This is a genomic window from Kitasatospora sp. NPDC022785, from assembly GCF_055561295.1.
Window position 1 is genome coordinate 226,484 of record NZ_JBVHHB010000002.1, and the last position, 54,775, is coordinate 281,258.

At 71.6% G+C, this 54,775-nt stretch carries 53 protein-coding genes and 5 pseudogenes (1 of these 58 only partly in view); 33 read left to right on the forward strand and 25 right to left on the reverse strand.

Translation table 11 applies throughout. From position 1 onward, the window contains the following. Positions 1-538, reverse strand: partial view of a pirin family protein gene (locus tag ACZ3YO_RS04260; RefSeq protein WP_465564625.1) — the 5' portion only. The gene continues 422 nt to the left of window position 1, outside the view; only the first 538 of its 960 coding nucleotides appear in the window; the start codon lies at positions 536-538; its stop codon lies off the left edge, out of view. Between the two features lie 199 nt (positions 539-737). Continuing rightward, complete coding sequence (gene rpe, locus ACZ3YO_RS04265; RefSeq protein WP_465564628.1) at positions 738-1,421, reverse strand: ribulose-phosphate 3-epimerase; 684 nt, start codon at positions 1,419-1,421, stop codon at positions 738-740. 418 nt (positions 1,422-1,839) lie between these two features. Here rpe and ACZ3YO_RS04270 point away from each other — a divergent pair, with 418 nt between their 5' ends. Then, entirely contained in the window at positions 1,840-2,697 is an 858-nt protein-coding gene (locus ACZ3YO_RS04270) for an SCO6745 family protein (protein ID WP_465564631.1), read from the forward strand. Between the two features lie 81 nt (positions 2,698-2,778). Here the strand turns inward: ACZ3YO_RS04270 and ACZ3YO_RS04275 are convergent, their stop codons facing one another. After that, entirely contained in the window at positions 2,779-3,528 is a 750-nt protein-coding gene (locus ACZ3YO_RS04275; RefSeq protein WP_465564634.1) for a C39 family peptidase, read from the reverse strand. Between the two features lie 118 nt (positions 3,529-3,646). Between ACZ3YO_RS04275 and ACZ3YO_RS04280 the strand changes: the two genes are divergently transcribed. After that, positions 3,647-4,912, forward strand: a complete 1,266-nt coding sequence (locus tag ACZ3YO_RS04280) for an SUKH-4 family immunity protein (RefSeq protein ID WP_465564637.1) — start codon at positions 3,647-3,649, stop codon at positions 4,910-4,912. Positions 4,913-5,040: 128 nt separating this feature from the next. Here the strand turns inward: ACZ3YO_RS04280 and ACZ3YO_RS04285 are convergent. Together ACZ3YO_RS04285 and ACZ3YO_RS04290 are read right to left on the reverse strand one after the other, a co-directional pair. After that, positions 5,041-5,532: pseudogene (locus ACZ3YO_RS04285) on the reverse strand (DUF4188 domain-containing protein); the annotation flags it as partial. A gap of 98 nt (positions 5,533-5,630) precedes the next feature. Continuing rightward, entirely contained in the window at positions 5,631-6,233 is a 603-nt protein-coding gene (locus ACZ3YO_RS04290) for a TetR/AcrR family transcriptional regulator (RefSeq protein ID WP_465564640.1), read from the reverse strand. A 558-nt stretch (positions 6,234-6,791) separates the two neighbouring features. Between ACZ3YO_RS04290 and ACZ3YO_RS04295 the strand changes: the two genes are divergently transcribed. From ACZ3YO_RS04295 to ACZ3YO_RS04305, 3 genes are all read left to right on the forward strand, one after another. Beyond that, positions 6,792-7,313: a SigE family RNA polymerase sigma factor gene (locus ACZ3YO_RS04295; RefSeq protein ID WP_465544344.1), complete on the forward strand. Its 522-nt coding sequence runs from the start codon at positions 6,792-6,794 to the stop codon at positions 7,311-7,313. Continuing rightward, positions 7,310-8,230, forward strand: coding sequence for a hypothetical protein (locus tag ACZ3YO_RS04300; protein WP_465564643.1), 921 nt, complete (start codon positions 7,310-7,312; stop codon positions 8,228-8,230). Before ACZ3YO_RS04295 ends, ACZ3YO_RS04300 begins: the two co-directional genes overlap by 4 nt. Before the next feature lie 352 nt (positions 8,231-8,582). Further along, entirely contained in the window at positions 8,583-9,293 is a 711-nt protein-coding gene (locus tag ACZ3YO_RS04305) for a serine hydrolase (RefSeq protein ID WP_465564646.1), read from the forward strand. 412 nt (positions 9,294-9,705) lie between these two features. On the opposite strand, the gene ACZ3YO_RS04310 is transcribed toward ACZ3YO_RS04305, so the two are convergent. From ACZ3YO_RS04310 to ACZ3YO_RS04320, 3 genes are all read right to left on the reverse strand, one after another. Then, entirely contained in the window at positions 9,706-10,692 is a 987-nt protein-coding gene (locus ACZ3YO_RS04310) for an aldo/keto reductase (RefSeq protein ID WP_465564649.1), read from the reverse strand. 132 nt (positions 10,693-10,824) lie between these two features. Further along, positions 10,825-11,643 carry an ABC transporter permease gene (locus tag ACZ3YO_RS04315; protein ID WP_465564652.1) on the reverse strand — a complete coding sequence of 273 codons (819 nt, stop codon included), beginning with the start codon at positions 11,641-11,643 and terminating at the stop codon, positions 10,825-10,827. Beyond that, positions 11,643-12,731 (reverse strand): ATP-binding cassette domain-containing protein, encoded by a 1,089-nt coding sequence (locus tag ACZ3YO_RS04320; protein ID WP_465564655.1) that lies wholly within the window; start codon positions 12,729-12,731, stop codon positions 11,643-11,645. Before ACZ3YO_RS04320 ends, ACZ3YO_RS04315 begins: the two co-directional genes overlap by 1 nt. Positions 12,732-12,835: 104 nt before the next feature. Between ACZ3YO_RS04320 and ACZ3YO_RS04325 the strand changes: the two genes are divergently transcribed. Further along, positions 12,836-13,579, forward strand: coding sequence for a TetR/AcrR family transcriptional regulator (locus ACZ3YO_RS04325; protein ID WP_465564657.1), 744 nt, complete (start codon positions 12,836-12,838; stop codon positions 13,577-13,579). A gap of 118 nt (positions 13,580-13,697) precedes the next feature. Here the strand turns inward: ACZ3YO_RS04325 and ACZ3YO_RS04330 are convergent, their stop codons facing one another. Beyond that, on the reverse strand, positions 13,698-15,134 hold the full coding sequence (locus ACZ3YO_RS04330) for a serine/threonine-protein kinase (protein ID WP_465564660.1): 1,437 nt from the start codon (positions 15,132-15,134) through the stop codon (positions 13,698-13,700). Positions 15,135-15,350: 216 nt separating this feature from the next. On the opposite strand from ACZ3YO_RS04330, the gene ACZ3YO_RS04335 reads away from it, so the two are divergent. The 4 genes from ACZ3YO_RS04335 to ACZ3YO_RS04350 all read left to right on the forward strand — a co-directional run bounded on the left by ACZ3YO_RS04335 (position 15,351) and on the right by ACZ3YO_RS04350 (position 18,313). Continuing rightward, positions 15,351-16,511: a serine hydrolase domain-containing protein gene (locus ACZ3YO_RS04335; protein ID WP_465564662.1), complete on the forward strand. Its 1,161-nt coding sequence runs from the start codon at positions 15,351-15,353 to the stop codon at positions 16,509-16,511. A gap of 126 nt (positions 16,512-16,637) precedes the next feature. After that, positions 16,638-17,090, forward strand: coding sequence for a carboxymuconolactone decarboxylase family protein (locus ACZ3YO_RS04340; protein WP_465564665.1), 453 nt, complete (start codon positions 16,638-16,640; stop codon positions 17,088-17,090). A gap of 389 nt (positions 17,091-17,479) precedes the next feature. Continuing rightward, positions 17,480-17,743, forward strand: coding sequence for a DUF6271 family protein (locus ACZ3YO_RS04345; protein WP_465564667.1), 264 nt, complete (start codon positions 17,480-17,482; stop codon positions 17,741-17,743). After that, the gene (locus ACZ3YO_RS04350) at positions 17,744-18,313 is read left to right on the forward strand and encodes a GNAT family N-acetyltransferase (RefSeq protein WP_465564670.1); all 570 of its coding nucleotides are present in this window, start codon (positions 17,744-17,746) and stop codon (positions 18,311-18,313) included. Here ACZ3YO_RS04350 and ACZ3YO_RS04355 read toward each other — a convergent pair. After that, on the reverse strand, positions 18,258-19,082 hold the full coding sequence (locus ACZ3YO_RS04355) for a helix-turn-helix domain-containing protein (protein WP_465565223.1): 825 nt from the start codon (positions 19,080-19,082) through the stop codon (positions 18,258-18,260). The genes ACZ3YO_RS04350 and ACZ3YO_RS04355 overlap by 56 nt on opposite strands. A gap of 154 nt (positions 19,083-19,236) precedes the next feature. Continuing rightward, positions 19,237-19,797: a TetR/AcrR family transcriptional regulator gene (locus ACZ3YO_RS04360; RefSeq protein ID WP_465564673.1), complete on the reverse strand. Its 561-nt coding sequence runs from the start codon at positions 19,795-19,797 to the stop codon at positions 19,237-19,239. 110 nt (positions 19,798-19,907) lie between these two features. Between ACZ3YO_RS04360 and ACZ3YO_RS04365 the strand changes: the two genes are divergently transcribed. From ACZ3YO_RS04365 to ACZ3YO_RS04390, 6 genes are all read left to right on the forward strand, one after another. After that, entirely contained in the window at positions 19,908-20,594 is a 687-nt protein-coding gene (locus ACZ3YO_RS04365; protein ID WP_465564675.1) for an SDR family oxidoreductase, read from the forward strand. Positions 20,595-20,721: 127 nt separating this feature from the next. Then, positions 20,722-21,726 carry an NADP-dependent oxidoreductase gene (locus ACZ3YO_RS04370; RefSeq protein ID WP_465564678.1) on the forward strand — a complete coding sequence of 335 codons (1,005 nt, stop codon included), beginning with the start codon at positions 20,722-20,724 and terminating at the stop codon, positions 21,724-21,726. A gap of 92 nt (positions 21,727-21,818) precedes the next feature. Beyond that, complete coding sequence (locus ACZ3YO_RS04375) at positions 21,819-22,715, forward strand: alpha/beta fold hydrolase (RefSeq protein ID WP_465564680.1); 897 nt, start codon at positions 21,819-21,821, stop codon at positions 22,713-22,715. 241 nt (positions 22,716-22,956) lie between these two features. Further along, positions 22,957-23,634 carry a signal protein gene (locus tag ACZ3YO_RS04380; RefSeq protein ID WP_465564683.1) on the forward strand — a complete coding sequence of 226 codons (678 nt, stop codon included), beginning with the start codon at positions 22,957-22,959 and terminating at the stop codon, positions 23,632-23,634. 174 nt (positions 23,635-23,808) lie between these two features. Continuing rightward, positions 23,809-24,348 carry a hypothetical protein gene (locus ACZ3YO_RS04385; protein ID WP_465564686.1) on the forward strand — a complete coding sequence of 180 codons (540 nt, stop codon included), beginning with the start codon at positions 23,809-23,811 and terminating at the stop codon, positions 24,346-24,348. 319 nt (positions 24,349-24,667) lie between these two features. After that, positions 24,668-26,047, forward strand: coding sequence for an MFS transporter (locus tag ACZ3YO_RS04390; protein ID WP_465564688.1), 1,380 nt, complete (start codon positions 24,668-24,670; stop codon positions 26,045-26,047). Positions 26,048-26,090: 43 nt separating this feature from the next. Here the strand turns inward: ACZ3YO_RS04390 and ACZ3YO_RS04395 are convergent, their stop codons facing one another. From ACZ3YO_RS04395 to ACZ3YO_RS04405, 3 genes are all read right to left on the reverse strand, one after another. Beyond that, on the reverse strand, positions 26,091-26,900 hold the full coding sequence (locus ACZ3YO_RS04395) for an alpha/beta fold hydrolase (RefSeq protein ID WP_465564690.1): 810 nt from the start codon (positions 26,898-26,900) through the stop codon (positions 26,091-26,093). A 327-nt stretch (positions 26,901-27,227) separates the two neighbouring features. Next, on the reverse strand, positions 27,228-27,821 hold the full coding sequence (locus ACZ3YO_RS04400) for a hypothetical protein (RefSeq protein ID WP_465564693.1): 594 nt from the start codon (positions 27,819-27,821) through the stop codon (positions 27,228-27,230). A gap of 219 nt (positions 27,822-28,040) precedes the next feature. Beyond that, a complete protein-coding gene (locus tag ACZ3YO_RS04405) occupies positions 28,041-29,183 on the reverse strand; it encodes an rRNA adenine N-6-methyltransferase family protein (protein ID WP_465564696.1) in 1,143 nt (380 codons plus the stop codon). A 580-nt stretch (positions 29,184-29,763) separates the two neighbouring features. Here ACZ3YO_RS04405 and ACZ3YO_RS04410 point away from each other — a divergent pair. From ACZ3YO_RS04410 to ACZ3YO_RS04425, 4 genes are all read left to right on the forward strand, one after another. Further along, a complete protein-coding gene (locus ACZ3YO_RS04410; RefSeq protein WP_465564699.1) occupies positions 29,764-30,024 on the forward strand; it encodes a hypothetical protein in 261 nt (86 codons plus the stop codon). Further along, positions 30,005-30,514: a DUF6879 family protein gene (locus ACZ3YO_RS04415; protein ID WP_465564702.1), complete on the forward strand. Its 510-nt coding sequence runs from the start codon at positions 30,005-30,007 to the stop codon at positions 30,512-30,514. The genes ACZ3YO_RS04410 and ACZ3YO_RS04415 overlap by 20 nt, the downstream gene beginning before the upstream one ends. Positions 30,515-30,541: 27 nt before the next feature. After that, entirely contained in the window at positions 30,542-31,393 is an 852-nt protein-coding gene (locus ACZ3YO_RS04420) for a helix-turn-helix domain-containing protein (protein ID WP_465564704.1), read from the forward strand. 174 nt (positions 31,394-31,567) lie between these two features. Then, positions 31,568-31,765, forward strand: coding sequence for a hypothetical protein (locus tag ACZ3YO_RS04425; protein ID WP_465564707.1), 198 nt, complete (start codon positions 31,568-31,570; stop codon positions 31,763-31,765). A 211-nt stretch (positions 31,766-31,976) separates the two neighbouring features. On the opposite strand, the gene ACZ3YO_RS04430 is transcribed toward ACZ3YO_RS04425, so the two are convergent. Then, positions 31,977-32,897: an alpha/beta hydrolase gene (locus ACZ3YO_RS04430; RefSeq protein ID WP_465564710.1), complete on the reverse strand. Its 921-nt coding sequence runs from the start codon at positions 32,895-32,897 to the stop codon at positions 31,977-31,979. A 121-nt stretch (positions 32,898-33,018) separates the two neighbouring features. Between ACZ3YO_RS04430 and ACZ3YO_RS04435 the strand changes: the two genes are divergently transcribed. The 4 genes from ACZ3YO_RS04435 (at position 33,019) to ACZ3YO_RS04450 (ending at position 36,585) form a co-directional block, all read left to right on the forward strand. Beyond that, entirely contained in the window at positions 33,019-33,552 is a 534-nt protein-coding gene (locus tag ACZ3YO_RS04435; RefSeq protein WP_465564713.1) for a PadR family transcriptional regulator, read from the forward strand. A 111-nt stretch (positions 33,553-33,663) separates the two neighbouring features. After that, positions 33,664-34,647 carry a hypothetical protein gene (locus ACZ3YO_RS04440; protein WP_465564715.1) on the forward strand — a complete coding sequence of 328 codons (984 nt, stop codon included), beginning with the start codon at positions 33,664-33,666 and terminating at the stop codon, positions 34,645-34,647. A 308-nt stretch (positions 34,648-34,955) separates the two neighbouring features. Then, positions 34,956-36,119: a hypothetical protein gene (locus ACZ3YO_RS04445; protein ID WP_465564719.1), complete on the forward strand. Its 1,164-nt coding sequence runs from the start codon at positions 34,956-34,958 to the stop codon at positions 36,117-36,119. Between the two features lies 1 nt (position 36,120). Beyond that, positions 36,121-36,585, forward strand: coding sequence for a hypothetical protein (locus ACZ3YO_RS04450; RefSeq protein WP_465564722.1), 465 nt, complete (start codon positions 36,121-36,123; stop codon positions 36,583-36,585). Between the two features lie 31 nt (positions 36,586-36,616). Here the strand turns inward: ACZ3YO_RS04450 and ACZ3YO_RS04455 are convergent, their stop codons facing one another. Both ACZ3YO_RS04455 and ACZ3YO_RS04460 read right to left on the reverse strand, forming a co-directional pair. Further along, positions 36,617-36,757: a zinc ribbon domain-containing protein gene (locus tag ACZ3YO_RS04455; RefSeq protein ID WP_465564725.1), complete on the reverse strand. Its 141-nt coding sequence runs from the start codon at positions 36,755-36,757 to the stop codon at positions 36,617-36,619. Beyond that, the gene (locus ACZ3YO_RS04460) at positions 36,754-37,239 is read right to left on the reverse strand and encodes a hypothetical protein (protein ID WP_465564728.1); all 486 of its coding nucleotides are present in this window, start codon (positions 37,237-37,239) and stop codon (positions 36,754-36,756) included. The genes ACZ3YO_RS04455 and ACZ3YO_RS04460 overlap by 4 nt, the downstream gene beginning before the upstream one ends. A gap of 352 nt (positions 37,240-37,591) precedes the next feature. Here ACZ3YO_RS04460 and ACZ3YO_RS04465 point away from each other — a divergent pair, with 352 nt between their 5' ends. Together ACZ3YO_RS04465 and ACZ3YO_RS04470 are read left to right on the forward strand one after the other, a co-directional pair. After that, complete coding sequence (locus ACZ3YO_RS04465) at positions 37,592-38,596, forward strand: alpha/beta hydrolase (protein WP_465565225.1); 1,005 nt, start codon at positions 37,592-37,594, stop codon at positions 38,594-38,596. A 177-nt stretch (positions 38,597-38,773) separates the two neighbouring features. Further along, entirely contained in the window at positions 38,774-39,136 is a 363-nt protein-coding gene (locus ACZ3YO_RS04470) for a hypothetical protein (protein ID WP_465564730.1), read from the forward strand. A gap of 149 nt (positions 39,137-39,285) precedes the next feature. On the opposite strand, the gene ACZ3YO_RS04475 is transcribed toward ACZ3YO_RS04470, so the two are convergent. Next, positions 39,286-39,777: a cupin domain-containing protein gene (locus ACZ3YO_RS04475; RefSeq protein WP_465564732.1), complete on the reverse strand. Its 492-nt coding sequence runs from the start codon at positions 39,775-39,777 to the stop codon at positions 39,286-39,288. A 149-nt stretch (positions 39,778-39,926) separates the two neighbouring features. Here ACZ3YO_RS04475 and ACZ3YO_RS04480 point away from each other — a divergent pair, with 149 nt between their 5' ends. The 4 genes and pseudogenes from ACZ3YO_RS04480 to ACZ3YO_RS04495 form a co-directional block, all read left to right on the forward strand. Continuing rightward, positions 39,927-40,814 carry a LysR family transcriptional regulator gene (locus ACZ3YO_RS04480; protein ID WP_465564734.1) on the forward strand — a complete coding sequence of 296 codons (888 nt, stop codon included), beginning with the start codon at positions 39,927-39,929 and terminating at the stop codon, positions 40,812-40,814. A 64-nt stretch (positions 40,815-40,878) separates the two neighbouring features. After that, positions 40,879-41,619, forward strand: coding sequence for a GNAT family N-acetyltransferase (locus ACZ3YO_RS04485; RefSeq protein ID WP_465564737.1), 741 nt, complete (start codon positions 40,879-40,881; stop codon positions 41,617-41,619). A gap of 375 nt (positions 41,620-41,994) precedes the next feature. Then, a pseudogene (locus ACZ3YO_RS04490) lies at positions 41,995-42,297 on the forward strand (IS110 family transposase); the annotation flags it as partial. Between the two features lie 20 nt (positions 42,298-42,317). Next, positions 42,318-42,632: pseudogene (locus ACZ3YO_RS04495) on the forward strand (alpha/beta hydrolase); the annotation flags it as partial. Positions 42,633-42,722: 90 nt separating this feature from the next. On the opposite strand, the gene ACZ3YO_RS04500 reads toward ACZ3YO_RS04495, so the two are convergent. Beyond that, positions 42,723-43,637 carry a TIGR03620 family F420-dependent LLM class oxidoreductase gene (locus ACZ3YO_RS04500; protein ID WP_465564739.1) on the reverse strand — a complete coding sequence of 305 codons (915 nt, stop codon included), beginning with the start codon at positions 43,635-43,637 and terminating at the stop codon, positions 42,723-42,725. Positions 43,638-43,857: 220 nt separating this feature from the next. Between ACZ3YO_RS04500 and ACZ3YO_RS04505 the strand changes: the two genes are divergently transcribed. After that, positions 43,858-44,421 (forward strand): TetR/AcrR family transcriptional regulator, encoded by a 564-nt coding sequence (locus ACZ3YO_RS04505; RefSeq protein WP_465564741.1) that lies wholly within the window; start codon positions 43,858-43,860, stop codon positions 44,419-44,421. A 189-nt stretch (positions 44,422-44,610) separates the two neighbouring features. On the opposite strand, the gene ACZ3YO_RS04510 is transcribed toward ACZ3YO_RS04505, so the two are convergent. Then, the gene (locus ACZ3YO_RS04510; RefSeq protein ID WP_465564744.1) at positions 44,611-45,867 is read right to left on the reverse strand and encodes a L,D-transpeptidase; all 1,257 of its coding nucleotides are present in this window, start codon (positions 45,865-45,867) and stop codon (positions 44,611-44,613) included. Positions 45,868-46,198: 331 nt separating this feature from the next. Here ACZ3YO_RS04510 and ACZ3YO_RS04515 point away from each other — a divergent pair, with 331 nt between their 5' ends. Then, positions 46,199-47,533 carry a helix-turn-helix domain-containing protein gene (locus ACZ3YO_RS04515; RefSeq protein ID WP_465564746.1) on the forward strand — a complete coding sequence of 445 codons (1,335 nt, stop codon included), beginning with the start codon at positions 46,199-46,201 and terminating at the stop codon, positions 47,531-47,533. A gap of 31 nt (positions 47,534-47,564) precedes the next feature. Here ACZ3YO_RS04515 and ACZ3YO_RS04520 read toward each other — a convergent pair. From ACZ3YO_RS04520 to ACZ3YO_RS04530, 3 genes and pseudogenes are all read right to left on the reverse strand, one after another. Next, positions 47,565-47,819, reverse strand: a pseudogene (locus ACZ3YO_RS04520) (helix-turn-helix domain-containing protein); the annotation flags it as partial. A 236-nt stretch (positions 47,820-48,055) separates the two neighbouring features. Then, the gene (locus tag ACZ3YO_RS04525; RefSeq protein WP_465564749.1) at positions 48,056-50,734 is read right to left on the reverse strand and encodes a collagenase; all 2,679 of its coding nucleotides are present in this window, start codon (positions 50,732-50,734) and stop codon (positions 48,056-48,058) included. Positions 50,735-50,958: 224 nt separating this feature from the next. Continuing rightward, complete coding sequence (locus ACZ3YO_RS04530) at positions 50,959-51,918, reverse strand: LysR family transcriptional regulator (RefSeq protein WP_465564751.1); 960 nt, start codon at positions 51,916-51,918, stop codon at positions 50,959-50,961. A gap of 445 nt (positions 51,919-52,363) precedes the next feature. Between ACZ3YO_RS04530 and ACZ3YO_RS04535 the strand changes: the two genes are divergently transcribed. After that, entirely contained in the window at positions 52,364-53,041 is a 678-nt protein-coding gene (locus ACZ3YO_RS04535; RefSeq protein ID WP_465564753.1) for a hypothetical protein, read from the forward strand. 28 nt (positions 53,042-53,069) lie between these two features. Here ACZ3YO_RS04535 and ACZ3YO_RS04540 read toward each other — a convergent pair whose 3' ends face one another. Further along, complete coding sequence (locus ACZ3YO_RS04540; protein WP_465564756.1) at positions 53,070-53,492, reverse strand: hypothetical protein; 423 nt, start codon at positions 53,490-53,492, stop codon at positions 53,070-53,072. After that, a pseudogene (locus ACZ3YO_RS04545) lies at positions 53,443-53,735 on the reverse strand (hypothetical protein); the annotation flags it as partial. The pseudogene ACZ3YO_RS04545 and the gene ACZ3YO_RS04540, both read right to left, overlap by 50 nt. Positions 53,736-54,775 lie beyond the last annotated feature (1,040 nt).

Consider the following 54,775-nt stretch of genomic DNA (forward strand, 5'->3'; position numbering starts at 1 on the left):
AGGCGGCCGTGTCGAGGGTGCCGAGGATGACGGTGCCGCGCAGGCCGGGGGCGGTGACGACGGGCAGCTCGGTGTGGTGCTCGAAGGCGGGGGCGGTGTGGCGGTGGGCGTCCGGGAGGGCGACCCAGAGCTGCGCGCCCTCCAGGAAGCGGGCGTGCTCGCGCGGGGACTCCTCGGAGTGGGAGATCGCCCGGCCGGAGGTCATCAGGCCCAGCTCGTAGGGGCGGACGGTCTGCAGGCTGCCGAGGCTGTCGCGGTGCAGGACCTCGCCCTGGTGGAGCCAGCTCACGGTCTGCAGTCCCATGTGCGGGTGCGGCGGCACCTGCATGCCGGGCTCGTCGGCGATGTCGTCCGGGCCGTAGTGGTCGACGAAGCACCAGGCGCCGACCATCCGGCGGCCGAGGTTGGGCAGCAGCCGGCGCACGACGGTGCTCTCGCCGAGCGGGACCTGGCGCCCGGTCAGCAGTTCGCGGACGGGGCCGGTGCCGGCCTCGCCGCCGCAGCGGGTGGGGGCGGGCTTGAGATCGAGGTTGCTCATGTCGCGGATCCACCACCGTACGGATCGGGGCCGGCCGGAGCCGGAGGGTCGTCGGCAACGATCATCCATCAACCGGGGGCGTTCCTCCACCCACGACGACCGGGTGCAGCGGCGGCGCAGGTCCGGACCGGCGTGCCCCGGGGCCCTCGGGTGGCCCCGGGGTCCGGCGTCGGACCCCGGCCCCGGCCGCCGCCGCGGGTCAGTGCGCGCAGGCCCACCAGGCGTCCGCCGTCGCCGCGTCCGCGAGCGCGCGCAGCTTGGCGACGGCCTCGGCCGGGTCCTCCGCCCCGTACACCGCCGAACCGGCCACGAAGACGTCCGCCCCGGCCTCGGCGCAGCGCTCGATGGTGCTCGCCGAGACGCCGCCGTCGACCTGCAGCCACAGCTCCAGGCCGTGCTTGTCGATCAGCTCCCGGGTGCGGCGGATCTTCGGCAGCATGATGTCGAGGAACGCCTGCCCGCCGAAGCCCGGCTCGACGGTCATGATCAGCAGCATGTCCAGCTCGGGAAGGAGGTCCTCGTAGGGCTCGATCGGCGTGCCCGGCTTGAGCGCCATGGAGGCGCGGGCGCCCTTGGCCCGGATCTCGCGGGCGAGCCTGACGGGCGCGGCCGCGGCCTCCACGTGGAAGGTGACGGAGCCGGCGCCGGCCTCGACGTACTGGGGGGCCCAGCGGTCCGGGTCCTCGATCATCAGGTGGCAGTCGAGCGGGGTGTCGGTGGCGCGGGCCAGCGACTCGACGATCGGGACGCCCAGCGTCAGGTTGGGCACGAAGTGGTTGTCCATCACGTCGACGTGCAGCCAGTCCGAGCCCCTCACGGCCTCGGCCTCGTCGGCGAGCCGGGCGAAGTCCGCGGACAGGATGCTGGGGTTGATCTGCGCCATTACCGATGCCTTCGTACGAGGGTTCCGGTGCCGGGAGCGGGCACCTCGTCCCATCATCTCGCGGGGGACCGGCCGGGGCCGAACCGGACGGTTCCGGTCAGCGAGACCCCTCCGTGACCCTCATCACACCCCGGGCAGGGTTACCGCGACCGCCGCCGTGGTCATCAGCCCTGTGCAACACCCCGTTCTCCCGCTTCCGGTCCCGCTCCGGGTCCCGCTTTCGGGTCCTGGTCCGGGTCGGGGTCCGGCTCCGGGTCCGGGTCCGGCTCCGGGTCCGGGTCCGGGTCCGGGTCCGGGTCCGGCAAGAACACCGCCGGCACCGAACACCGCGCACCACCCGCTCGCCCGCGCACCATCCGCTCCCCAGTGCTCCCGGGGTCCCCCCTGGTCCCCGTGCCCGCCCGAGGAAGGTCTTCCGTTGGCCGAACTGGTCCATCCCGCCCGCGCCCTGTGGTGGCTCTTCGAGCCGGTGCACGCCGTCACCTACTTCTCACCCGAGGGCCGCGCCGCCTTCGAGACCGCCGGGCTGCGCGGCACCTGGCGCGGCTACTTCGCGGGCCGCGCGGCACCGCTGGGCCCGGTGGACGCGCCGCCGGTGATCGCCGCCTTCTTCAGCTTCGCCCCCGCCATGGTGGAGCGCGCCCTGCCGGACATCTGGAAGCTCGCGGACCCGGACGCCGCACTGGCCGCCCGGGTCGAGGGCTCCTCGGCGGCACTCGCGCGACTGCTGGAGCACGTCGAACCGGAGCAGATCGAGCTGGTCGCCGACCTGCTGGAGCGGGCCGTCTCCCGACTGGACTGTGCCGGCCGGGTGCTGGCGGCGGCCAACGCCGCCCTTCCCCGCCCCGGCGGCCTGTACGGGCGGCTCTGGCAGGCCGCCACCGTGATGCGCGAGCACCGGGGTGACGGACACGTCGCCGCACTGGTCTCGGCCGGGCTGGACGGCTGCGAGGCGCTGGTGGTGCGCTGCGCCCTGGACGTCCGCCGCGACGTGCTGCAGCCGATGCGCGGCTGGAGCGACGAGCAGTGGGACGCGGCCACCGCCCGCCTGGTGGAACGCGGCTGGCTGACAGGGCACGGCACCATCACGGAGTGCGGGCGGATCCGCCACCAGTCCCTGGAGGCCGCCACCGACCTGGCCGCCGCCCGGGTCTGGGAGAACCACCCGCGCGCCGAACTCGACCGGCTCGCCGCCGCGCTCAAGCCGATCTCGACGCTCTGTCGCAGCGCACTGCCGCCGATCAACCCGATCGGACTGCCCGCCGCAACGGCCTGACGACGGGCGGGGTCACCCACCGCCCGGGCCGCCGCCGCCCGGCCACCGCCCGCCCGGTCACCGCCCGGGCGGGCCGCCGCGTCATTCCCCGTCGGCGGACCCGTCGGACGGCCCGGCGGCGGGCCTCTCGGCGGACCCCTCGGACGGCCCGGCGGCGGACCCCTCGGCGGACCCGTCGACGGGCCCGGCAGCGCTCCCGGGCGGGCCGAGGACGATCCCCCGCCCCGCGTAGAAACGCTCGAACTGCCGCCACGGCACGTGGGCGTACGCCTGCGAATCGCCCGCGAAGCCGGACGGGTTGTGGATCACCAGCGTCGTCCCCGTGGTGCCCACCGCCAGCACCAGGTGACCGCCGCGCCGCTGCGGGTCGGGCCCGTCCGGGTCGCGGATCGCGGGGTGCACCGACACCATGACCAGCCGCCCGGCGGCCACCTCCGCCGCCACCTGCGCGGGCGTCAACTCCCTTGCCTGCGCGGCAAGTCCCCAACGCTCGCGGACGTACGCGGCGAACGGCGTGTGGATCAGGCCGCGCAGCCGTTCGCCGTCCCGCTCGTACGCGCCGGCCGCCAGGCACTCCCCCGCCAGCGGCACCGCCGCCGGAGCCACCCCCCACCAGTGGTCCAGCGCCATCCGCAGGCAGGCCACCCCGCAGAGCCGCCACGACCAGTACTCGTACTCCTCCGGCGTGGCCGCCCCCGACTCGCCCCAGCGCGGATCGTCCGCCGCACTCACCGCGCCGGCCACGATGTCCCGGACCAGGCCCGCCGACTCCCACTGCGCGTAGTACGGCACGTCGTGCACCACGGCCGGGCCACCGCTGTTCTGCTCCACCGTCCCCATCCCCCGACGCTCTCACGCCGGACGGGCGCACCCGCCCCGCGACACTCCCCTCCCCCGCCGCCACGGGCTGTCGGTGGTGCCCGCTAGGGTCGGTCTGATCATCCGGATCATGAAACACCACCCCTGGGGGCCGGGCATGGGCATCGAGCAGGACTGGGACGGGCGCCTGCAGCTTGAGCCCTGGCAGCTGCCGGAGGGCTTGTCGCACCTGCCCAGCCGGGAGTTCCTGGCGCAGGAGGGCCTCCCGGAGTCCGCGGCCTTTCTCGACTTCTCCGGCCTCGACGCCACCGGGCTGGAGCCCTTCGCCGACGGCGGGGGCACCGGGGAGCACCTCTTCGTCCTCGGCGGGACGGCCCACCTCGCCGATCTCGCCCGCGAGGACGACGCCGTGGTCCTCGACGGGGTGACGGGTGAGGTCTTCCTCGCCGCCCACCGCAGCGGGGCGCTCCGGCGCGACCTGCTCGCCACCGGCCTGTCCGCCCTGGTCGGGCTGATGCGCGAGGTCGATGTGGCGGCCCTGGCGGCGGAGGAGCGCGACGCGGTGGCCGGGGAGCGCGGGCCGGCGATCGTCGCGGAGGTGGCCCGGGTCGCGCGGGAGCGGCTGCGCGCGACCGATCCTGAGCTGTTCGCGCACTACGACGCCGCTCCCCCGCACTGGGAGACGGCCCTGCTGGTGCGCTCCCTCGCCTGGGGCGCACTCCCCGGCGAACCGGACGGGCTCGCGTACGAGCTCGGGCCGGAGCTGGTCGAGGACCTCGCCGCACTCACCGAGGACGGCGCCGTCCGCCGCTTTCGCCCGGAGGAGCTGCCGGACGGGCTCACCCACGGGCCGACCCGCCGGCTGCTCACCGTGGTCGGCCTGCCGACCGGCGGCCCCATGCTGGACGTCTCCGCCGACGGGCCGCTGGTCACCATGGTGGAGGCGTACCCGGACTACTTCGCCCCCGTCCCCGATGACGGACACGTCCCCGACGAGAGCCCCGTCCCCGACGACGATGCCTGGGAGCGCGACCATCAGCGCCACCACCTGGCCCTCGCCGCCTGGCCGTACGACCTCGCGATAGCCCTCGACGGCGCCACCGGCCGGCTGGAGCTGCCCGCCTGGGACGACCCCGGCCTGCCCGCGGCCTACCTCAACCGGGACGTCTCCGCCCTGCTCTACACCCTCTGGACGTGCGAACGAATACGCGCCGAGTGGCGGTTGTGGGAGTACGGCGTCGCCAAGGACCGCTGGGAGGTCTTCGACCCGCAGTCACTGCTGAGCGGCGTGGTCGAGGGCGTGCTCACCGCCCTCGACCCCGCCGCCTTCGCCGACCCCGACCACTCCTGGCAGCTCCTCGCCGACGACGACCACATGGGCGGCCTGCTCTACTGAGCCTCCCCCTGCGCCGAAGCGGGCTCCCCCTCCGCCGTCTTCCCCGGCACCGCCGAACCCTCCGCCGTCTTCCCCGCCGCTGTCGAGCCCTCCGCCTTCGAGCCCTCCGCCTTCGAGTCCTCCGCCTTCGACCGGTAGGAGAACCGGTCCGCCGCCCGGCGCCCGCGGCGCTCGACCGGCAGCGAGCCGGTGGCCCCCGCCAGCCCGAACGGCGGCATGTCGAAGTAGATGGCCTCGTACGACCCCTCCGGCGCGACGTACGTCTCGTGCCAGAGCCCCACGTGCTGCCGGGTCTTCCCGCCCCGCACCTTGCGGTTGACGATCCCCCACACCTTGTGGTGGAAGGCGTCCGGTGCGGTGGCGTACGCGTACAGCTTCTCCTTCGACTCCCAGTACTGGACCACGTAGTAGGTGCGCGGGTTGGCGGTCAGCAGGACGCGTCCGCGCAGCCCGCGGTCCGGGGCCTTTGCCAGTTCGGCGAGCATCCGGAACATCGCCATCATCACCGGCCCCCAGTGATGGACGGCCCAGAAGCGGTTGATGCGCATGCCTATCAGCAGCACCACCGCGTCTCCGGTGGCGGCCGCGGTGGTGTATCCCGGAGTCGGTTTGGCGAACACGTCTGCCTCCAGTTGGCCCCTCGCTCCATGTAAGCGGTGATTACATCAGCGGGCGACAACCCGGTCAAGGCTCCGCGCAAAACCCAAATCCCTTGCTGTCAGGGGCGGTTCGCCACTCCCTGGCCGAATGTGTCCAACACCTGCACCGCCAGCTCCTCGGCCTTCTCCGGCGGCAGGTACCCGTCGATGATCATCTGCGACAGCCCGTACACCAGGGCCTGCCCGGCCAGGCCCACCAGCGCCGGATCACCCGGCCGCAGCCGGCCCGCCTCCTGGTCCGCGACGATGTACCCGATGAGCGCCTCGTCGATCCCCGACAGCCGTTGCTGCAACTCCGGCTGCCGCGACGGTGTGAACACCCGCGCCCGGACCAGCTCGAACCGGTGCGGATGCCGGATCGCGTACCGGATGAAGCCCAGCCCGCTCGCCCGCATCGCCGCCCCCTCGCTGCCCTCGACCTCCGCCCGCTGCCACCGCTCGAAGTCCGCGAGCACCTGGTCCGCCAAGGCCGTCAACAACGCCTGCCGGTCAGCGAAATGGCGGAACGGTGCCCCCGCAGACACCCCCGCCCGCCGCGCCACCTCCCGCATGCTGACCGCACCCAGCCCCTCCTCGTCCAGCACCTCGAGCGCCGCCGCCACCAGTGCCTGGGGCAGCGACCCGTGGTGATAACTGCCCCGCCGGGCAGGCCTCTCCGTCATGCCTGCAGTGCTACCACAGCGGCCCGCGCCTTCAGGAACTCAGGAACCGTCCACCCACCGATGGGAGCCCACATGCCCTCCTCCACACCCGCATCCCGCGCAGCCGCGTTCGCCCCCGTCTACGCCCTGCTCCGGGCCTCGGCCGACCTCACCGACCACCCGGGCTGACCCGGCAAAGGCCGTGTCCGCCTTCCCCGGCGTCTCGCTTCCGAGGGGCAGTCGCCGACCACGGTCGGTCCACTCCGGCCGAACTCGCCGCGTGTTTCAGAGGCCACTGGGGCATCGAGAACCTCCTGCACCACGTCCGCGACCGCGCCTTCCGCGAGGACGACTCCGAGGAGCCCCCGCAGCCACCCCGAATACGGTCCCGTCGGGGACCGAAGCGCAGACCCGGCCGTCCCGACCACGGGCGCGGAAGCCTGTCGCAGAAGATAACGCTTGCGTCACGACCGGAGATCGCGTGCAGCAGTCGCGAGTCGGGCTCCGTCAGGTTGAGCGGGGGAGCCAAGGGGGCTTCGGGAGAGGCGAGGATGCTCAAGAGACACGAGCCGGGTGACCATGCGAACCGCTGACGTCCCTGCCTTCACGGCATTCGTGCATGCACGGTCGTCGGCCCTCTTCAGGACCGCACTGCTGCTCACCGGCGAGCGTCATGCGGCCGACGATCTGGTGCAGTCCACGCTGGAGCAGGTCTGTCGGCACTGGCGCCGGATTCGCTCCGCCGACGCACCGGAGGCCTACGCACGCCGGATCCTGGTGAACCTCGCCAACGACCGCTGGCGCAAACTACGCGGACGTGCGGAAGTACCCCTGGACGACGGTATCGGGGACGGGTACGTCGATCCGTACAAAGGTCTCGTGGTCCGCGACGAGTTGATGCGCGAGCTGCAGTCCCTGCCGATCGGCATGCGCACCGTACTGGTGCTGCGGTACTTCGAAGACCTCGACGACGCGGAGATCGGCCACTTGATGAACATCTCGGCCGGCTCGGTCCGATCCCAGGTGGCCCGGGGCCTGTCGAAACTCCGGTCGACCGTCGATGCACAGGCACTGCACGCACGTTCGGAAGGGGCGGCATGAAGGACTACGACCTGGAGAAGGAGCTGGCCGCGGCCATGCTCGACCGTTCACGGCAGGAACCGCCGCGCAGCTACGACGTCGATGACCTCATCGGGTCGGTACGGCAGCGCCGCCGGCGCCTGCAGACAGGTGCGGCGGCGGCCGTGGTGATCGTGGCCCTGGGCGCTGGCTTCTTGTCTCAAGCGGATCACGACCGCGCCTCGGTGCCCGTACAGGCATCGACCGCGCCGAGTACCGATATGCCTCCTCCGCCCCCGCCCATCCAGCCGTCCTCGCCCACGGCTTCGGCATCGGCCTCGACACCGGCCTCCCCGGCCGACCCGGCCCGGACGACGAACACCCTGTTCCTCTCGGCCCTGCGCTACCAGAATCCGGCCACCCGCTCTGCGGTGGATCCGGCAGAGGTGGCGGCATTGTTCGCCAACGAGTCCACGTACCAACGGATCTGGGGCGCTGACTCCCGCGGTGTGACCTGCGGTGCCTTGGTCGACGGCGTGCTGGCGTCGGGTGAGGTCTTGCTGTACCAGGGGACTGAACGGCTCGACCGGACCCCTTCCCTGGACTTCGACGGGGCCACGGGGAAGGTGACCGACCTGACCTGCACAACGGTCGCCGGAGACAGCAAGGGGGGCGACCCTACGGTTTCCGGCTTCTACGGCGGGCTGGTGGCGGCCACCAAGTCCGGAGACTCCACCGCCGTGGCAAGGCTCGGTAAGCAGTTCGTGACCGCGCAGCTTCGATCCGACCAGGGCCCGACCGCCGGCACCTGCTCCTTCACCACCCCGCCTTTCTGGCTCGCCCACAACCCCTCGTCCGGAACTCTCACCCACGGATGGACCGTGAACCTCGGCGGCCACCACGACTTCCCGATCGAGATCGACGAGACAGCGGAGATCGCCAGATCTTGCGGCAGCTGAGCCGCACCAGCCGCCACTGAGGCAGACGACACCGGACCGAGCCCGCACGGCGGCGCGTCCGGAAACCCCTACACGCCCTTACCGGCCAATAGGCGATGTCCGCGTGCCCGGACATCGGAAAGCGAGTGCCCGCATGAAGCATCGGACAGCCTTCGTCATACCCGCACTCGTGGGCGCCGCCATGGTTGCCCACGTCCTGATCCCGACCTCGGGTCCCGCCGAGGGCGCCTCTCCCGGCCCACTGCCGACGTCAACCCCGTCAACCCCTTCAACCCCGTCAACCCCGTCAGCGCAAGGCCCGCTTTCCGAGCCAGCACTTGCCGCCACGGGTACGACAACGCCGGAACAGGCCGTGCGCCTCGCGCTCGACGGGCTCGGGGTGCACCACGGCCAGTACGCTCTCGCCGTCGAGGACCTCACCTCGGGCCGCTCGGCCGCCTACGGTTCGTCCACCGAGACCTTCACCTCCGCGAGCATCATCAAAGTCAACATTCTGGCCGCCCTGCTGCTGCAGACGCAGGACCGCGGAGGCCGACTCAGCTCTGCTCAGCGACAGCTGGCCTCCGACATGATCCGCGTCAGCGACAACGACGCGGCACAGAAACTCTGGATCGACATAGGCAGACGCCAAGGTCTGGACGCGGCCAACGCCCGACTCGGACTCACCCCGGCGCACGCCGGCCAAAGGGGAGCCTGGGGACTGACCCGGACCACGGCCCGTGACCAAATCTCCCTCCTGAAGGCCGTGTTCACGCCGGACTCCCCCTTGAACGCCGCATCCCGGTCGTACATACGGGCTCTCATGAGCGCCGTCACCGCCGGACAGAACTGGGGCGTCGGCGCAGCGGGAGCGCCCGGCGACCTGCCCGTACTCAAGAACGGCTGGCTCCCGGGCGGGATGCCTCAGCTATGGGTCGTCAACAGCGTGGGCATCGTCGAACGTGCGGGACACACGCTGCTCGTCGTCGTACTCACCGACGGTCAGCCCACGCGGGAGACCGGCATCGCACTCATCGAGCAGGCCGCGGCGACCGCGGTCGAGGCACTGGTGCGCACGCCCTGAAAACCCACTCGTCCATGCAGTGCCGGCGCCCTCAGACGCCCCTCGACGCCCGGAGAGCAGAGCAGTTCGGGCAGGCATGATCCTTGCCGCACAACGGATATGACGCTATGCCACTCACGCGACCGGCGAACCGGACCAATCCCAGTCACGCAATGCCCCTGGTATGGCGCCGGTCCGCTCATCATGGATCAACAGGAGTCTGCGGCCACCTTGATGTGGGCGCCGGCGGCGCCCGGCAGAGCCTCAAATACCCCGTGGTCACCTCGCCGCCTTCGGCACGGTCCACATCCCGCCCTGCCCGGGGCCGCCGACTGGCCGCCGGGGCCCGGCGGCGAGGTGGCCGGGGCGGAGCCGAACCCGGCGGCCCCGGCCCCGTCTGGTGAACGGGCCGGGGCCGGGACAGACCGCGCGGCTACCAGGCGTAGTCCTCCGGGGCGGGCTGGTGGCCGGGGAAGATCTCGTCCAGCCGGTCGAGCGTCTTCTGGTCGAGCTTGACGTCGAGCGCTCCCACCGCCGCGTCGAGGTGCGCGAGCGTGCGGGGGCCGACGATCGGCGCCGTGACGGCCGGGCGGCTGAGCAGCCAGGCGAGGGCGAGGTCGCCGGGCTCGGTGCCGAGTTCGGCGGCGAAGTCCTCGTAGGCCTGGATGCGGTCGCGGTTGGCCGCGAGGATCTCGGCGGCGTGTCCCATGGCGCCGCGGACGGCGGTGCCCTCGCGCTCTTTGCGCAGGACGCCGCCGAGCAGGCCGCTGCGGAGCGGGGACCACGGCAGCAGGCCGAGGCCGTAGTGCTGGAGGGCGGGGATGACCTCCAGTTCGACGGTGCGGTCGATCAGGTTGTAGAGGGACTGCTCGCTGACCAGGCCGAGGAAGTGCCGGGCGCGGGCGGCTTCCTGCGCCTGCGCGAGGTGCCAGCCGGCGAAGTTGCTGGAGCCGACGTAGATGATCTTGCCCTGGGCGACCAGGACCTCCATCGCCTGCCAGATCTCCTCCCAGGGCGTGTCCCGGTCGATGTGGTGCATCTGGTAGAGGTCGATGTGGTCGGTGTTGAGCCGGCGCAGGCTCTCCTCGACCGCGCGGCGGATGGCGAGGGCGGAGAGGCGGCCCTCGTTGGGCCATTCGCCCATCGGGGCGTACGCCTTGGTGGCGAGCACGGTCCGCTCGCGACGGCCGCCGCCCTGGGCGAACCATCTGCCGATGAACTCCTCGGTGCGGCCCTTCAGCTTGCCCTCGCCGTCACGGCCGTACGCGTTGGCCGTGTCGAAGAAGTTGATGCCCCGCTCGTGGGCGGTGTCCATGATCAGGTGGGCATCCGGCTCCTCGGTGTGCGGGCCGAAGTTCATGGTGCCCAGGCAGAGACGGGAGACGGTGAGGCCGGTGCGGCCGAGGTGGGTGAACTCCATGCCGCCCACCTTCGGCCGCACCGGCGCCGGTGTCCAGCACATTCCGCGGGGCGGACGGAAGCCGGGCCGAAGATCGTCCGAAACGGCCGCCGCACGGCGGGAATGTGGCGCACGGAGCCGGAAGACGGCACCTCACCGCCCGTGCGTGGCGAACTTCCGTACGGCGAGCGGCCCGCAGACCGCCAGCAGCACCGCGCACCAGAGCAGCGTCACGGGTACGGCGTGCTGCATCGGCCAGGCCCCGCCGGGCGCGGACGGGTTGCCGAACAGTTCGCGGCAGGCCTGCACCACGGCGCTGACCGGGTTCCAGTCGGCGGTCACGCGCAGCCAGCCGGGCATGCCGCCGGTGGGCACGTACGCGTTGGTGACCATTGCCAACGGGAAGACCGCGACGGCGAGTTGGCTGGCCGCCTCCTCCTTGCCGACGGCCAGCCCGAGGAAGGTGCCGACCCAGGTCATCACGAAGCGGAACAGCAACAACAGCCCGAACGCCCCTGCGGCGTCGGCCGGTCCGCCCCTGATCCGCCAGCCCGCCACGAGACCGACCACGGCGAGCAGGGCCAACACCACCACGCTGACCAGGAAGTCGGCCAGGGTCTGCCCGAGCAGCAGACCGGTCCGCGAGACGGGCATCGAACGGAGCCGGTCGGTGACCCCGCGCCCGACGTCGCGGGCGGCGCCGACCATGGTGGGCATGACGCCGTTGACGGCCACCATGGCGAACAGCCCGGGCATCAGGAACTCTCGGTAGTTCCCACCGCCCGGCACCTGAATGGCGCTGCCGAAGACGTAGCCGAAGACCACCACCATCACCACCGGCACCGCCAGCGAGGCGGCCAACAGGCCGGGCGAGTGCCGGTAGTTGAGCAGCACTCGGAGCATCGAGGACCAGGCGTCGGAGAGCAGCCGGCCCGGCGCGGGGAGCGCGGGCGGAGCGACGGACGCGGCCATCAGGCGGCCCTCCCCTGGGCGGATTCGGCGGTGAGCGCGAGGAAGACGTCGTCCAGCGACGGCGGCCGCACCGCGACGTCCTGTGCGACCACTCCCGCCGCGTCCAACTCCCGCACCAGTCGCGGCAGCAGCACCTCCACCCCGGGCCGGGTGACGACGGCGACGGTCCGCTCGGCCTGGTCGACCACGACATCGCCGCTCTCCGCGAGGGCGGCCAGCACCACGGCGGCGGAGCCGAGTCGGCCGGCCTGCGGGAGGGTGACCGCGATCCGGGTGCCGATCGCCGCCTTGAGCCGCTGCGGCGGACCGGTGGCGATGGCGGCGCCGTGGTCGATCACCACGATGTCGTCGGCGAGCCGGTCGGCCTCCTCCAGGTACTGGGTGGTGAGCAGAACGGTGGTGCCGCCGTCGGCCAACTCCTTGACGGTGGACCAGATCTCCTGGCGGCTGCGCGGGTCGAGGCCGGTGGTCGGCTCGTCCAGGAAGAGCACCGGCGGGCTGGTCACCAGGCTGGCGACGAGGTCGAGGCGGCGGCGCATGCCACCGGAGTAGGTGCGGACGAGGCGGTCGCCGGCCTCGGCGAGGCCGAACCGTTCGAGCAGCTCGCCGGCGCGGGCCCGGGCGGCCCGGGCGCCGAGGTGGTGCAGCCGGCCGAGCAGGTGCAGGTTGTCGCGGCCGGTGATGCCCTCGTCGACGGCGGCGTGCTGCCCGGCCAGCCCGATGCTGCGCCGGACCGCCTCGGCCTCGCGCACCACGTCGTACCCGGCGACCCGGGCGGTGCCGCGATCGGGGGCGACCAGGGTGGCGAGGACGCGGACGGCGGTGGTCTTGCCGGCGCCGTTGGGGCCGAGCAGACCGCAGACGGTGCCGGCCGGGACGGTGAGGTCGAGGCCGCGCAGGGCCTCGGTGCCTCCGGAGGTGGTTCGGGCGGCGGTTCCAGTGGTGGCTCGGGAGGCGGTTCGGGAAGTGCTCCCGGAGGTGATTCCGGTCGTGATTCCGGTGGTAGCCCCGGACCGGGTGCCGGAGCGGGCTCCGAATCGTTTCGCCACGCCCGTCATCTCGACGGCGGGCCCATGGGTCGCTGGCATGACTCTGCCCCTCTGCTAGGTACAGCGTACGTAGAAGCGCGCGCCCACGCATCGTACTACGTACGCCGTACGTATCTAAGATGGGTAACCGAGGTGATCTTCCAGTGCCGTCCAGCAAGCCCCGCGCCGGCTCTTCGTCCGCGCTCCCCGAGCCTCCCGAGGCCCCCGAGCTGATCTGGCTGCGCCCCGAGCGCACCGGCCGCGGCCCGAAGCCCGCCCACAGCCGCGCCTCGATCGCCGCCGCGGCCATCGAGATCGCCGACGCCGAGGGGCTCGACGCCGCCTCCATGCGCCGGGTCGCGGCGGCACTCGGAGCGGGGACGATGTCGCTCTACAACTACGTGCCGAAGAAGGAACACCTGCTCGACCTGATGCTCGACGCGGTCGCCGGCGAGTACGACTACAGCGGCCTCGCCCCGACCGGCGACTGCCGCACGGACCTGCGCCGGCTCGCCCACGCGCAGCTCGCCCTCATGCGGCGCCACCCCTGGCTTCCCGCGCTGGTGATCGCCCGCCCCGGCATCGGCCCCAACGCGCTGCGCTACACCGACCACTTCCTCGCCGTCACCGAACCGAGCGGCCTCGACGGCAGCGCCCGGCTGGAGGCCATGGCCCTGTTCAACGGCTTCGTCTGCCAGTACGCCCAGTACGAGCGGACCGGTGCGGCGGGCGCCAAGTGGCAGGGACAGCTCGTGGGTTACCTCACCAGAGCCGCGATGAGCGGCGAGTACCCCCACCTGGCGGCGGCGTTCGCCACGGCCGGCCCGCCCGCGGACCCGGACACGGCGTTCGACCGTTCACTGCACCGCGTGATCACGGCCGCGCTGACCCCGGTGACGAAGAGCTGACCGCCCGTCCGGGACTCCGGACGGGCGGCACGCGCGCGAGGGCCACCCGGCCGGCGGGGACGCGGGAACCACCGGCGAGCAGGGACGCGGAGACTCCTGCCCGGCGGGGACGCGGGAACTACCGGCGGGCAGGCTGCCGACTGCCCGGGACGAGGAACCAGAGCAGCCAGGCCCCGGTGCCCAGCACCAGCATGTTGACGGCCATCGCCACCGGCTCCTCGCCGAATCCCACCTGGCTCGAGCCCAGCCACTGCGCGACCACGACCTTGGTGAGGAAGAAGAGGGCGAGGTTTCCCGCCACGGTGGCCGCCCAGACCGCTGCCGGATGCCACCGGGGGCGGGGCAGGGCGTTCAGGAGGGAGAGCACGGCGGTCACGAGGAGGGCATGGGGCACGAACGCGTCGGGGATGGTGCCCAGGTAGTTCCAGGGCAGTGCGGACCCGATGACCCAGATCAGCCCCATACAGCCCACGAACCGCACCAGCATCGCCCCGACCGCGCTCGGGGCCGGGTGGTCGCCGGCCGGTGGCGGCGAGGCCACGGCGGGCGCGGAGGGGATGGGAGGCGTTGCCTGCCCCGCGAACGCGGAAGGCCCGGCCTGCGGCGGAAGCCACGCGCCGCCGGGCGCCGCCTGCGGCATTCCGGGCGACGGCTGCGGGGCCGTCGCCGGCTGCACCGGCCCGTACCACCCGCCCCCGGCCGCATCGGGAGCCGTCGGCGTCGGAACGCCCGCCCCAGCCCGCGCCAGCGCCTCCAGCGCCGTCAGGGCCTGTTCCGCCGTGGGCCGCCGCGCCGGGTCCTTGGCCAGCAGCGCGCCCAGCACCGGCGTCAGCCCGCCCGCCCGGACCGGCAGCCGCGGCTCCTTGGTCACCACGGCCACGCACAGCGCGCCGAAGGTGTCCCCACTGAACGGCGTCTCGCCCTCGACCGCCGCGTACAGCGTCGCCCCGAGCGACCACAGGTCGTTGGCGGCCGCCGCCGGCTTCCCCTCCAGTTGCTCGGGAGCCATGTAGGCGGGCGTGCCGATCACCGCGCCGGTGCGGGTGAGCGCCGTGGTGGCGTCGGCCATGTGCGCGATGCCGAAGTCGGTGAGGATCACCCGGTCGCCCATGAGCAGGACGTTGTCCGGCTTGAGGTCGCGGTGGACGATGCCGGCGGCGTGCGCCTGCTGGAGCGCCTTGACCATCGCCGCGCCGATCTCGGCGACCCGCGCCACCGGCAGCGCGCCGTCGCGGGCGATGGCGGCGGCCAGCGAGATCCCGGTGACGAACTCCATCACGATGACCGGCGCACCCTCGTGCTCGGCGACGTCGTGCACGGTGATGATCCCGGGGTGGTTGAGCCGCGCGGCGGCCCGCGCCTCGCGCAGCACGCGCTGGACGAGCTGCTCGCGCTCGGCCTCGGTGACGCCCTGTGGGAGCAGGACCTCCTTCACCGCGACGTCGCGGCCCAGGGTGGTGTCCCACCCGCGCCAGACCCGCCCCATGCCGCCCTGACCGATCAGCTCCTGGAGCTGGTACCGGCCCCCGATCAGTGCCCCGTTCACCCCTGTCACGGGGCTCACCCTAGCGGCACGCCACCGCGGCACCGGCTTCACCTCGTCAAATCGTTTCCGGCCGGGGCCCGGTGCCCCGTACGGTGGCCTCGCCGACGATCTCGGCCGCTACGGCAGTACGGCGGCCACGTACCCGACGAAGCGGCCTCGCACCCGACGGGGGCGGCCACCCGGCCGCCGAGGCTGCCACGCACCCCGACGAACAGGACGAGCACCATGCAGCACCACCACGGCTGGGCCGACGAGCGGTTCGGCGCCGTCGCCGACGCGTTCGCACGCAACTACGCCGACTTCCCCGAACTCGGCTCCGCCGTCACGGTGTTCTCCGGCGGCCGCAAGGTGGTCGAGCTGTGGGGCGGCGTCGCGGACGAACGGACCGGCCGGGCGTGGGCGGCCGACACCCTCGTCCCCGTGTTCTCCTGCGCCAAGGGCCTCGTCGCCGTCTCCGCCCACCTGCTCGTCCAGCAGGGCCGGCTGGACCTCGACGCCCCGGTGAGCCGGTACTGGCCCGAGTTCGCGCAGCACGGGAAGGAGGCGATCACCTGCCGGATGGTGCTCGGCCACCGGGCCGGAATCCCGGCCCTGGACGCCGTGCTGAGCTTCGAGGAGATCGCCGCCTGGACGCCGGTCGTCCGGGCGATCGAGGCGCAGAAACCGCTCTGGGAGCCCGGGACCACCTACGAGTACCACGGCCATGTGCTCGGCTTCCTGATCGGCGAGGTGATCCGCCGGATCACCGGCCTCACCCCCGGCGCGTTCTTCCGCCAGGCGGTCGGCGACCCGCTCGGCCTGGACGCCTGGATCGGCCTGCCCGCCACCGAACTCGCCCGCCTGGCCAGGCTGGTGGAGGCCGAGGGGCGCCGTCCGATGCCCGGGCCGGAGCACCTGCTCACCCGGATCGTGACGATGAACGGCGCGCTCGTCTTCCCCGGCCTGGACGTGCCGCACGGCTGGAACGACCCCGGCCTGCACGCCATCGAGCTGCCGGGCGCGGGTGCGGTCGCCTCCGCCACCGGCCTGGCCGGGCTGTACGCGGCCGCCGTCACCGGCGTCGAAGGAGGCCCGGACGGGAAGGCCGAGCGGCTGCTCTCCCCCGCCACCGTGACCGACGCGCTCCGTGAACTCTCCTCCGGGGCAGGCTTCCTGGGCTTCGACATGGGCGCCCGCTGGGGCTCCGGCGTGCTGCTGGACTCCCCCTCGTTCCGCCCGATGCTCGGCTCCCGGAGCTTCGGCAACGACGGCGCGGGCGGCCAGTTCGCCTTCGGCGACGACGAGTTCGGCGTCGGGTTCGCGTACGTCGCCAACCGCATGATCGGCCACGGCGACGCGCGCGCCAACCGCCTGATCGAGGCGGTCCGCGACAGCCTCGGCGGCTGAGCGGCCGGCGCGCCCCCGCCTCGCCACCACCTCCACGCCCCCGCGAGCCGGCCGGCTGATTGACCCACACATTCGCGCCGGCAATGCACCAGTCGGTGGGCCACCCATCGACCTAGGCTCGTTCCCATGACAACCGTTCAGATCCCGCAGCGCATGAACTTCCCCGCCGTCGCCCCCAAGGTCTTCCGGGCCGTCCTGGCCATGGACGCCGCCGCCCGCGAGGGCCTGGACCCAGTGCTGGTCGAGCTGGTGCAGATCCGCACCTCCCAGGTCAACCGCTGCGCCTACTGCATCGACTACCACACCGGTGACGCACGGAAAGCGGGCGAGACCGAGGACCGCATCTACCAGCTCTCGGCGTGGGAGGAGTCGAGCCTCTACACCGCCAAGGAGCGCGCGGCCCTCGCGCTGGCCGAGGCCGTCACCCTGCTGCCGCAGGGCGTCTCGGACGCGGTGTACGCGGAGGCGGCGGAGCAGTTCGAGGAGAAGGAGCTGGCCCAGCTGATCGCGCTGATCTTCACGGTCAACGCGTGGAACCGGATGAACGTCTCCACCCGCAGGACCCCGGGTGCGGCATAGCCGTACCGGCGAAGGGCGGTGGCCGCGGGATACGGCCACCGCCCTTCGCCGTTTCCGGGGCCCGGAGCCTCGAACACCCGAGGCCCCAACTGCCCGATCGGGCAGCGTCCTCCGCCTCCTCCGGCACTCGGTGGCGCCGCCATTGACACCCAAAGTTGGTCTAGTCCACCGTAGGGGACAGCGCCGCCACCCCGCCCGGGGCCGTGACGGCAACCCCTCGGCCGGAATCCTGGACTCGCTTGTAAGGCTGCCGAGTTCAAGTACTCGGGCACCCTCACCGCGCACCGCCCGGAACCCCCACGGCCGCTCGTCCGGCCGCGGCCTCGCCACGCCCCGGGCCGCCCCGGGGCGGCGGCCGCATGCCCCTGACGACCGAACGGAGAACAGGCATGAGCAGAATCTGTCCGGCCCTGCCCACCAACCGGGCCTGCACAGCCACGATTTCCGCGGTGGGCACGGAGGCGGCGTACGGGGCCGAGCAGTTCGGTGTCGAGGTGCACGCCGAGTTCGCCGACCACCTGGCCCCCCGGCGCGAGCAGCTGCCGGACGAGGCACAGGCCGACGCCGAGTCCTTCGCCCGGCTGATCGAGGCCTGGGGCCCGTTGGTGGCGGCCGCGAGGTGTGCCGGTGTCCCGGCCGGAGGGGCCGAGTAGATGACCGACCACATCACCGTGACGGCCGACGACGTCACCTTCCGCCGGCTGGCCGACGCCGACTGGGACGCCGTCGTGGCGCTGGAGTTCGCCGCCTACGCCGCGGACAACCTGTCCGAGGGACGGGAGTCCCTCCAGTCCCGGGGGCGGTCCTCGCCGGACACCTGCTTTGTGGTGGAGCGCCGGGGAGAGGTCATCGGCTACCTGCTGAGCCTGCCCTACCCGCTGTACCGCTGCCCGGACCTCGGCGCGGTCGACGAGGGCGGCACCGCGGCGTCCGAGCCCGCCGTGACCGGGCCCAAGCCCGAGCCCGCGTCCGATCCCGAGCCGCGCAACCTCCACGTGCACGATCTCGTCATCGCCGAGGAGTGGCGTAGCAAGGACGTCGCCCTGCGGTTCATGCGCCACCTCAAGGAGTACGCACGGACCCAGGGGTTCGGGCGGATCTCGATGGTGGCGGTCCGGCGCAGCGACATCCTGCTGGCCATGCTGGGCTACCGAACCCACCGCGAGGTCACCGTGCCGGAGTGCTACGGCAGGCGCGCGGTCTACATGTCGATGGCGATCTGACAGCCTGCCCGAAACTCGGGGGATGGCGTAGGGTTCCTGGCTCATGACCTGGGTGACCAGGTTCATGAACGGGCCGATGCCGGTGGTCGGCTCGCAGCGGCCGAACACCTTCGCCCGGTGGACGTCGTAGGCGGCCAGGTAGGCCAGTGCTCCGCCGCGCCCGTAGGTGTGGTTGACCCGCATCGCCCTGGCCTGCCCGGGGGCGAGGGTGGGGTGACAGCGGCAGCGGGCCTGGATGGAGGTCTTCTCGTCCGCGCTGATCACACACGTACTCGTCCGCGCCGAGCGGCTCGCCGTCCCAGGCGCGGGTGTACAGGTCAAGGACACGGGCTGCCTTGAGCCGGAAGCCGGGGTCGCTGATGAAGATCCAGGACCGGTGTTGCCAGGGCTTGATCGCGTCCTGGACGAGCCGGCGTCGCACTGTGGAGGCGGAGATTGTGTCGACGATGGCGCGGGCGACGACCTCGCGGGCCAGCTCCGAGGCCGACCAGCGGGACAGTGGCGTGCCGCTCTCCGCTGGCAGTTGACAGGCCAGCGCCTTGACCTGGGCCCTCTGTAACGGGGCGAAGGAGGCGGGACGCCCGGAACGCTTGCGGTCGGACAGGGCGGGCAGCCGGTTCCCGGCGAAACGGTCGCGCCAGGTGCGGACGGTGTCCACGTGCAGCCCGGTCTCGCGGGCGATGCGCGCGTTGGAGCGGTCCCGAGCCGCGTACAAGACGACCTGGGCGCGCTGGCGCAGCCGGTGCTCCGTCTTGTGGCCGTAGGCCATCTTCTTCAGCCGCTCACGCTCGGAGGCCGTCAGGAAGATCGGGCGTGCGGCGGTGCGATGCAACGCGGGAGAGCCGTTCACGAGAAGTGGATGGCGACAGGGTGCAAAGAAGCGCGCCCTTCCTGCGGCGTGCCGCCCTGCACCGTCTCTGCGGTCAGTGGGTGCCGATCAGTGCCGTGCGTGCGGCGGTGAGGATCTCGTCGGAGAGCGGGGTGCCGTTGGTGGCTCGGGACAGGACGAGTGCGCCGAGCATGGTGCACAGCCGGGTGATGCCGTCCTGGTCCTTGGCGGCGAGGAAGTCGGCGAAGTCGCCCACTCCCTGGGTGTAGACGCGGCGGGCCTCGGTCTCTCCTCCGTCGCGGGCCATGTCGGTGGCGAGTGCGGCGGCGGGGCAGCCGTCAGCCGGGCTGTCGCGGTGCTCGACGGAGAGGTAGGCGTCGATCAGCGCCCGCTGGGCGGCGTCGCGCTGCCCGGCGTACCGATCGAGCCCGTCCTTGTGGTGCTGGGCGAGTTCGGCGAACGCGTGGGCGGTGGCTTCGTCGATGAGGGCCTCCTTGGAGGCGAACTGCTTGTAGAAGCCGCCGTGGGTCAGGCCGGCCGACTTCATGAGGTCGGCGACGCTCAGGTGGGTGCCCTGCTCCCGGAGCAGCCGGGAGGCGGTCTCCACGACCCGTCGGCGGTTCTCCTGTGCCTGTGCCTGCGATACGCGGCCCATCGGTCACCCCTCCCAGTTGGATGTCGAGTGAAATCTATTCTAGACTGATATTTAGATGACGGATGCAATCTATCCTGCGGTCGTCGCCGCCCTCAACGCTGGGAGTGCTCATGGAGCTGAAGGACGCGGTCGCGGTGGTCACTGGCGCCAACCGGGGGCTCGGGCGCCATCTGGCCGCCCAGCTCATGGCGCGCGGGGCCAAGGTGTACGCGGCGGCCCGCCGCCCCGAGACGGTGGACCTGCCCGGGGCCGTCCCGCTGCGGCTCGACCTGACAGACGCGGAGTCGATCCGGGAGACGGCCCGCACCGCCTCCGACGCGACGCTGCTGGTGAACAACGCCGGCATCTCCACCGGCACGCCGCTGATCGCGGGCGGCTTGGACGCGGTGCGCCTGGAGATGGAGGTGAACTTCTTCGGCCCGCTCGCCGTGACCCGGGCCTTCGCCCCGGTCATCGAGTCCAACGGCGGCGGCGCCGTGCTCAACGTGCTGTCCGTCCTGTCCTGGCTGCACCCGGCCGGCGTCGGCTCCTACGCCGCGGCGAAGGCCGCCGCCTGGGCGCTGACCGGTGCGGTCCGGGAGGAGCTGGCACCCCGCGGCATCGCCGTGACGGCGCTGCACGTCGGATACATGGACACCGACATGGCCGCCGGCGTTCCCGCCGAGCAGAAGGCCGACCCGGCCGAGGTCGCCGCCCAGGCTCTGTCGGGCATCGAGACGGGCCTGCCCGAGATCCTCGCCGACGACGTCACCCGGCACGTGAAGCAGAGCCTGGCCGCCGCGCCGAATGCGGGGTGAGGCGCCCCCGCCGCATCGGCGCGGAGCCCTCTGAGCCAGCAGTGCAGAGGAGAAAGTATCTCGTACCGGGGCAAGCCCGGAGCGAGCGGAGACCCCGTCCCCCTGCGGGCGGAAAACGGAGATGACGATGAAGGCGTATCTGATCGAGAAGTACGGTGACCAGTCCGCGGTGCGCGCCGCCGAGCTGCCCGATCCGAAGCCGGGCGCCGACGACGTGCTGGTCAAGATCCACGCGGCGAGCGTCAACCCGCTGGACTTCAAGATCCGCGACGGTGCCTTCAAGCGGATCCTCCCGTACCGCCTGCCTCTCATCCTGGGCAACGATCTCGCCGGAGTGGTGGTCAAGGTCGGCTCGGCCGTCACCCGCTTCGCGGTGGGCGACGAGGTCTACGCGCGGCCCGACAAGGACCGCATCGGCACCTTTGCCGAACTCATCGCCGTCCACCAGGACGACCTGGCCCACAAGCCGGCCACCCTCACCATGGCGGAGGCCGCCTCCCTTCCCCTGGTCGCCCTCACCTCATGGCAGGCGCTGGTCGAGAAGGCACGGGTCCGACCGGGCCAGAAGGTCCTCATCCACGCGGGCTCCGGCGGGGTGGGCACCATCGCCCTCCAACTGGCCAGGCACCTGGGCGCACACGTGGCCACTACCGCGAGCGCGGCCAATACCGCCCTGGTCAAGGAACTCGGCGCGGACGTCGTCATCGACTACCGCACCCAGGACTTCGAGGACATCCTGGACGGCTACGACGTCGTCCTGGACACCCTCGGTGGCAAGACCCTGGAGAAGTCCCTGCGCATCCTCAAGCCCGGCGGGAAGGTCATCAGCATCGCCGGGCCCCCCGACGGGGACTTCGCCCGCGAGCTCGGCGCGAACCTGGTCCTGCGCCAGGCGATGAACGCGCTGAGCTTCACGACCCGGCGCCACGCCAAGCTCCGGGGCGTGACGTACTCCTTCCTGTTCATGAAGGCCGACGGCGAGCAGCTGCGCGAGATCACCCGGCTCGTCGACGCCGGGAAGATCCGCCCCGTCGTCGACCGGGTCTTCCCCTTCGAGCAGACCCGCGAAGCCATGGAGTACGCCGAGCAGGGCCGCGCCAAGGCCGGCAAGGTCGTCATCGCGACGGTGTGAACACCAGCCCCCGCCGCACCACCGCCAGGCCCCGGGCAGCGAGAGGATCCCACCCCCCACCACCCCTACCTTCACACCCCCAGGAACCGATCATGAGCGCACCGCGCAGTTCCCCCACCCCCACGCCCGCCCCGTCGTCGTCGTCGTACAAAGATGCACCGACCCGTTCGGTGTCCGTACGCGGCGTCGACTTCGTCTACCGCCAGCTCGGCCCGGAAGGAGACGGCGTACCACTGATCCTGCTCCACCACCTGACCGCTGTCCTGGACGACTGGGACCCCCGCGTCGTCGACGGACTCGCCGCCCGGCGCCAGGTGATCGCCTTCGACAACCGCGGAGTCGGCTCGTCGGGCGGCTCCACCCCCGACACAATCGAAGCGATGGCCCGCGACGCGGTGCTGTTCATCCGAGCCCTGGGCTTCGAGCAGGCCGACCTGCTCGGCCTGTCGATGGGCGGCTTCATCGCCCAGGTCATCGCAGCCGAGGAACCGCAGCTGGTGCGCAAGGTCATCCTCGCGGGCACCGGCCCCGCCGGAGGCCCCGGCATCGACAAGGTCACCGCACTCACCCTCCGGGACATCCTGAAGGGCTTCCTGACCCGCAAGGACCCCAAGCAGTTCCTCTTCTTCACCGACACCGAACACGGCCGACGCGAAGCACGCGCCTTCCTCGAACGGCTGCAGGAACGCACCAGCGACCGCGACAGGGCCATCTCGCTGACGTCGTTCCGCGCCCAGCTCAAGGCCATCCGCCGATGGGGCCTGCAGGCGCCCGCGGACCTGTCGCGCATCCACCAGCCAGTCCTGGTGGCCAACGGCGAGAGCGACAGGATGGTGCCGAGCGAGAACACCCTCGACCTCGCCGCACGCCTGCCCCGGAGCGAACTCGTCCCCCTCTACCCGGACGCCGGACACGGCGGGATCTTCCAGTTCCACAACGAGTTCGTGGCCAGAGCCCTCGCATTCCTCGAAGCACAGCCCGAGGCCTGATCCCTGACGCCACATCCCGCCGCCGCCTCGCCCCAGGCGCGACCGGGACAAGGCGGGCCCGGGCGAGCCAGCCTGCCCCGATCAGACGCCTCCTGTACGCCGGCATTCCCATCGGCACCCCGAGAATGCCCTCGGCATCGCATGCCAGATCTACCCCGTCACCTGGCCACAAGCCCGCCGACGCCCAGCCTCGAAGTCACCCCCCGAAGGACTTACTACGCAGACCACCAAGCTTCCGATCATGCTTCCCCGACGACTGGCCGCACTGGCCCTCGGCACCCTCGCCCTGGCCACGGCCTGCACCGGCTCGCCGCCCCCCGGTGACGCGCTCGGCTCATCCCCGCCGTCCGCCTCGGCCTCACCCGAGGCGGACGAGTCGGACCCTCCGATCGTGGTCCGCGACCTGACCTCGGCCGAGCTCCAGAACCGTTGGTGGGTCTGGGCCGCGTCGACGGAGTCAGCCCGCAACCCGGTCCTCGACCAGGACGGGCGCCGGTGCGCCCAGGGCCAGAAGGAGGGGATCTGGCTCCTTGCCGGAACGACCGGTGGCACCGCCGAGCGCTCGTGCACCGTCCCCACCGGGGTGCCGGTCGTGTTCCCGCTCGTCAACCTGATGGGCGACGCGCACGACTGCCTGGGCTTCATGGACGCTGCCAAGGGCGGTGCAGTCCTCGACGGGAAGGCCCTGACGCCCGAGAAGCTCGACGCGACCCCGATCGACATGTTCACCGCCGCAGGCAACCCGTTCACCGACAAGCGGGACCACTTCCACACCTGGTCGTGCGGCCTCTGGGTGCGTCTGGAGCCGCTCTCCCCCGGGAGTCACGAGCTGAGCTTCCACGGCGAGTCGGGTTCGTTCTCCGACTCCGTGGACTACCACCTCACGGTCGCCAAGCCCGCCCCCACCGGCGCCGCCTGAGCGGACCCGCCCGATCGGGGCCGGCGGGGGCGGAAGTCGGCCGGTCCGACCTCCACCCCCGTGCGCTCCCGTCCACCCCCGTACGCACCGCCGGTTTGCAGGAACTGTCGCCCACCCAAGGTTGGCGGCGTACCGTCATTCGCACGGTCCGCTCCGACGGAGACGAGGCGCCACATGCCCGACCAACAGGCTGGACGGATATTCGAGACCGCGCGCGAGTTCGCCCGCCGTGACGACTGGGACAACGCGGTCGTCTGGTACCGCCGGGCCGCCGACGCCGGCGTCACCGACGCGATGCTGATCCTTGCGGCCCACCACGCGATGCGCGACGAAATGCGGACGGCCCAGGACTGGTTGAGACGAAACCTGGCCGCCGGCGACGACGACCGGGAGAGCGTGGCCGGGTACCTCCGGGGCGCCATCGCCGCGCACTTCGCGAAGAGCCCCGCCGACGCCCGGCTCTGGGAGACGCGGATCCGGACCAGCGTCGGCTATCCGACGCCGAACGATCCGCTCAAGGTCCGGCAGGACGCCGTGGCGGTGGTGTTCGGACTTCTGGTGGAGGGCATCGATCCTCCTGGCGGCCCGGCGCATGCGGGCGGTTCGGCGAGCAGCACGGCGGCTGCGTCGGGAGGCTGTCTGCTGGCCGTGCTCGCCGTCGGCTTCCTGCCCATGCTGTTCGCCGCCTTCCTCGCCGTACGCGGCGGCGCCTGACCCTCGCGTCGCCTCACCCGCCCTGCCATCTGTCCCGGCCTCAATTCGCTTTCACGCCCGGCCACCGAGAGCTAGTGTTCGAGGCCGGCGAGCAACCCACGAGGAGTCGAGACATGCCCGGTCGTCCGAGCGCGCGTTGACGTCGTAGGCCGTGATCGGCCTGTCATCGCGTGCTGCCCCTGATTGCGCGGCACAGCGAGCCTTCCCCCACCTGAACCGTCGGCAGCGTTCGTCGGTGCGCCCATCGGTGCGCGCCTGTCGGTACGGGCCTGCCGGGCGCCGGGTGGCGGCCTCGTTCTCGGCAACCCGAGGGGTCCCTGTGCCGTTCACTTCCTCCGTCGTATCCGATGCGGGCCGTCCTGCGCCGCCGGGCCTCCGGCGGGACGGTGACTTCCGCCGGTTCTGGGTGGGCCAGACGCTGTCCCAACTCGGCGAGCACACGGGCCTGGTGGTCCTGCCGCTGATCGCCGTCGTCTCGCTCGACGCGGACGCCGACCAGGTGGGCACCCTCCGCGCGGTGGGGCAGGCGCCGACGCTGTTGCTCTCGCTCTTCGTCGGCGCCTGGGTGGACGGGTGGCGGCCCCGGACCGTCATGGTGCTGGCGGACCTCGGCCGGGCCCTGGCACTGGGCGGGGCCGCCGTGGCCGGCCTCCTCGGCGGACTCGGCCTCCCGGCGCTGCTCGCGGTGGCCTTTGTCGTCGGCGCCCTGTCCGTGCTCTTCGACGTGGCGTACCAGGCATCGCTCGTCCGGCTGGTGAAACGTGATCAGCTCGTGCGAGGCAACAGTGCAGTGGAGAGCAGCCGCTCCGCCGCGCAGATCGGCGGCCCGGCGCTCGGCGGAGCACTGGTGTCCCTGCTGTCGGCACCGATCGCCGCCGCGTCCGGCGCACTGTTCTTCGTGCTGTCGGTCCTGTCGATCCGCCGCATCCGCCGGGTCCGCCAAGTCGAATCGGTCCCGGAGCGCTCGGACCGCGCCTCTCCGGTCCGGCGGCAGATCCAGGAGGGGCTGCGCTTCGTCGGCACCGACACCTCGCTGCGGACCGTGGGCCTCGCCTCGGCCGCCTTCCAGTTCTCCTTCGCGGCGATGATGACCGTCTACCTGCTCTACCTGCCGCGGGACCTCCACCTGTCGGGCGCCGCCGTGGGTCTGGCACTCGCGGCGACGGGGCCGGGCGCTCTCCTGGGCTCGCTGCTCGCCGCCCGTCTCCCGGGCCGGCTCGGTCACGGCCCGGTGCTCGTGTTCGCGGCGGTGCTCGGTGACGGCGTCATGCTCTGCGCGCCTGCCCTGCACGGCTCCTCCGTGGTCACGATCCCCGCGCTCGTCGCGGTCAACTTCGTGTTCGCAGCCTTCGGCCAGCTGGTGAACGTCACGGTCATGGCCGTGCGGCAGGCCGTCACCCCCGACGGGATGCAGGGCCGCGTGGCCGCGACGATCACGTTTGCCGGCATGGGCCTGACCCCGTTCGGCTCGCTGCTCGGCGGGCTTCTCGCGAAGGAGTGGGGGCTGCGCGGGAGCCTCCTGGTGACGGCCGCCGGCATGCTGCTGTCGCCCGTGCTGATGGCCCTGTCCCCGCTGGCCCGCCTGGGGAGGACGCTTCCGCTCCCGCCTCGAGAGGCACCGGCGGCCGCCGGCCGCCTCGGCACTACAGGTGCGACCCGCGACCGGGACCCCGGTGCGGCTCAGCGTGCCCGGCAGTGACACAGGGGCGCGCACCCGGCGGTTCGCGCCCCTCGTGCGCGCCTCACCCCAGGACGCGCGGCACGGTCACCCGCACCCATTCCTCCGGCTGGGACAGATGCGGAGCGTGACCGGCACCCTCGTACAGGTGCCGTTCCGCCTTCGGCAACGCGAGGTCGACCAAGTCCAGCACCTCGCCGTACATCGGAGCACTGTCGTCGCTCTGGGTGAGCAGTGCGGGCTCGGTGTAGTGGGCGAGGGCGGTGAGGTCGAGGTCCAGCGCGTCCGGGTCGCGCAGCTCGTCCAGGTACGTCGGCGCGTTGCGGATGTAGGTGTGCCGGATCGGCGCCGGAAGCTGCGCCCACGCCCCCGGCCCGAACGCCAGGGTCTCCACGAACAGCTCGGCCGCGGCGGCCGACTCCGCCTGCTCCAGCAGCTCCCGGACGGCCGCGATCCGCCCGGCGAACGCCGTCCCGATGGGCCGCAGCTCGGGATCGGCCAGCAGCATCCCCGTCCCCGGCGGTTCGTGCACGGCCACGCCGCGCAGCAGGTCGGGGCGGGCGGCGGCCAGGCGGAGCGTGATCAGCGAGCCGTACGAATCCCCGCAGACGAAGGCGGGGGCGAGGCCGAGCCCCTGGATCAACGCGGCCAGGTCGGCCGCGTCCTCGTACACCGAACCCTGGGTGAGCAGATCCTCGCTGCGGCTGTGCCCGCGCCGGTCGTACGCGACGACGGTGGCCTGCTCGGCCAGTCCGGGCACCACCCGTGCCCAGCTGTCGGCGTCGCTCCAGGACCCGTGGACCAGCACCACGCCCGGCCCGGACCCCCGGGCCTCGTAGTACAACGACACCCCGTTCACCCTGATCTCGGCCATCGCGAGCCTCCCGACCGCAGTCGCGCTCCAGCCCCTCCCCACCAGCCTGACACAACCTGATCGGGCCCGGTCAGATCAGCGGACCGAACACCCCGCGGTCCCAGTGCCCCAACCACGAGCCGGTGACGGACGGCAACTCCTGCCCCTCGGTGGACTCGTCGTAGGGGAGCACGGCCGTCGGCGCGAACCAGCCCTCGCCGGGGTCGATGCGCAGTCGCAGGACGTTAAGGGGACGGCGGAGCGTGACGAAGAGCCGCAGGTCGGCGGTGCGCGACAGGCTCGCCGACCGCTACCGCGCCGGAGTCGTCAGGTCTCCGCTCCGCGACTCTAGCGGCAGACCTCGTGCTGCTGCTCGGCCGCGACCTTCCCGGCCAGGGAACCCAGCGCCTTGGTGAGGGCATCCCGGTCGGCGTTCGCCTTGAAGAACATACCGGTGTCCGCGATGACCGACACGATGAACGCCCGGGAGTGGTCGCCGGCACAGTACTCCGTCACTCCGGCGCCCTGCCCCGAGGCCAGGACGCCCCGGCCGATCAGCTCCTTCGTGGTCGCATGGCCCTCCTCCTCCGGGCCTTCGGGATCGACACCGAGCAGGGAGAAACTGAGCACTTGCTCCCCGTCGACCGAGATCCGGCAGGACACCTCGCCGGCGTCCACCTCGCGCTGCTCGGTCCCGGGGCGCCCCTTGGGCAGCAGGGCGCCGAGCGGGGTCCCGTCGGCCCGCTCAAACCCGCACAGCGTCTGCTTCAGCCCCTGCTCGTCACCGCCCCCGAACAGCAGCACGGATCCGACCGCGACCGCTGCCACCGCAACCACCGCCCCACCGAACAGCCAGAGCCGGCGGCGGCTCCGCCCACCCCCCGGGCCGGAGATCGTCTCGGTCGGTACCGGCGCCTCGGCAGCTGCCTGAGTGTCCGTCATGGCCAGTCCCCCTGTGGATGTTGTCCTGATCGACGCAAGAGCGTATCGGGGAACGACGGATTCGATCAGCGCAATTTCGTCACGTTCATCGGCAGACGGGCACCAAGACCTGTCTGACAAGCCGACCGCCGTCGCTCCCTGGCCTCGGCGCCGCCCATCCCCACCCCGTCACACAAGCGTGGAGGCCCTGCCCCACGGCAGGGCCTCCACGCCAAAGACCTACCGCAGGGACCACCCGTTCGACGGCTGGTCGAGCCAAGCCCAGTGCCGGCCCTCAGGGGTGACGGAGACGCCGAACCGGCTGGGCCCGGGGCGGCCGCTGTCCGTCCACCACCCATATGCCGCCTCGACCTCGTCCCAGAGCCGGCGCGGCCCGTGCTGGTAGACCGTGAACAGGTCCTCCGCGCTCCCGTCGTGGTCCACTGCTGCCCACGAGCACGCGTCCGTCGTGGCGATCCACAACCGGTCCGCCACCCCTTCCACCGGAACGTCCTCCCAGGTGTGCCAGACATCGCCGAGGCGGTGCCCGATGGCGAACGCCGCCTCTCCCCCCACCACCGCACGGCGGGGCAGCGTCGTCGTGGACTCGGCGGCCCGGTGATCGTCCTTCACCACGTCCCGGTAGATCCCCAGATGAGTACGTTGGGTGCGCATCAGCATGAACGCACTGTCCGGGCTGTACCGGCCGACCGCCGTCCCGTCGTCGCCGACCGCCAGGCGCAGAAGCCCCCAGTGCGCCCAGGGGTTGTCCCACGGGGTGAGGATCACACCGCCCGGCCTCGTCTGGCCGATCCACGCTGCCGGGATCCTCTGAACCGCGCAGGTGGCCACCACCCGGTCGTAGGGGGCATGCCGACCCCACCCCAAAGCCCCGTCTCCGTAGACGACCTCCGGGCCGAACCCGGCTTCCCTCAGGACGGCGCGGGCCCGCACCGCCAGGGAAAGGTCGAGCTCGATCGTCGTCACGTTCGCGTCGCCGAGCCGGTGCGACATCAGGGCGCTCGTCCAGCCGGTGCCGGTGCAGATCTCCAACACCTTCATACCCGGCTGGAGTTCGAGCATCTCAAGCATCCGGAACACGATCGACGGCGCCGAGGACGAGGACGACGGCCACGCGTCGGCCAGATCGTCGGGCACCGCGCCGTCGTTCAGCTGCGTCACCACGGGCTCGTCGTAACCAGCGGCAGCGAACCACTGGTCGGGGCTGCTCCGGCGGTCGCACGGCCGGTAGCCGTCGCCGTCGTCCAGCCAGACCAACTCGGGCAGGAAGCAGTGTCGAGGTGCCGCTTCGGCGGCCTTCGTCCACTCGGGGGCCACGTCGTGGCCGAGGGTGTCGCGAACGGCCTGGAGCAGGCCACGCATGGCGGCCTGCTCCGGGGTATGCCGGTGCCTCTTCACCGTGAGGTCACTTCCGGTGCTTCGGGTCAGGGGTGGGACCGCTGCCGTCCTTCGAGGGGGAAGGTCCGATCACCGGCCCTCCCGGTTTGGCGTGGCCGCCACCCTTGCCGTCGTTCGGACCGCCCTTGTTGTGGTCGCCCATCAGGGTCGTCCACTTCGTGAAGGTGGTCGTCGCACACCTGACCGCGCCGCTCGCCGGGACCATGGGTCCCGGCCCGGGCGGCGCCGGCGGCTGAGGGGTGGGTGGCCGCGGGGTCGTGAGCGTTGTCATGCCGCTGCTCCTCCTGGTTGTCGCGAGCCGTGCGGTCGACCCGTGTGACCGGCCGCGTCACGGATGCGTCACATCGGGTGACCAACCACACCGTAGAGAGCACCGGAAAGCACCCTCAACGAAGTTGCGAAGGATTGCGCAACTTCATCCGAGCGCGGTGTGCGGCTCGTTGCAGCCAGCGCCCCTCCGCGCCCCCGTGCGCCCTTGACCGTCCGTCGGCCGCACGCGACCGTGGCGCGAGCACGAACAATCAGCCTGCTGCGGGAGGGCACCATGACACTGCGCTTCCTGGGGATCTACCCCAACACTCCGAACGACGGCTCACCGACGATCTGGGTCGAGGTGGAGACCGGAGACCTGATCATCCAGTCGTGGAAGGCCGACGCGGCTACGATCGAACAAGCCCAGGAGGTCGGTTCCGTCCCCGGCCACACCACGGACGTCCCGGGGCATGAGACCGTCATCAGGCTCCCCGCCAACATGCTCCAGTTCATCCCCCGCCCGGAGGCCAACGGTGACATCAGCGGTTCGTGAAGGGTTCGCCGCCGCACAGCACTCCGCCGTGCACCTGGAGATGCGCGACAGCTACATGCGCGACGACCCGGTATTCATCGCTTGGCAGGAGGGACGCCCGTTCGACCCGGCCGCGGAGTACAGCTCCTGGTCCGAGCTCATGAGGAACACGACTGTCCGGGGCATCGAGGTACGCCGCGCCCGCATTGTCTCCGAGCCCGTCAGCGACTACATCCGGTGGGAGCACGAGATCACCGCGCGGCACAACCTCGCGGCCGGAGAACGCGTCCGTTGGCTTCCCCGTCGTCGTACGACGGACCTTGCGCTGCCCGGCGTCGACTTCTGGCTCTTCGACAACACCACCGTCGTCTTCAACCACTTCACCGGTGACGGCCAGTGGGCGGAGCACGGCATGGAAGTCACCTCCGAACCGGCCACGGTGAAGCTCTGCTCCGCCGCCTTCGAGGCCGTCTGGGATCGTGGCATCGACCACGAGAACTACACGATCTGACCGACACCCACCTGACAGCCAGCTCCCGTGCCCGCTTCACCGTCCTCCAGCGCCCAGGCCGCGCGTAGAGCCGTTGCCGATCGCCTCCGGGAGCTGATGCTGGACGCCGGGTTGCAGGGACGGGAGCTGGCTGCTCGTTGCGGTTGGAACCCGGCCAAGACCAGTCGCATCATCAACGCGAAGGCCGTGCCGTCCGACGCCGACATCCGCGCCTGGTGTCTCGCCTGCGGCGCCGCCGACCAGGCCGCCGACCTGATCGCCAAGAGCCGGGCGGCGGACTCGATGTACGTCGAGTGGCGGCGGATGGAGAGGACCGGGCTCCGCCAGGCCCAGGAGGCGGTTCGTCCGCTCTACGAGCGCACCCGGTGCTTTCGTGCGTACTCGTCCTGGCTGCTGCCCGGCATCGTCCAGACCTGCGCCTACACGACGGCGATCCTCTCCGCGATCCGTGACCGGCGCGGCCTGGTCGACGACGTCTCCGCCGCCGTGGACGAGCGCATGGCGCGCCAGCACATCCTGACTGACGGCGCCCACCGCTTCGCCCTCCTGATCGAGGAGAGTGTCCTGCGCAACGGCCTGGGTGGCCGGGACGTCATGCGCGAGCAGTTGCACCACCTCATGGCCGTAGGCAGGCGCCCGAACATCAGCCTCGGAGTGCTCCCCATGCAGCCGGCCCGCGACAAGGCGTGGCCCGTCGAGGGCTTCTGGATCTACGACACCACGCAGGTCAGTGTCGAGCTGGTCTCCGGATACCTCACGATCACCCAACCGAGCGAAGTAGCCATGTATGGAAGCGTGTTCGCCGAGTTGGGCGAACACGCCGTCCGCGGGCCCGAGGCTCGCACACTGATCACGGCGGCGATCGACGCTCTCGGGTGAGATCACGCAATCGACCGCAATCGCGTTGGGCGGTGGATCGACCACTCACTACCGTCGTTGACATCAGCCACCACTGTGGGGCGACTCCCTGCCCCAAGCCGACGTCGCCATCGCGCCGAACCCTCCGCCACATTCGGAACGAGCGCCTTGTCCACCACGGCCGGGAGGCCCCGCATGACCACCGACACCGCCGACGCCCGCTTCGACCTCGCCCCCGCCGACCTCCGCATCGCCATCGCCGGTGGGCGGCTCTCGCTCACCCCTAGAACAGCCTGGCCTTCCTGCCAACGCGCGCTGCGGACGGTGCTGCTCGCGCCGGCGCAGGACAGGCCGACCGCCGGCGAACTCACCGCCGCACTGGCCGCTCTGTGACGGCCACCTCGGAATCACCCGGCTGAACTCGGCGGCGGAGCTGCTCCAAGGGGCGCGCCGAAGCGCAGTGGCCGTGGGCATACGCCACCACTGGCGGCAGCCCCGGAGGAGCCCGTCCGGCTGACCGCACCTGCGTGCGCCTGCCCGCCGGCCGCCGAGTCGTCCGCGCTCGCCCGACTCTCGACGCCTCGTGCGAGCGGCGAGCCACGCCTCAGCGCAGTGCTGCAGCCAGGGCCGTGGTCCAGGCCGTGGTGGTGCGGCGGGCGAGCGAGCTGGTGGGGGCGTAGCCCTCGAAGAGGTGGAACGCGCCCGGCACGTGATGGATCTCGGTGGGGACGCCAGCGGTGATGAGCCGTCGCGCGAAGTCCAGGCCCTGGTCGCGCAGCGGGTCCTGCTCGCAGACCACGAGGTAGGTGGGCGGCAGGCCGGCCAGGCTCGTTGCCCGGGCCGGGGCTGCGTACTGGTCGGCCGGCCTCGACCCCAGATACAGCGGCCACATTCCGCGCACTGCTCGCCCGTCGATCACTCGGCCGTCGCTGACCGAGTCGACCGACGGCTGGTCGCACCGGTCGTCCACGGTGGGGACGAGGAGCAGTTGGTAGGCGAGGGCGGGGCCACCACGGTCCCGGGACGCCAGGGCGGTCGCTGCGGCGAGTGCCCCGCCGGCCGAGCGCCCGGAGACGGCGATCCGGTTCGGGTCCGCGCCGAGAGTGTCGGCGTTGGCGGCAGTCCACTGCAGTGCGGCGTAGCAGTCGTCGAAGGCGGCGGGGTAGGGGTGTTCGGGGGCGAGGCGGTAGTCCACCGAGACGACGACGGCGTCGGCGGCGAGGCAGATGTCGCGGCAGTTGGTGTCACCGGTGTCCAGATCGCCGGAGATGAACGCGCCGCCGTGGAAGTACATCACAGCGGGGCGGGTCGACGTCGTCTCACCGGTGGGCCGGTACAGGCGGACCTGCAGGTCGCCCGCCGGGCCGGGGATGGCGAGGTGCTCGACGACCAGGCGGGGGTCCACGAGCGGGGGTTTGGCGGCCAGCACGCTGCGCAGGTGGGCCCGGGTGGCCGGCGGATCGGCCAGCGGGTCGAACTCCGGCAGCGTGGCCAGGACGTCGACCAGCTCGGGGTGCACGTTCATCGTCTCCCAATCGTCTCATTGCGACCGTCTCAATGGAACTAACCTATAGTCTCATTGAGACGGTCGCAATGGCGTCTCGGGTCGACCGCCGGGTCGGCCATCGGGTCGACCGGAGGACGGGATGATGGACGAGCTGACGCCCTCGCAGTACGTGGTGCTCGGGCTGATCGCCCGCAACGGCCCGATGACGCCGTACGAGCTGAAGACGCGGGTCGAGCAGAGCATCGACAACTACTGGCCGATCCCGCACGCCCAGCTCTACCGAGACCCGCCCAAGCTGGCAGAACTCGGCCTGCTGACCGAGCACGCCGAGGAACACGGCCGGCGACGCCGCGTCTTCCACCTCACCGACGCCGGGCGCGAGGCCCTGCACCGCTGGCTGGCCGATCCGACCACACCCCCGCCGGAGACCCGCAACCCTTCGCTGCTCAAACTCACCTTCACCGACCTCGCCTCCCCGGCCGAGGTCGCCGAGCTGGCCCTGACCCAGGCCGCCCGGCACCGGAAATGGGCCGACGACTACCGCCGGCGACTCGCCGTCCTGGACCCAGCGGATCCGGCCAGTCCATCCCGGGCCCGCCTGCTCGACCTCGGCGTCCGGCACGAGCAGAACTACGTCGACTTCTGGGAGACCCTGGCAGCCGAGTACGCCTGAACCCAGGTTGTCGCTGCTTTCTTGGCGTGTCTCACATTCCTCAACTCCCGTTGGTGGGGTATGGGGTTAGCAGTTGCTGAGGGGCGTGTCCGGGACCTACCGTCCCGGCGCATGTTGGTGCACTTCTTCTCTGCGGAGGGCTGGCAGTCCTGGGGGCTCGATGGCGAGCCGTTGATCCCCGAGCGGATGCCGGTGCTGTTCGACGACGGCTTCCTGTTCGAGGACGAGGCCGGCCCGCGGGCGACGCGGGCGGTGAACACCTGGCTTCGTACGCTGCCGTCGAGTGGGGCGCCGTCGCCGAATTCGTGGCGGGCGTACGCGCTGGCGGCGAGGGACTGGCTGATGCATCTACGGCGGCACCGTGTCGCGGTGTTCGGTACACGGCGGGAGCTGGTGGCCGCGCTCGGTACGTACGCGGACCGCCGGCTGTCGGGGCCGTTGGACGAGAGGCTGGAGTCCTCGTCGTGGGAGTTGCAGGTCACAGCGCTGAGCCGGTTCTACGACTGGGCTGAGGACGAGGGTCTGGCTTCTGCGGTGCCGTTCACGGTGGGCACCGGCAGGCGGATGGTCGAGGGCCGGCTGGTGGAGACGGGGCGGAACCGGGCCCGACTGCGGCGGCCGAAGCCGCACGTGAGGGTGCAGTACCTGGAGTCGGACTTCGCCAGTCTGTTTCGCCACGGTCTGGCCGGGCTGGGGCCGGACGGCCTGGAGGACGCGAGCTTCCGCGGCCGGTTCCCGGGCCGGAACGCGGCAATGGGCGGTCTGGTGCTGGGGACCGGAATGCGGAGCCGGGAGTTCTCCTGCCTGCTGGTCCATGAGGTTCCGCCGCTGCCCGCCGAGCCGACCGACGTGCCGATCCCGTGGGCGGTGCCGGAGCTGGCGGCCAAGGGGCGGAAATACCGCACGACGTGGATCGACTACGCCTCGCTGGCGGCGGTGCACTCCTACATCGCACTGGACAGGGAGATGTCGCCATGCCCCGGACGGGCTGGCCGGCGATGTGTGGCTGGTGACGCGGCAGGGCCGGTGCTCCCGCGCCGCCTTCGAGGAATACATGATGCGCGGGTGGGTCAAGGCCCACGACCTGCGCGGTGATGACGGCCACCCGTTGCGCATCGACCGCCGGCGGCTGAGGACGACGTTCATCGCCCAGCGCGGTCACCGGCAGTGGTCCTTGCGGGCGACGATCGACCCGAACCACTCGCCGGAGGTCGAGGGCGATCACTACCTGTCGGCCGCGACCCCGGCACAGAAGGCGGTGGTCGAGGACATCGCCCGGGACGCGCAGGGCGATCTGCTGCGGCGCGCCCTTTCAGGGTCTGCTGCGGCCCAGTGGGCACCGCGATATCGGCGGGGCACTCCTGGTCCAGGCCCGCCCGCTGCTGGAAGGGGCGGTCGCCGAGGTGGGCACCGAGTACGCATGGTGCCGTGACGCACCCGGTGTCCCACGCGCGGACACCGGCGAGCAGGTCCCGTGGTCGTTGCCCTTGCCGACACTCAGCGCCATTGCACTGATCCGCATCGCCAGCCACGCCTGCACGGTTGCCACGTCCGCGCTGACCGGGATGCGGTCCAGCGAACTGATGGAGCTGACGGTCGGCTGCCGCCGCACCGAGGAGGCCGACGGCACCGGCCTGGTCCGGCACCACCTGGTCAGCAAGGTCGTCAAAGGGCCCCTCTGGGGCGGCGAGGTGGACGAGTGGGTCGTCATCGACGAAGTCGTACGCGTCATCGCCCTGGCCGAGCAGCTCACCGACGCCCGGCCTGGACAGTCGCTGTTCGGGCCGTTCCACGGTTTCGAGTCCAAAGGGGCCATGACCTGGTTGCGGAAGTGGGTCGCCTCGCCCGCCGGCTCCCGCATGGGCCTGGAGACGATCCCCGACGATCCCGTGAACCCTCGCCGTCTGCGGCGCACACTCTCGGTGGAGATGGCCGCCCGTCCCGGTGGCCTGCTGGCCACCAAGGTCCACTTCAAGCATCTGAAGGTGGCGACCAGCGAGGGATACGCGGGCCGGCCGGGTGGCGCTCAGGCTGTCTTCCACCACGAGTGGAAGAAGGAAGAGGAGAAAGAGAAGGTGAAGCGGACCGTCGAGGCAGACCGGCAGTTTGAACAGGGGCAGCTGCCCGCAGGGCCGGGAGCCGACTCCCTCATGGCCGCATTCCGCGCCGTCGAAGGCGAGCTCGCCGACCACGAGCCGGGTCCGGCGAAGGTCGTCACCGATCGGCAGATCGAACTGCTGCTGAAGAAGAAGGCGTCGGTGTTGCACCTGTCCGCGGCGAACTACTGCTGGTTCGAGGGCCCGGCGAAGGCCCTGTGTCTCAAGCTCGCCGGCACCCGCTCCGCGGCGGCTCCGCTGACCGGCCTGTGTGACAGCTCCCGCTGCCCGCAGGCCACCCACCATCTCTCTCACCGCTCCATCTGGCAGACCTCGGCAGACAACGGCGCCGTCCTGCTGGCCAGTCCCCGGATCCCGCTCCAGGAGAAGGACCGGCTGCGAGCCAAACACGAGCGGTCGATGCGGGTTCTCGAAGAGATCGACACGGCAGCAGCCGGAGAGGCTGGATGACATGGCATTAAGCCCGCAACAGCGCGACCAGGTCGAACGGCGCGTCCGTGCGGCCATCGACCGGCTGCTGGCCGGGCAGCTCCCGCCCGGCGGCGCCTGCGACGTCAAGACGCTCGCCCGTGAGGCGGGCATCTCCCGCGCGTCCCTCTACCGGACCTGGGGCCACCTCAAGGACGAGTTCGAGAAGCGAAGGGCAGCCGCCTCGGCGGCAGGCCAGCAGCCCGACCCACGCGAGGCCCGCATCGCACGGCTGCGGGACCTCAACCAGCGGATCACCGGCAAACTTGCCCGCACCCACACCGAACTCACGCAGCTCAAGGAGCGCCACCAGCTCCTCCTGTCGGTTTTGGCCGCCAAGGACGACGAAGTCCAGAGGCTTCGCCGCCAGCTCAGTACACCCGTCGCGGTCCCCGATCAAAGGCAGGGGGACGGCGCCACAGGCGTCGTCCCCCTGCCCCGCCGCTGATGTCACACCGGCGTGATCAGCAGAGCTGAGCTCAGTCGTTATAGCCATGCACGTCGAGCATGAACTCGTCGCCGTGGACCTCGACCCCGAATCGAGTGAGCTTCGCGCAGACCTGGCAGTCCTCCATGTATTCCTGATCGCCCACCGACAGGTCGACCGTTATCTCGATCACTTCCTCGCAGTAGGGGCAGATATAGAATGCAGTTTCGAGCGCCATTGCAACCTCCGCAGTAGTTGTGCCACTTCGTTGGACAGCTTGCTGTCCCGGACACCGGATGATCTTAGGATCGAGACCGGCGCAGCGAACGAGAAGCACCAACAAACCAACCGCAGGCAGTCATCCAGCCTCGCAGCCACGGCGAAGAAGGCGCGGGTCACAGCCAACACGGCTATGCCCACCGCCAGACCAGGCAAGGACATCCGCAGCGACAGAACGATCCAGACCAACGTCAGCGTCACGCCCATCACCAGGTGGTGCTGGGCAACATGGCGCAGGCACGAACCCCAGCCCCGCCGAGGGCTGACACACTCGGCGATCTCTGCCTCCGTCGGCGCCGCCTTCCCCGCGGCCGGCTGGTCGGTCTGCCCAATATCGTGGTCCGCGAGGTTGTGAGCAACAGCGACCACGGCCCACACCGAGCCGAACGTCGCCAAGGTGGCGACTCATCGACGGAGGCCATCAGCGACCGCCCTCAAGAGCGAATCGCGAAGCGAGAGCGTGCCGCGGCGCGACCGCGACACCGTGGCCTGCAACGGGATGCTGCTGCCCTCGGTCGAGAGCCTCGGGACCGAGACACTTGACATAGTGGACACGGTCCTTGCCGCGTTAACCCAGTGATCCGCCATCGGAGCCGGGCGGACGCACCAACCGACGGCCCGGCCCCAGTGCCGACCGAGTGCTCCCGGACGGGTCCTCACAGGTTCGGCGGACTGGCAAGCTGTCATGGTCGGGCTGCCGCGGGGCGGTCCTCGGACAGGGGGAGGTCCCGTGACGGGCACCGGACGAATGCCGTCGGAGCACGGCCCTGACGCGACAGCCCGGCAGGCACCTCCCTTCGACCCGGAACTGCGGGCCGTACTGGCCGCCACGGGAGCGGAGGCGTGGGAACCGCTCACCCCGGAGAACCTGGCGGCCCGGCAGGAGCAGGATGTCGCAACCCGGCCCAGGCCGACGGTCCGGGAGCTCCGCGCCGACGGCCGCTTCGAGGTGGCGGAGCTGCGTGCACCGGGAGGGCCGGGCGGGCACGACGTCACGCTCGTCAGCGCACGGCCTGCCGGCATCACCGGGCCGCTGCCGCTCCTGTACTACATGCACGGCGGTGGAATGGTCATGGGCAACGCGTGGTCCGTCCTTCCGCAGACGCTTCACGAATGGGCTCTCCCGCTGCAACTCGCCGTCGTCTCCGTCGAGTACCGACTGGCGCCGCAGGTGCGCTACCCCGGCGCCGTGGAGGACTGTTACGCCGGGCTCACCTGGGCGGCCGGACGGGCGGCGGAACTGGGATTCGACGCGGACCGCATCATCCTGGGAGGGAAGAGCGCCGGCGGCGGACTCGCCGCAGCACTCGCCCTGCTGAGCCGCGACCGCGGCGGGCCTGTTCCGATCGGTCAGCTGCTGCTGAGCCCGATGCTCGACGACCGCGACAACACCTTCTCCAGCCACCAGATGGCCGGCATCGACACCTGGGACCGGACCTCCAACGCGGCCGCCTGGCAGGCCCTGCTGGGCGAACGGTACGGCGCCGCGGACCTGCCGCCCTACGCGGCCCCCGCCCGGGCCACGGACCTGTCCGGGCTGCCTGCGGCCTACCTGGAGGTCGGGTCGGCCGAGAGCTTCAGGGACGAGGCCGTCGCCTACGCCAACGCGCTCTGGCAGGCCGGCGGCGCGGCCGAACTGCACGTATGGCCGGGCGCCTTCCACGGATTCGACAGCCTAGCGCCGCAGGCGCTCCTCACCCGGGACGCCCGCGACGCGCGCACCCGCTGGCTCCGGCGGATCCTCGGACGATGAGCCCTCCCCGGCGCGCCGGTCACGGACGCGCCGGTCACGACCAGGACGCGCGCCCGGACGGGCACCGACGGGACGCGGCCCGGGGCTTCCGCCCTCCCGGCACCACTGTTGGCTGCCAGGTGCACGGCCTGGAATGATCCCTCCGACCACCGACCGCATCGAAGACAGGGGGAGACCATGGAGGTAGCGGAGTATCTGCGGGAGACGGACGAGCGGGCGTGGCTTCGTGCCAACCGCGTCCGGCACTGGGTGGTCAACACGCTCGGGCTCCTCACGGTCGTCGGATGGATCTGGGCGATCGGCGTGGCCTTCCTCCCTGCCACCGCGGGGACCAACGGCCGCATCGAGTGCGGCTCCCCGGTACTCGCCGACGCCTCCTCGGCGACGTACTCCCGCGACCGGTGCGCCCGCGTCGTGGACGACCGCGTCCGCAGCGCCGTCGGCCTCACCGTCGTAACGCTCCCGCTCTCCGCCGCGTGGATCTGGGGCGCGCTCAACCTCCGCCTCCAGCGTCTCCAGGACAAGGACGCCGCCCGATAGCACGGCCGGCACGTACCCACCGCCCGGAGCAGGAAGTCACCCCCGTCGACTTCCTGCTCCGTGTCCTCGGCCCCGGACGGACGAACCCCGCTCGCCCCGCCTCCCTCCGCCGCCTCGCCAACGCACCCCACGGGGGCATGACCTGACGATCAGCGCCGGTCCCGTGCCGAATCCCAGACACTGCTCCCGACGAAGTGCACGTCGTAGGTGTCCTGGTCGGGCAGCAGGTCGTCGAATCGCTCCCGGCCCCCGGCGATCCTGGACAGCCGGCGGAAGTACTCGAAGCGCTCCACACCCGGTGCGGCGATGACGAGGAGGTCCGTCGCGGCGCCGGGGGCGGCCCCGAAGGCATGGGGCAGGCCCGGGGGTACGGCGACCAGTCCGCCGGCGCCCACGACGGCTATCCGGTCACCGAGCAGGAACTCGGCGGTGCCGTCGAGGACGGAGAACACCTCCCAGGACACCGCGTGGTAGTGCGGCCTGGCGCCGTCGGCACCCGTGCCGAGCGTCAGCCGGTTGGCGCCGAACGCGCCGCCCGTGCTGCCGGCGTCGGCCAGCAACTGGAAGGCGCCGTGCGGCATCTCGACACGCTCGACCTCGGCCGGCTGCACCACGAGCGGGCCCGGCTGCTTGCTTCCCATGATCTCCTCGTCTCCCGGCTTGCGCCGTCCCCGGGCCTCCGACGTCCGGAACCGGGTCGCTCCCCATTGGACCGGCCGGGATGATCCGCGGACCAGAAGCACTTGGAGCACACAGTCATCATCGATCGTGATGAAGAAGGGGGCGCGGGGTGGAGCTGAGGCAGCTTCAGTACTTCGTCGCGGTGGCGGAGCACGGTGGGTTCGGCCGGGCGGCCGAACGGCTGGACATCGTGCAGTCTGCCGTGAGCCAGCAGATCCGCAGGCTGGAACGGGAGCTCGGCGTGGTGCTCTTCGACCGTTCCACCCGGCACACCCGGCTCTCCGCCGCCGGTGAACGCCTGCTGCCGGAGGCGCGGGCGGCGCTCGCCGCCGTCCGGCAGGTCGGCCTGGTGGCCGCCGAGGTGCGGGGCGGCCGGGACGGGGTGCTGCGGCTCGGCACCGTGCAGGTGCCGGGCGACCGGCTGTACCGGGCCCTGGCCGAACTCGCCGACCGCACGCCGCGACTGCGGGTCCGGCTGCGGCGGGCGTCACCGGCCGAACGGCTGGCGGCGCTGCACCGGGGCGAGCTGGACGCGGCCCTGGTCCGCGCCGCCGCCCTCCCGGACCACCCCGGTCTCCGGCTGGTCCCGGTGTGGCACGATCCGCTGTTCGTCGCCCTGCCGGCGGGCCACCCCCTCGCGAAGGAACCCGAACTACACCTGGAGCAACTGGGCTTCCTGCCACTGCGATTGGCCCCCCGGGACCGCAACCCGCCGTTCCACGACCTGGTGACCGACGCCTGCCGGGCCGCCGGGGTCGACCCGCCGCGCAGAGAGCCGTTCACCAGCCTCCAGGAGACCCTGACGGAGCTCGGCGGCGCCACGGAACCGTCCTGGACGGTCTTCTACGAGGTCACCAGCCTGCCCCAACTGCCCCACGTGGCCGTCCGCCCACTCGCCGGAGCGACCGTCACCACCTCACTCGCCGTCCCCACGGGCCCCCCGACGGCCGCGGTCCGGCAGCTGCTGCGGGCCCTGCATAAGAGAGTCCGCCAGTAGAAAAGCTGTTGTCCGTGGCAATGGGTGGGTCGACTATGACGGGATGTCGGATCTGCTTGAGCGCGTGACCGCTTTCCGCGCTGCCTTCGCCCGCCGCCAGGCCGCCGAGACCGTCGAGCTGCCCGGGGCCTTCGCCGTCCGCGACCCGGACTTCTCCCGTTCCCATGAACACAACCAACTGATCGTCGATGCCCCGGATGCCGACTCGGCGGGGCTGCCCGAACTGGCCACGCAGGGCCTCGGGCCTCGTCGGCAGTACCCGATCACTGTGCTGGACGAGGCGCTCGGCGAGCGGGCCACCCCGGTGCTGGCGGCGGCCGGCTACGACCGGGACACCGTGCTGGTACTGGCCCGGGAGACGGCTGACTGCGCGCTGCCCGAGCCCGCCGCGTGTCCGGCCGAACTGGCCGAGCTGCGGGAGGCGGTGTTCCGCCAGCAGCTGGAATGGAGCCCGGACGAGGACCTCGCCCGGCAGCTCACCGAGCGCCGCACCGCCCGACTGCGCGGCGCAGAGCAGGTGCTCTTCCTGGCCGCCCGGACACCGGAGGGGGAGATTGCGGCCTGGACCGACCTCTACCTCGACCGGACCGCTGGACTGGCCCAGCTGGAGGACTTGGTCACCGCCGCGCCGCATCGTGGGCAGGGCCACGGCGACACCCTGCTCGCCACCGGCCTGGCGCTGGCCGCCGCTGCCGGGATCCCGCAACTCTTCCTCATCGCAGATGCGACCGACTGGCCCCGCGAGTGGTACGCCCGCCGCGGCTTCACCGAGCTCGGCTGCAGCCACTCCTTCCTCAAGGGCTGACGGCGAGGATGAACCGAGGCCAGCTGCTGCTGAGCATCCTGAGCCCGGGTTCGGCCGCGCACCAGCAACGGTGCGCCGACTCCGCCAAGGCGTAGTCGAGTAAGTGGCAGCAGAGCAGGCACGGTTCACCCGATCATGGAGTCCTACCTTTCAAGCGTGGGTTCGCACTGGTCACTCGTAAGATCGGTCGGCCCAGGGGGCTCTGGGTATGGCTGTCATGGAGGAGCCGATCGGATGGCTCATAGAACATGGCCGCCCGGGGCCCCGCGACGACTCGACCGCCAATTGGGATGTGCGACTTGATCGCTCTGTAGGACTACGTCGGCGAGGTCGTCTGCTGGATCGATTGGCAATGACGAGCTGACGGAGGTGGCCGTGCCCCGGATCTGGGCCGGAGTGGACATCGGCAAGGAACATCACCACTGTGTGGTGCTCAACGATCGGGGCGAGCGCCTGCTCTCCCGCCGGGTCCTGAATGACGAAGCGGCCCTGCTGGAGCTGATCCGCGACGTCCTGGACATCGACCAGGACGTGCTGTGGGCAGTGGACATCAACCACGGTGGTGCAGCGCTGCTGATCGGCCTGCTGCTGGGCCACGACCAGCCCATGGCTTACCTCACCGGCCTGGCCGTCCACCGCGCCTCGGGCACCTACCGCGGCGAAGCTTCGCCGTCGGCGTCGCCGACAGTGAGAAGGGCGGCCTGCAGGCCGACGACATCGCGACTCTCGGCAGCCCGGGTATGGGAGTGCTGTACGCGGAGCAGCTCACTGTCAATCCGGACCATCTCTGGATCGGGGAGGCCACCGATGACGACACCCGACTCGTCGGCGGATTCTCACTGGGCCCCAGCCCCCATATCGCGGGATTCGGAGGCCACAACATCAAAATCGACACATCAGGACACGGCGGCTACTGGGACGAGAAAACGGAGAGCGTACTCAACCAGGGAAGAATCATTGCCGGGCAAATGCCCACTACGTCGCCCAAGGAAGATCCACTATCCACCCCATGAGCCCGCGGCGTTCCCCAGCCGCGTCGGCGGGGCACGCGTCACGAGGCCCGCACTCCGCCGGAAGTCGCCTCCGCCACGGGCCGGGAGCCCTCAGTGCAGCAACGCCGGGGCCAGCTCGCGCCACTCGCGGTCGGGGAGGGCGGCCGGGTCGGCGGTGAGGACCTGGATGCAGACGTGGTCGGCGCCGGCGTCGAGGTGTTCGCGGACGCGGCGGCGGATCGCGTCGGCGTCGCCGTGGGCGACGATCGCGTCGACCAGGCGGCGGCTCGGGCCGCCCACGATGTCCTCGTCGCCGAAGCCGAGCCGGCGGACGTTGGCCTCCTGGTGGGCGGCCATCGCGACGTAGCCGGCCACGTGGGCGGTGGCCAGTTCGCGGGCGCGGGCCCGGTCGGTGTCCAGGACGACGGCCTGTTCGACGCCGAGGAAGGCGTCGGGCCCCATCAACTCCCGGGCCCGAAGCGTGTGTTCGACCGGGACGAAGTACGGGTGGGCGCCCCAGGTGCGTTCGGCGGCGAGCCGGAGCATCTTCGGGCCGAGTGCGGCCAGCACGCGGCGGGGCGCCGGCGCCGGCGCGGGGCTGTGTACGGGGACGGAGTCCATCGCGTCCAGGTAGGCGGTCATGGTGGCGACCGCCCGGCCGCGGGCGGGCATCGGGTACCCGTCGAGTTCGTGGACGGTGTCGTCCACCCGGTGGCCGCCGAGGCCGAGCAGGTAGCGACCGGGGAAGGCCTCGCCGAGGGTGCGGGTGGCGGTGGCGGCGGCGATCGGGTCGCGAAAGGCGATGTTGGCGATGCCGGAGGCGACGGTGAGCCGCCGGGTCGCCGACAGGAGCAGCCAGGCCTGGCCCGCCGTCTCCCGGCCGAACGCCTCGCCGAACCAGATCGCGCCGTACCCGAGTTCCTCGACCTCCGCAGCGGCCTCCCGGACGCGACCGGCGGGCTGGGCGTCGAAGGCGAAGGTCCAGATCCCGACCTTGCCGAGTCCGTTCCACGCGGTGTCCGTCATCGATGCTCCTCGAAGCTCGTCCGTGATCGTCAGGGGCAGGGCGCGTCAGGGCACGCCACAGCGGGGCCATCCGGAGAGGCTCTCCGGTTTGCCGTGGCCTACAATACGGAGAACCTCTCCGCTTGACCATCACCCGGCCGCCACCACTCGACCGCGACCGCCGGCCCCAGCCCCGGAACGACCGCCCACCGACCGCCCACCGACCGCGAGGACCCCGCCCATGCCCCCGACGCAGCGCACCGACGCCCGGCGCAACCGCGATCGGCTCCTCGCCGCCGCCCAGGAGGCGTTCGCCGAGGCCGGCGCCGAGGCCTCGCTCAACGACATCGCCCGGCGGGCCGGCGTCGGCCCGGGCACGCTCTACCGGCACTTCCCCACCCGGGCCGCCCTGCTCGCCGCCGTCCTGCAGGAACGCGTCGGCCGACTCTGCGCCCGCGCCGACGAGTTGGGCGCCACCGAGCCCGCCGACCGGGCCCTCGCCGAGTGGCTGCGCGCATTCATCACCCATGCGCGCACCAATCACGGCCTCGGCGGCGCACTGCTGCTGGAGGTCACCGACGCGCTGGGCGAGGACTGCCACCGCCGGATCGAGGCCGCCGCCACTTCCGTCGTCACCCGTGCACAGCGCGAGGGCACCGCACGCCCGGACGTCACCCCGCACGACCTGCTCCGACTCGCCCTCGGCATCGCCCTCACCACCACCGGGCCCGGACCGGACGACGAGGCGAGCGCCGACCGCCTGCTCGCCCTCGTCCTGGACGCCGCCCACGCCCCGGCCCGCTAGTGCTCTGACCGCATACGTTCGCCGGGTTGGGGGCTTGGCGGCTTGATGCAGCAGGGGGTAGCCGCCCCTGTAGGATCACGGGCCCAGTGTGTGAAGGTCAGAGCCCTACTGAGCTGAACGTCTCGCGACATCCCAACGGCCGAGGGCCGTCCAGCGCCCACCCGGTGAACCCATGCGGTCACAGCTGGGCTACCAGGTGGCCCAGGGGAGGTTCCAGCCGCTGAGGCCGTTGTCAGGGGCGACGGTCTTCTCCTTGGTGTTCACGATCGTGACGACGTCGCCGATCAGTGAGCTGTTGTAGAACGATCCGGCGACGGAGGTGTCGCTGCCGCCCTCCACATCCTTGAGCGAGACGCAGCCGTGGCTGGTGTTGGCCTTGCCGAACGGGTCGCCCTTGTACCAGTAGTTGCCGTGGAGGTAGGTGCCGGACCGGGTCAAGCGCATCGCGTGCGGGGCGGCGGGGATGTCGTACTCGTTGCCCATGCCGACGGTCTGGGAGTTCATGTGGGTGACCTTCTCCTTGGACATGATGACCATGGTGCCGCCCCAGGAGGGGTGCTGGTCGTCACCGAGGGTGGCGGGCACTGTAGTGGACTTGCCGTCCCGCACGATCGTCATCTGGTGCGTGGCGGCGTCTGCGGTGGAGACCTGGGAGCGGCCGATGGTGAACGGTTCGTCCTTGTCGACGTCGCCCCACACGCCGGGGGCGACTTCGACGTTCTTCAGCCGGTAGTGGATGGTGACCTTGGTGTTCGGCTTCCAGTACTCGGCCGGGCGGAAGTCGATCCGGTTGTCGCCGAACCAGTGGCCCTTCACCTCGGTGCCGTTGTCGGTCTCGAAGGTGATGGCCTTGGCGACGGCGGCCTTGTTCACGACCTTGGTGCTGAAGTCCACCTTGACGATCATGCCCACGCCGTAGGTCTGGCCGTCGGCGATGTTGTCGTTGGTCGACGCCTGCTTGCCGGGCAAGGCGGTGGTGAAGGCGCTGGTGGCCGCGGCGACCAGACCGTCGGCGTCCTTCGCCTGGGCGTTCACCGTGTACGCCGTGCCGGGGGCGAGTGCGGCGGCGGGCTTCCAGCCGGTGCCGTCCGGGGCGATCGAGCCCTGGACGGGCTTGCCGTCCTTGTCCGCCACGTCGACGGCGGTGAGCTTGCCCTGGGAGACGGACACTCGGAGCGCGGTCGGCGCGACGCCCTGGGTTCCGTCCTTCGGCTCCACGTCCAGCACCGCGGTCGACGTCCTCGGCGCCGCCACGGCGGACGCCCCTGCGGAAGCGGCTCCGGAGGCGGCGGTGCCGGCCGGCGCGGCGTCACCGCCGCCCTCGCCCTTGCCGTCGCCGCAGGCCGCGGTCATCAGCAGGATCCCGCCCATCGCCAGTGCCACCACGCCGCGGTGGAGACGGTCGCTGGTGCGTATCGCGGCCCGGGCCGCCCGAACAGTGCTCACAGTTACTCCCTCTCGGTCTTTCACCGTCAGCTTGTGCGCCGGTTCGTCCCGGCCGCAACGGTGGGCCGGCGATCAGGGACGCGGGGACGCCGTTATCCGGTTTGAGCTGGGAACACGTAATCTTCCTGGGACGCGCTCGCGGGGCTCCGGGACGGCGCGGCGGTTCCGGAGGGGCCCTCGGGGGAACCGTGGGACGGTCTGCGGCGTGCTTGTCTGCCGGAGCTCGTGTCGGTTCGTGTCCGGGCGGTCCGGCGTCCCGGTGGTCCGGCGGCCGGCGACGGCCGGAGCCCGGGGGGCGCCGCCGAGGGGGTTCAGGAGGGGTGGAGGAACAGTGCCAGAGGGGATCGGGGATTCGCGGGAGGCGGACGAGGTCGCGCGGCTGCTCCAGGAGCTGAAGAGCCGGTCGGGGCTCAGTTACGGCGCGCTGGCGAAGCGGCTGCAGGTGAGCACGTCGGCGCTGCACCGTTACTGCAACGGTGATGTGATGCCGGTGGAGTTCGCCCCGCTGGAGCGCCTCGCGCGGCTGTGTCGCGCGACTCCGGAGGAGCGCACCGAGCTCTACCGGCTGTGGGGCATCGCCCACGCGGCGCGGGCGAACCGGCAGGCTTCCGCGCCCGCGCCCTCACGCGCACCCGAGCTCGCGGCTGAGCCCGAGCCCGCACCTGCGGCGGAGGCTTCGTCAGCGGCCCCAGTGACGCGGACGGTGCCGGACACCCCTGACGCGCCGGGACCGGCGGAGGAACCGGCCACGGGAGGCGCCACCGGGGCCGGCGCGGCCGCCCCGGAGCGTACCCCCGCCGTACCGTCACGGCGGCGAGTGCGCCGGGGCGCACTCGCCGCCGTGACGGCCGCAGCGGTGCTCGCCACCATCGGGGTCGTCGCCACCGGCCTTGAGACCCACTCGGACGGTTCGCCCGCCTCCGTGCCCGCCCGGGCCGTTGACGCCGGTCCGTCCGCCGAATCCCCGACGCCGGCCCCTGTCGACAAGCCCGTCGACGCCGCCACTTCCACCAGTGCGGGCGCGACCCCGTCGGGACCGACCGGCGCCGCGGACCAGGGCGCGAGCGCCCCGATTGCCGTCGCGGTCCACCCCTCGCGCGGGGGCACCGAGTGCGACAGGTACGTGGTCGACCGTCCGCCGTCGGAAGTCCCCCGCCCGCCCGCGCTGGTGGATGTCCCGGCCTGGGTCTCCCGGGTCGGCGCGGTCCCCGGCACCTACCAGTCGATCGAGCTCACCGTGCAGGGCACCGGCAGCGAGACCGTGGTGCTGACCGCCCTCAACGTTCGCATCGCCCGGATCGCTGCTCCGCTGCCCTGGAACGCCTACTCCATGGGCGACGGCTGCGGGGGCGGCGTCGGCGTCAACTCCTTCAACCTCGACCTGGACGCGGCCCGCCCCCGTCCGGTCGTGTTCGAGGGCAGCACCGGCCTGCCGGTCAAGGTGAGCGAGCGGGATCCGGAGGTCATCGAGGTGACCGCCAAGACCACCTCCCACGACGTCAGCTGGTACCTGGAACTGGAGTGGACCAGCGGCAACCGCAAGGGCACGCTGATCATCGGCCCCAGCGCGGGCACGCCCTTCCGCACCAGCGCGGTCAAGGGTCGACCGCTCTACAGCTACTCGATCGGCGGGAAGGCCTGGGAGCCCAGCCCCTTCCAGCAGTGACGGCCGAGCGGGGTCCCGCCACCGGGCCCCGCCGTCCGCCCGCTCTCCCTGAGAGGTCCAAGCAGGCCAAGCCGATCTCGTTGAACCGATGGATCACGTCGCGGACAGTGTCCTCGTCGGCCTGCACCAACTGGGCGATCACCGGAACCCGGTTCCCGCCCGCGGAGGCCAGCAGCATCATCGCCCGCCGGAACCGCACCGAACTGGTGCTGCCCCGGCGCACGATCTGCTGCAGCTTCTGCCCCTCCTGGTCGGTCAACCTGCGCACACGGACAGGCTCTGCCACCACACCCCCAACGGCCAGACGGACGGACGCCACCACACATCCAACCGCCACGACCACCAACCCGGCGAACCATCCCGGTCAAAGCACTAGGCGAGCCCGAGCCTCACCCGGAGACCGGGGCCCGGTCGGTGACCCAGCCGAGGGCGTTGACCAGGCCGACCGCGCCGAAGGGCCACGCCCAAAGGCCACGCTCGCGGCAGGCTGCCGCGGGCGTGGCCCACACGGGGACGGGAGGGTCAGAACTGGGTGCTGACCGTCACCCCGCTGAAGTCGGTGTTGGCGTAGAGGCTGATGTAGCGGTAGCCGGCCGTCGGGTTGGTGACGGTGATGCTCTGCGTCGAGCCCGGGTTGGTGGAGGAGGCGGTGAAGGCACTCGACGAGGCCCAGGTGTTCGCGTTGTAGTACAGGTACGCGGTGCCGGTGCCGCCGGAGGCATTGATCTTCAGAGTGCTGGTGCCGGCCGGCACGTAGACGTAGAAGTACGTGAGGCCGCCGGCGGTGGCGGCGAGGTTGGAGCGGGAGCAGTTCTGGCCGAGCGCGTCGGTGCGCGGGTCGCTGCAGGTCGGCAGGGTGGTGCCGCCGCCGGTGCCGGTGGTGACGGTGACCGAGGCCGGGGTGCTGGCGGTCCTGCCGGTGTTGTCGGTGACGGTCAGCGCCACGGTGTAGGTGCCGGCCTTGGCGTAGCCGTGGGTCGGGTTCTGCTGGTCGGACGAGCCGCCGTCGCCGAAGGTCCAGTGCCACGCGGTGATCTGGCCGGGGCCGGTCTGGACGGATTTGTCGGTCAGGGTGACGGTCGCGCCGTTGACGGCGGAGCCGAACAGGGCGGTCGGGCCGGCCGCGTAGCAGGCGCCGCCGGCGCAGCTGTCGAGCCAGGCGTCGAAGTCGGCGTCGTAACCGGTGCCGACGTTGTTGTAGACCGCGTAGCCGCCCTGGTAGTCACCGGTGCGGAAGCGCGCGAGCATGGCCGCGATGTCGGCCGGGTGCTTCTCGAACATGTACCGGACGGCGAGGTAGCCCCACGGGTAGGTGCGCACCGTGTCCGAGTTGTTGTACGTGTTCTGGAAGACGGTGCTGAGCTTGTAGGTGTGCTTGGCGGCCTCGGCCATCGCCTGGGTGTCGGTGGTGCCGCGGTAGGCGTAGGACTGGTACTCGGCGAAGCCTTCGATCCACCAGATGTCCGGGACGGAGATCTCGGTGGTGAAGTTGCCCTTCATGTCGTGGATGCTGTCCAGGTAGTGCGTGTACTCGTGGTTGAGGTTCCACACGTTGGCGGTGAAGCCGTCGTTCCACGACTTCTGGTACATCACGCACACGGCCTGGTTGTTGGGGTCGGTCGGGTCCATGACGGTCTGGCCGCCGTTGTCGGTGGAGTTCCCGAAGATCGCCCAGGAGTACGTCAGGTAGTCGGCCTGGTTGGCGAAGACCGCGAGGGTGAGGGTCTTGTCGTACTGGCCGGGGATGGGGCCGTTGTCCTTCACCAGGCCGTGGAAGAAGGTGTCCTCGCCGCGCAGGCTGGCGCAGACGGCGGCCAGGTCGGCGGGCGACAGGGCCTCGGTCTGGATGGTGCGGTTGTCGCAGACCAGCTGGTTCGGCAGCACCGCCGCCGTCAGCTTGGCCGGCAGGTTGCAGGTGCCGTAGTACGAGCACTGGCCGGGGTCGAAGGCGTTGGCCTGGTACGCGGTGTGGACGTAGAGAGGGCCGGTGACGCCGGTGATCTGGCTGGCGTCGAGCACCGCCTTGACCTGGCCCTTGGCCACTGCCTCGACGGCGGGGCCGTCACCGGCCATGCGGCCGAGGTCGTTGCCGGCGTTGGTGTCGAGGTAGGCGTTCGCCGTGCCGAGCAGGTCCTTGTGGTTGATGGCGAAGGTGCCCAGGGTGGTGGCGATGCTCGGGTCGGCGGAGACCGCCTTGACGAAGTCGGCGTTCCAGTTGCCGCGCCAGAGCGGCGCGGAGAGCACGGCGTTGACCGCCTTGAGCATCTTCGGGTACGCGTTGTACGAGCTGTTGTAGCTGTTCAGCACCTGCTTGTAGACGCCCAGGTAGCTGCTCTGCAGATTGGCGCTGTCGGTGAGGACCAGCACCTCGTTGAGCACGGTGCCGTTGTTGTCGGTGACGTCGGTCCAGTGGCTGCTCCCGAAGAACGCGTCGAGGCCGGCCTTGGAGGCGCTGGTGAGCGCGGCGTCGTACGGGCCGACGGCCCCCGCGTTGTTCGACTGCACGTACCAGCCGGCCCGCATGAACAGCACGAGCTGCAGGATGCCGGTCGAGTTGTCGCCGGTGTAGCCGGCCGCCTGGCTCCGGAAGGCGTTGGTGACGGCGAGCATCTTCGGTTCCTTGAAGATGTTGCCCGCGTCGGTGCCGGTGACGTTGTACAGCGTGCTGACGCAGTCCAGGGTCGAGCCCTCGACGAAGGAGACCAGGTCGGCCCCGCTGCGGCTGCCGAAGTCGGCCGGGGTACAGCTCTGCGCGGCGGCGCCGGCGGCGGCCGCAGCGGCGGGCGCCGCGCTCAGCGGGCCGGCCGCGCCCGCGGTGGAGTGGGTGGAGGCGCCCGGCTTGGCCGGGGGCGTCTGCTGCGCGCCCGGGCGCGGCGCGGTCTGCACGGTGGTCCCGGCCGGCTGGCCCATCACGACCTGGCCGAGCAGCGCCGGCGGCAGCGGCTTGGCCACGGGGGCCATGTCCTCGGACGGGTCCGCCGCGAGGAAGGCCCCGAGCGGCTTGGGGACGGCCGGGTCCGCGTCGGCCGACGGCTGGCCGGTGACGGACGAATGGGCGGTGACGGACGACTGCGCGGCGGCCGTCGGCTGGGCGGCGTGGCCGGCGGCGGCGAGCGCCGGGACCGGCAGCAGGCCGGCGGTGGCGGCACAGCCGGCGACGAAGCCGGCCATGAGTGTGGGAAGGGGTATGCGGAGACGCACGGTGGGTCCTTCTCCTGTGGGGGAGGGCGCTTGACGACTGCCGAGGCATGGGGGAATCCGACGCGATCGTCCCAGTCATCGGAGGTTCAGAACAATGTCACAGGTCATATGACATCTGTTCGGCCGGCCATAACACGGCCTCACGTGATCGCGAAGGAGTCCCGGCGCACCCCCGAGCCACCCCGAGCCACCCCGAGCCACCCCGAACCGCCCCGAACCGCCCGCTACGGCCGGGTCGGCCGGTACGTCCGCGCGGCCCAGGCCTGGAAGGCCGGCGAGGCGGCGATCAGGTCCCGGTACGCCGCGGCCGCCGCACCGAACAGGGTCTCCACCACCTCCCCGCTCACCCCGCCGGGCCGCCAGACCAGCAGGTGGCGGACCCAGATCGGCGTCCCGGCAAGCGGTTTGACCACCACGTGGGCGAGCGGCCGGGTGGTCGCCTGGACGGCGGAGATCCCCAGCCCTGCGGCGACCATCTCCTGGAGCTCCAGCCGCCCGCCGAGGAACGCGTGCACGGTCGCCGGCGTGAACCCCGCCGCGGCGCAGGCACCGTAGAAGACGCCATGCCAGCCGGCCCCGTCGTCCGGGGTCAGGAACCAGTCCTCGTCGGCCAGGTCGACCAGGTCGATCTCGGTACGGTGACGGAGCCGGTGGTCGGCCGGGAGGACGACGAAGACGGGCTCGGTGACGATGCCGCGATGGGCGACGGACGGCGAGTGGCGCAGTTCCTGGCCCGGGTAGTCCACGGCCACGGCGGCGTCCGCGTCCCCCTGCTCCAACAGGTCGACGATGTCGGAGGACCGGTAGACGGAGGTCACCGTGAACCGCTGGCCGGGACGCTGCTGACGAGCCCGGGTGACCAGCCCGGGCAGCATCGGCGAGTTGGTCGCGGCCAGGCGCAGCTCCCGGCGGGCCGGCTCGTCGGGAGAGTCCGGGCGGCGCCCCAGGCCGTCGGCGCGCATGAGCAGGTCGCGGGCGGCGGCCAGCACCTCGACCCCGAAGCAGGTCGGCGCCACCCCCAGGGCCGTACGCTCGAACAGCGGCGCGCCCAAGTGGCGCTCGATCCGGCGCAGTTGTGTACTGGTGGCCGGCTGCGAGGCGCCGAGCAGTGCGGCGGCCCGGCCGACGCTCCCCGCGTCGGCGATGGCGCACAACACCCGAAGGTGCCGCAGCTCCAGCTCCATGGCCTCCCCCTCCCCGTCGCACGACGGCCGGACCCTCCCGGCCGACGGCGTCGGGCGGGTTCCGCCGAGGACGGTGCAACAGCACACATGACATGTCAGCGGCTAAACCATCACCCCTCGCAATTCACCCCGTCAAGGCCCTCCCGGGGTCCGAGCAGCAGGATAGGCAGCACCTTTTTCCTGCGCATGGTCTCCACCTGGCCACCCCGTGACCTTCCCCGCGCCGGGCCGCCGGCCGGCAACCGCGACCCGCCCCCGGACGCCGGACCCCGGACCCCGGACCCCGGACCGACGGAACGCCTCAGAGGTAGTTCTGTGAGGGTGTGTGAGGTACTGCCGCGCTGTGCGGTCGAGAGCTGGTACCGCTGAGCGCCTACACCCCCGAACTCGGTCCCGAACAGGCGAGTTGACCGTAGGATCGAAGCGGTCGTACACGGGGGAGAACATGAAGATCGACTCGCTGCGCCACCATGCCGTCATTTCGGCGGTCATCGGGCTGGCAGTGGCCGCCCTGGTCTCCTGCACCGCTTCCACGCACGCCGGCCCGGCCTCGTCCGCCACGATCCCACCGAGCGCGTTCAAGCTGCCGGTCTCCGGTGAAGTCGCGGCAGGTCTGGCCCGGATCCGCGCCGCCGCGAAGGACAACCCGCCCAAGGATCAGTGGGGACACTACCGGGACGAGGGCGGCACGATCTGGTACTTCTGGCCCCTGCCAGACGGCCGGTTCTGCACCGGGCGGGAGCTTCACATCGAGGACGACACCACTACCCAGGAAGTCGGCTGCACAACCAATCCCCTCCCCGGCGACAGCACGCCCGCCCTGAACGCGCTCGACGGCCCGGCCAGCGTGCACGGCGGCCGGTGGGTGAGCTTCCTCTACGCCGACCAGGAAGAGGTCCTGGACATCGCCTGCGGCGACCAGCACCTCACCGCCGAACGCATCACCCGTTTCCCGATCCCCTACGGCCAACGCACCATCTACGCCGTCAGGACCCCGTGGGCCGCACTTGGCATCCTGTACGCCCAGGCCCGCCACGCGGACGGCAGTACCACGCCCGACCGGGTGCAGTTCCCGGGTGCCGACGGGGCAGCGCACGCTTCCTACGAACACGTCTGCGCCTGAGCGGGCGTTCTATGGCCTTCGCCGGAGTTCAGCTTGAGTTGACCTCTGGGGTGACCGGCGCCGGGATGGTGAGGGTGAACAGGCCGGGCTCGGGTTCGGTGAGGATGCCGCGGCTGACCAGGCGTTTCAGCTTGGCACTGGTGTTCTCGATGTGTCGTGGCTCGACGGCCAGGCCGATGGCCCGGCAGACGTCCTTGGCGCGGAGTCCTTCGTCCGCTGTCTCGATGACTGCCAGGATCTCGCGGTATCCGGGTGGCAGCGCCCCGAGCGGTTCGGTGCCGTCCTCGGCGACCAGTTCCAGGATCGTCTCCCGGGTGATCTGCAGACGCTTCAAGGTGCGTTCTGCAGCAGCGAGTTCCTCGGTGAGACGGGTGATCTGCTCGCGCAGTTGTTCGACTGTCTCACGGACGGGCTGCTGCCGGGACTCGATCTTGTCCAGGAGTTCCCTCATCGACCCTCCCGCTTGTCACAGGTGCCGGATGAGACGGTGGCGGGTCACGCCAGGTCGGGGTGGTGGTGCGGGTGAGGCGGCGAAGCATCACGTCGGCCATGGACCAGTGGATCACCGCCACTGAGCTGGCCGGCTTCGCCTCGTAGTCCCGCGCGAGCCTGCGGTGGAGCATAAGAGTGCCCGGGTCTGCTCGACCGCCCACCGTTTGGACTCGGGGGTGAATCCTCGTGCGCCGGGCTCACGCCAGGCGCTGAGGACCGGCTGGATCAGCTCCCAGGCCTCATCCGACGGGTCGCTCGGGTACGGAGGACGTTCACCCACATCCACCAGCACACCGCTCCGACGGCCCGCCGTGAAGCACTGGAACCGGACAACTTGCCTTCAAGGACTACGAGGACCACCAAGACTCGCAGAACACCCTCTCAGTTCCGCCGACTCGGGCCGGGCAGATGGAGAGCAACTGGCGTCCACCGTCCCGAGGCCGACTCGGCGCTCAGGGGCTCAGGGCTCAGGGCTCAGGGCTCAGGACCTGACGCTACAGATCGGGGCGCCTCGAACGGTGGAGCCGGCTCGGCCATCCCACCGGCGGTCAACTGCCGGTCCACCGCCGCCCGGACCGGCCGCCCTGCCCGAAAGGGCGACTCCTGCCGCCCTTTCGGGCAGGGGGCGCCACCCGCCGCCGGAGCCGCTTCCACGGCCGCAGGTCCGGCGCAGGTCACCGCCTGCCCGGCTGGCCGCAGAAGCACCACCAGGCTCTCCCGGAACAAGGGTTGACATCGCAAGTTGGTCTAGTCCACCGTAGGGGAGAGCACGTTTGACGAGGCGAAAGTCCTGGCGAGACGCCCTGCCGGATACGCGAGTCGGCCCACAACTCCGCGTGTCCGCCAACGGTGTCAACGACCCGCGAGGGGCTTCCAGCACCAGAAGGAGGAAGGAACCCCGGCCCTGTCTCCGCGGACGACCCGCAGCACGCGCAGCGACGCAGCAGCACCCGCAACAGCAACCGCAGCAGCACTCGCAGCGACCGCGTGACCGCGTGACCGTGAGAACCCGCCCGGGAACCGCGAGCATCGCAACCCTCCATGGCACCCGGCAGCCCTGCCCGGGCGGTCACGCCCCCTGCCCGGGCGGTCACACCCTCACCCGCGGGCGGCAGGCCCGGGCCGGCTTCACCGGCCTCCCCCAGCATCCCCTTCACGGCGGTCCGTTGGCGACCGCCGCCCGGTACCTCTCCCCTTCGAGCGCCACGCCGGATCGCAAGCGCCGGCCCCGTCCGCACACGA

Excerpts from the sequence above, each read along its gene's own strand:
- rpe (WP_465564628.1), bottom strand. The coding sequence starts at position 1,421 with ATGGCGCAGATCAACCCCAGCATCCTGTCCGCGGACTTCGCCCGGCTC.
- ACZ3YO_RS04280 (WP_465564637.1), top strand. The coding sequence starts at position 3,647 with ATGAAACACCACCCCTGGGGGCCGGGCATGGGCATCGAGCAGGACTGG.
- ACZ3YO_RS04290 (WP_465564640.1), bottom strand. The coding sequence starts at position 6,233 with ATGACGGAGAGGCCTGCCCGGCGGGGCAGTTATCACCACGGGTCGCTG.
- ACZ3YO_RS04295 (WP_465544344.1), top strand. The coding sequence starts at position 6,792 with ATGCGAACCGCTGACGTCCCTGCCTTCACGGCATTCGTGCATGCACGG.
- ACZ3YO_RS04300 (WP_465564643.1), top strand. The coding sequence starts at position 7,310 with ATGAAGGACTACGACCTGGAGAAGGAGCTGGCCGCGGCCATGCTCGAC.
- ACZ3YO_RS04310 (WP_465564649.1), bottom strand. The coding sequence starts at position 10,692 with ATGGAGTTCACCCACCTCGGCCGCACCGGCCTCACCGTCTCCCGTCTC.
- ACZ3YO_RS04315 (WP_465564652.1), bottom strand. The coding sequence starts at position 11,643 with ATGGCCGCGTCCGTCGCTCCGCCCGCGCTCCCCGCGCCGGGCCGGCTG.
- ACZ3YO_RS04320 (WP_465564655.1), bottom strand. The coding sequence starts at position 12,731 with ATGCCAGCGACCCATGGGCCCGCCGTCGAGATGACGGGCGTGGCGAAA.
- ACZ3YO_RS04335 (WP_465564662.1), top strand. The coding sequence starts at position 15,351 with ATGCAGCACCACCACGGCTGGGCCGACGAGCGGTTCGGCGCCGTCGCC.
- ACZ3YO_RS04340 (WP_465564665.1), top strand. The coding sequence starts at position 16,638 with ATGACAACCGTTCAGATCCCGCAGCGCATGAACTTCCCCGCCGTCGCC.
- ACZ3YO_RS04345 (WP_465564667.1), top strand. The coding sequence starts at position 17,480 with ATGAGCAGAATCTGTCCGGCCCTGCCCACCAACCGGGCCTGCACAGCC.
- ACZ3YO_RS04350 (WP_465564670.1), top strand. The coding sequence starts at position 17,744 with ATGACCGACCACATCACCGTGACGGCCGACGACGTCACCTTCCGCCGG.
- ACZ3YO_RS04355 (WP_465565223.1), bottom strand. The coding sequence starts at position 19,082 with ATGGCCTACGGCCACAAGACGGAGCACCGGCTGCGCCAGCGCGCCCAG.
- ACZ3YO_RS04360 (WP_465564673.1), bottom strand. The coding sequence starts at position 19,797 with ATGGGCCGCGTATCGCAGGCACAGGCACAGGAGAACCGCCGACGGGTC.
- ACZ3YO_RS04365 (WP_465564675.1), top strand. The coding sequence starts at position 19,908 with ATGGAGCTGAAGGACGCGGTCGCGGTGGTCACTGGCGCCAACCGGGGG.
- ACZ3YO_RS04370 (WP_465564678.1), top strand. The coding sequence starts at position 20,722 with ATGAAGGCGTATCTGATCGAGAAGTACGGTGACCAGTCCGCGGTGCGC.
- ACZ3YO_RS04375 (WP_465564680.1), top strand. The coding sequence starts at position 21,819 with ATGAGCGCACCGCGCAGTTCCCCCACCCCCACGCCCGCCCCGTCGTCG.
- ACZ3YO_RS04380 (WP_465564683.1), top strand. The coding sequence starts at position 22,957 with ATGCTTCCCCGACGACTGGCCGCACTGGCCCTCGGCACCCTCGCCCTG.
- ACZ3YO_RS04385 (WP_465564686.1), top strand. The coding sequence starts at position 23,809 with ATGCCCGACCAACAGGCTGGACGGATATTCGAGACCGCGCGCGAGTTC.
- ACZ3YO_RS04395 (WP_465564690.1), bottom strand. The coding sequence starts at position 26,900 with ATGGCCGAGATCAGGGTGAACGGGGTGTCGTTGTACTACGAGGCCCGG.
- ACZ3YO_RS04400 (WP_465564693.1), bottom strand. The coding sequence starts at position 27,821 with ATGACGGACACTCAGGCAGCTGCCGAGGCGCCGGTACCGACCGAGACG.
- ACZ3YO_RS04405 (WP_465564696.1), bottom strand. The coding sequence starts at position 29,183 with ATGCGTGGCCTGCTCCAGGCCGTTCGCGACACCCTCGGCCACGACGTG.
- ACZ3YO_RS04410 (WP_465564699.1), top strand. The coding sequence starts at position 29,764 with ATGACACTGCGCTTCCTGGGGATCTACCCCAACACTCCGAACGACGGC.
- ACZ3YO_RS04425 (WP_465564707.1), top strand. The coding sequence starts at position 31,568 with ATGACCACCGACACCGCCGACGCCCGCTTCGACCTCGCCCCCGCCGAC.
- ACZ3YO_RS04430 (WP_465564710.1), bottom strand. The coding sequence starts at position 32,897 with ATGAACGTGCACCCCGAGCTGGTCGACGTCCTGGCCACGCTGCCGGAG.
- ACZ3YO_RS04435 (WP_465564713.1), top strand. The coding sequence starts at position 33,019 with ATGATGGACGAGCTGACGCCCTCGCAGTACGTGGTGCTCGGGCTGATC.
- ACZ3YO_RS04440 (WP_465564715.1), top strand. The coding sequence starts at position 33,664 with ATGTTGGTGCACTTCTTCTCTGCGGAGGGCTGGCAGTCCTGGGGGCTC.
- ACZ3YO_RS04450 (WP_465564722.1), top strand. The coding sequence starts at position 36,121 with ATGGCATTAAGCCCGCAACAGCGCGACCAGGTCGAACGGCGCGTCCGT.
- ACZ3YO_RS04465 (WP_465565225.1), top strand. The coding sequence starts at position 37,592 with ATGCCGTCGGAGCACGGCCCTGACGCGACAGCCCGGCAGGCACCTCCC.
- ACZ3YO_RS04470 (WP_465564730.1), top strand. The coding sequence starts at position 38,774 with ATGGAGGTAGCGGAGTATCTGCGGGAGACGGACGAGCGGGCGTGGCTT.
- ACZ3YO_RS04475 (WP_465564732.1), bottom strand. The coding sequence starts at position 39,777 with ATGGGAAGCAAGCAGCCGGGCCCGCTCGTGGTGCAGCCGGCCGAGGTC.
- ACZ3YO_RS04500 (WP_465564739.1), bottom strand. The coding sequence starts at position 43,637 with ATGACGGACACCGCGTGGAACGGACTCGGCAAGGTCGGGATCTGGACC.
- ACZ3YO_RS04505 (WP_465564741.1), top strand. The coding sequence starts at position 43,858 with ATGCCCCCGACGCAGCGCACCGACGCCCGGCGCAACCGCGATCGGCTC.
- ACZ3YO_RS04530 (WP_465564751.1), bottom strand. The coding sequence starts at position 51,918 with ATGGAGCTGGAGCTGCGGCACCTTCGGGTGTTGTGCGCCATCGCCGAC.
- ACZ3YO_RS04535 (WP_465564753.1), top strand. The coding sequence starts at position 52,364 with ATGAAGATCGACTCGCTGCGCCACCATGCCGTCATTTCGGCGGTCATC.
- ACZ3YO_RS04540 (WP_465564756.1), bottom strand. The coding sequence starts at position 53,492 with ATGAGGGAACTCCTGGACAAGATCGAGTCCCGGCAGCAGCCCGTCCGT.